General features: G+C 49.7%; 42 protein-coding genes, 1 tRNA gene and 1 pseudogene. 22 read left to right on the plus strand and 22 right to left on the minus strand.

The annotated features are described in order from the left end of the window. The first annotated feature begins 102 nt into the window (after positions 1-102). A tRNA-Ile gene (locus Q0Y65_RS00005) sits at positions 103-176 on the plus strand. 54 nt (positions 177-230) lie between these two features. On the opposite strand, the gene Q0Y65_RS00010 is transcribed toward Q0Y65_RS00005, so the two are convergent. Continuing rightward, positions 231-989 (minus strand): helix-hairpin-helix domain-containing protein, encoded by a 759-nt coding sequence (locus Q0Y65_RS00010; RefSeq protein ID WP_297955206.1) that lies wholly within the window; start codon positions 987-989, stop codon positions 231-233. Positions 990-1,115: 126 nt separating this feature from the next. Beyond that, on the minus strand, positions 1,116-1,763 hold the full coding sequence (locus tag Q0Y65_RS00015; RefSeq protein ID WP_297955209.1) for a TetR/AcrR family transcriptional regulator: 648 nt from the start codon (positions 1,761-1,763) through the stop codon (positions 1,116-1,118). A gap of 770 nt (positions 1,764-2,533) precedes the next feature. On the opposite strand from Q0Y65_RS00015, the gene Q0Y65_RS00020 reads away from it, so the two are divergent. The 3 genes from Q0Y65_RS00020 to Q0Y65_RS00030 all read left to right on the plus strand — a co-directional run bounded on the left by Q0Y65_RS00020 (position 2,534) and on the right by Q0Y65_RS00030 (position 9,091). Next, the gene (locus Q0Y65_RS00020; RefSeq protein WP_297955212.1) at positions 2,534-5,659 is read left to right on the plus strand and encodes a carbohydrate binding domain-containing protein; all 3,126 of its coding nucleotides are present in this window, start codon (positions 2,534-2,536) and stop codon (positions 5,657-5,659) included. A 180-nt stretch (positions 5,660-5,839) separates the two neighbouring features. Further along, positions 5,840-6,157, plus strand: a complete 318-nt coding sequence (locus Q0Y65_RS00025; protein ID WP_297955215.1) for a TfoX/Sxy family protein — start codon at positions 5,840-5,842, stop codon at positions 6,155-6,157. Positions 6,158-6,199: 42 nt separating this feature from the next. Next, a complete protein-coding gene (locus Q0Y65_RS00030; protein WP_297955217.1) occupies positions 6,200-9,091 on the plus strand; it encodes a family 43 glycosylhydrolase in 2,892 nt (963 codons plus the stop codon). Between the two features lie 44 nt (positions 9,092-9,135). Here the strand turns inward: Q0Y65_RS00030 and Q0Y65_RS00035 are convergent, their stop codons facing one another. The 3 genes from Q0Y65_RS00035 to Q0Y65_RS00045 form a co-directional block, all read right to left on the minus strand. Next, the gene (locus tag Q0Y65_RS00035) at positions 9,136-10,530 is read right to left on the minus strand and encodes a cellulase family glycosylhydrolase (RefSeq protein ID WP_297955220.1); all 1,395 of its coding nucleotides are present in this window, start codon (positions 10,528-10,530) and stop codon (positions 9,136-9,138) included. A gap of 197 nt (positions 10,531-10,727) precedes the next feature. Further along, positions 10,728-13,283: a DUF4832 domain-containing protein gene (locus Q0Y65_RS00040; RefSeq protein ID WP_297955223.1), complete on the minus strand. Its 2,556-nt coding sequence runs from the start codon at positions 13,281-13,283 to the stop codon at positions 10,728-10,730. 56 nt (positions 13,284-13,339) lie between these two features. Next, complete coding sequence (locus Q0Y65_RS00045; protein ID WP_297955226.1) at positions 13,340-15,295, minus strand: bifunctional diguanylate cyclase/phosphodiesterase; 1,956 nt, start codon at positions 15,293-15,295, stop codon at positions 13,340-13,342. A 240-nt stretch (positions 15,296-15,535) separates the two neighbouring features. Between Q0Y65_RS00045 and Q0Y65_RS00050 the strand changes: the two genes are divergently transcribed. Both Q0Y65_RS00050 and Q0Y65_RS00055 read left to right on the plus strand, forming a co-directional pair. After that, a complete protein-coding gene (locus Q0Y65_RS00050; RefSeq protein WP_297955229.1) occupies positions 15,536-17,611 on the plus strand; it encodes an Eco57I restriction-modification methylase domain-containing protein in 2,076 nt (691 codons plus the stop codon). 14 nt (positions 17,612-17,625) lie between these two features. Beyond that, positions 17,626-18,900: a glycoside hydrolase family 3 protein gene (locus tag Q0Y65_RS00055; protein ID WP_297955231.1), complete on the plus strand. Its 1,275-nt coding sequence runs from the start codon at positions 17,626-17,628 to the stop codon at positions 18,898-18,900. Between the two features lie 7 nt (positions 18,901-18,907). On the opposite strand, the gene Q0Y65_RS00060 is transcribed toward Q0Y65_RS00055, so the two are convergent. After that, on the minus strand, positions 18,908-19,816 hold the full coding sequence (locus tag Q0Y65_RS00060; RefSeq protein ID WP_297955233.1) for a hypothetical protein: 909 nt from the start codon (positions 19,814-19,816) through the stop codon (positions 18,908-18,910). A 90-nt stretch (positions 19,817-19,906) separates the two neighbouring features. Beyond that, the gene (locus Q0Y65_RS00065; RefSeq protein ID WP_297955235.1) at positions 19,907-21,445 is read right to left on the minus strand and encodes a transglutaminase domain-containing protein; all 1,539 of its coding nucleotides are present in this window, start codon (positions 21,443-21,445) and stop codon (positions 19,907-19,909) included. Positions 21,446-21,777: 332 nt separating this feature from the next. Here Q0Y65_RS00065 and Q0Y65_RS00070 point away from each other — a divergent pair, with 332 nt between their 5' ends. Next, on the plus strand, positions 21,778-23,049 hold the full coding sequence (locus Q0Y65_RS00070; RefSeq protein WP_297955238.1) for an aminotransferase class I/II-fold pyridoxal phosphate-dependent enzyme: 1,272 nt from the start codon (positions 21,778-21,780) through the stop codon (positions 23,047-23,049). Between the two features lie 95 nt (positions 23,050-23,144). On the opposite strand, the gene Q0Y65_RS00075 is transcribed toward Q0Y65_RS00070, so the two are convergent. From Q0Y65_RS00075 to Q0Y65_RS00140, 14 genes are all read right to left on the minus strand, one after another. Beyond that, positions 23,145-24,590, minus strand: coding sequence for an LCP family protein (locus tag Q0Y65_RS00075; RefSeq protein WP_297955241.1), 1,446 nt, complete (start codon positions 24,588-24,590; stop codon positions 23,145-23,147). 71 nt (positions 24,591-24,661) lie between these two features. Next, entirely contained in the window at positions 24,662-27,196 is a 2,535-nt protein-coding gene (locus Q0Y65_RS00080; protein WP_297955243.1) for a hypothetical protein, read from the minus strand. 10 nt (positions 27,197-27,206) lie between these two features. Then, positions 27,207-27,968 (minus strand): 23S rRNA (guanosine(2251)-2'-O)-methyltransferase RlmB, encoded by a 762-nt coding sequence (rlmB, locus tag Q0Y65_RS00085; RefSeq protein ID WP_297955246.1) that lies wholly within the window; start codon positions 27,966-27,968, stop codon positions 27,207-27,209. Between the two features lie 150 nt (positions 27,969-28,118). Further along, entirely contained in the window at positions 28,119-28,961 is an 843-nt protein-coding gene (locus Q0Y65_RS00090) for a metallophosphoesterase (RefSeq protein ID WP_297955248.1), read from the minus strand. Continuing rightward, entirely contained in the window at positions 28,961-29,203 is a 243-nt protein-coding gene (locus Q0Y65_RS00095) for an acyl carrier protein (protein WP_297955250.1), read from the minus strand. Before Q0Y65_RS00095 ends, Q0Y65_RS00090 begins: the two co-directional genes overlap by 1 nt. Continuing rightward, entirely contained in the window at positions 29,193-30,995 is a 1,803-nt protein-coding gene (locus tag Q0Y65_RS00100; RefSeq protein WP_297955253.1) for an HAD family hydrolase, read from the minus strand. Before Q0Y65_RS00100 ends, Q0Y65_RS00095 begins: the two co-directional genes overlap by 11 nt. A 9-nt stretch (positions 30,996-31,004) precedes the next feature. Continuing rightward, positions 31,005-32,498 (minus strand): DHHW family protein, encoded by a 1,494-nt coding sequence (locus tag Q0Y65_RS00105; RefSeq protein WP_297955256.1) that lies wholly within the window; start codon positions 32,496-32,498, stop codon positions 31,005-31,007. A 13-nt stretch (positions 32,499-32,511) separates the two neighbouring features. Then, positions 32,512-33,819, minus strand: a complete 1,308-nt coding sequence (locus Q0Y65_RS00110; protein WP_297955259.1) for an MBOAT family protein — start codon at positions 33,817-33,819, stop codon at positions 32,512-32,514. A 401-nt stretch (positions 33,820-34,220) separates the two neighbouring features. Further along, positions 34,221-35,198, minus strand: coding sequence for an SPFH domain-containing protein (locus Q0Y65_RS00115; RefSeq protein WP_297955261.1), 978 nt, complete (start codon positions 35,196-35,198; stop codon positions 34,221-34,223). A gap of 41 nt (positions 35,199-35,239) precedes the next feature. Then, entirely contained in the window at positions 35,240-35,671 is a 432-nt protein-coding gene (locus Q0Y65_RS00120; protein ID WP_297955263.1) for an NfeD family protein, read from the minus strand. Between the two features lie 127 nt (positions 35,672-35,798). Continuing rightward, positions 35,799-36,899, minus strand: a complete 1,101-nt coding sequence (locus Q0Y65_RS00125) for a glycoside hydrolase family 88 protein (RefSeq protein ID WP_297955266.1) — start codon at positions 36,897-36,899, stop codon at positions 35,799-35,801. Positions 36,900-37,017: 118 nt separating this feature from the next. After that, positions 37,018-37,791, minus strand: coding sequence for an RNA polymerase sporulation sigma factor SigG (sigG, locus tag Q0Y65_RS00130; RefSeq protein ID WP_297955269.1), 774 nt, complete (start codon positions 37,789-37,791; stop codon positions 37,018-37,020). A 146-nt stretch (positions 37,792-37,937) separates the two neighbouring features. Further along, entirely contained in the window at positions 37,938-38,333 is a 396-nt protein-coding gene (locus Q0Y65_RS00135) for a hypothetical protein (protein WP_297955270.1), read from the minus strand. Then, entirely contained in the window at positions 38,330-39,175 is an 846-nt protein-coding gene (locus Q0Y65_RS00140) for a pyridoxamine kinase (protein WP_297955272.1), read from the minus strand. Before Q0Y65_RS00140 ends, Q0Y65_RS00135 begins: the two co-directional genes overlap by 4 nt. A gap of 258 nt (positions 39,176-39,433) precedes the next feature. Between Q0Y65_RS00140 and Q0Y65_RS00145 the strand changes: the two genes are divergently transcribed. Both Q0Y65_RS00145 and Q0Y65_RS00150 read left to right on the plus strand, forming a co-directional pair. Continuing rightward, positions 39,434-40,237 carry an AraC family transcriptional regulator gene (locus Q0Y65_RS00145; RefSeq protein WP_297955276.1) on the plus strand — a complete coding sequence of 268 codons (804 nt, stop codon included), beginning with the start codon at positions 39,434-39,436 and terminating at the stop codon, positions 40,235-40,237. A 182-nt stretch (positions 40,238-40,419) separates the two neighbouring features. Beyond that, on the plus strand, positions 40,420-41,256 hold the full coding sequence (locus Q0Y65_RS00150; protein WP_297955278.1) for a DUF3737 family protein: 837 nt from the start codon (positions 40,420-40,422) through the stop codon (positions 41,254-41,256). 63 nt (positions 41,257-41,319) lie between these two features. Here Q0Y65_RS00150 and Q0Y65_RS00155 read toward each other — a convergent pair whose 3' ends face one another. Next, complete coding sequence (locus tag Q0Y65_RS00155) at positions 41,320-42,519, minus strand: acetate/propionate family kinase (RefSeq protein ID WP_297955281.1); 1,200 nt, start codon at positions 42,517-42,519, stop codon at positions 41,320-41,322. A 238-nt stretch (positions 42,520-42,757) separates the two neighbouring features. Between Q0Y65_RS00155 and Q0Y65_RS00160 the strand changes: the two genes are divergently transcribed. The 13 genes and pseudogenes from Q0Y65_RS00160 to Q0Y65_RS00220 all read left to right on the plus strand — a co-directional run bounded on the left by Q0Y65_RS00160 (position 42,758) and on the right by Q0Y65_RS00220 (position 57,423). Then, positions 42,758-43,951 carry a nucleotidyltransferase family protein gene (locus Q0Y65_RS00160; protein WP_297955283.1) on the plus strand — a complete coding sequence of 398 codons (1,194 nt, stop codon included), beginning with the start codon at positions 42,758-42,760 and terminating at the stop codon, positions 43,949-43,951. A gap of 5 nt (positions 43,952-43,956) precedes the next feature. Next, positions 43,957-45,084 (plus strand): C39 family peptidase, encoded by a 1,128-nt coding sequence (locus tag Q0Y65_RS00165; RefSeq protein ID WP_297955287.1) that lies wholly within the window; start codon positions 43,957-43,959, stop codon positions 45,082-45,084. After that, the gene (locus tag Q0Y65_RS00170; RefSeq protein WP_297955290.1) at positions 45,081-45,734 is read left to right on the plus strand and encodes an HAD family phosphatase; all 654 of its coding nucleotides are present in this window, start codon (positions 45,081-45,083) and stop codon (positions 45,732-45,734) included. Before Q0Y65_RS00165 ends, Q0Y65_RS00170 begins: the two co-directional genes overlap by 4 nt. A gap of 42 nt (positions 45,735-45,776) precedes the next feature. Beyond that, positions 45,777-46,853 carry a tRNA 2-thiouridine(34) synthase MnmA gene (gene mnmA, locus Q0Y65_RS00175; protein ID WP_297957025.1) on the plus strand — a complete coding sequence of 359 codons (1,077 nt, stop codon included), beginning with the start codon at positions 45,777-45,779 and terminating at the stop codon, positions 46,851-46,853. Beyond that, positions 46,853-47,377: pseudogene (locus Q0Y65_RS00180) on the plus strand (cysteine hydrolase family protein); the annotation flags it as partial. The gene mnmA and the pseudogene Q0Y65_RS00180, both read left to right, overlap by 1 nt. Positions 47,378-47,485: 108 nt before the next feature. Then, on the plus strand, positions 47,486-47,860 hold the full coding sequence (locus tag Q0Y65_RS00185; RefSeq protein ID WP_297957028.1) for an N-acetyltransferase: 375 nt from the start codon (positions 47,486-47,488) through the stop codon (positions 47,858-47,860). A 26-nt stretch (positions 47,861-47,886) separates the two neighbouring features. Then, positions 47,887-48,609, plus strand: a complete 723-nt coding sequence (locus tag Q0Y65_RS00190; protein WP_297955292.1) for a tRNA1(Val) (adenine(37)-N6)-methyltransferase — start codon at positions 47,887-47,889, stop codon at positions 48,607-48,609. Then, complete coding sequence (gene rsmI / locus Q0Y65_RS00195) at positions 48,606-49,430, plus strand: 16S rRNA (cytidine(1402)-2'-O)-methyltransferase (protein ID WP_297955295.1); 825 nt, start codon at positions 48,606-48,608, stop codon at positions 49,428-49,430. Before Q0Y65_RS00190 ends, rsmI begins: the two co-directional genes overlap by 4 nt. 203 nt (positions 49,431-49,633) lie before the next feature. Next, positions 49,634-50,470: a PHP domain-containing protein gene (locus tag Q0Y65_RS00200; RefSeq protein WP_297955298.1), complete on the plus strand. Its 837-nt coding sequence runs from the start codon at positions 49,634-49,636 to the stop codon at positions 50,468-50,470. A gap of 9 nt (positions 50,471-50,479) precedes the next feature. Continuing rightward, positions 50,480-51,241 carry a YdcF family protein gene (locus Q0Y65_RS00205; protein ID WP_297955301.1) on the plus strand — a complete coding sequence of 254 codons (762 nt, stop codon included), beginning with the start codon at positions 50,480-50,482 and terminating at the stop codon, positions 51,239-51,241. 11 nt (positions 51,242-51,252) lie between these two features. After that, a complete protein-coding gene (locus Q0Y65_RS00210) occupies positions 51,253-51,432 on the plus strand; it encodes a hypothetical protein (protein WP_297955304.1) in 180 nt (59 codons plus the stop codon). A gap of 58 nt (positions 51,433-51,490) precedes the next feature. Then, a complete protein-coding gene (locus Q0Y65_RS00215; RefSeq protein WP_297955307.1) occupies positions 51,491-54,019 on the plus strand; it encodes an AMP-binding protein in 2,529 nt (842 codons plus the stop codon). Between the two features lie 134 nt (positions 54,020-54,153). Continuing rightward, a complete protein-coding gene (locus Q0Y65_RS00220) occupies positions 54,154-57,423 on the plus strand; it encodes a lectin like domain-containing protein (RefSeq protein ID WP_297955309.1) in 3,270 nt (1,089 codons plus the stop codon). Positions 57,424-57,671: the final 248 nt, after the last annotated feature.

Consider the following 57,671-nt stretch of genomic DNA (forward strand, 5'->3'; position numbering starts at 1 on the left):
TACGTCGATGATACTTGGCTGGCGACGGCCCGGGAAATTAGATCAGTGCCGACACTATATACATTATCGGAAGCTCAGAAAGCTTCCGATTTAATGTTATAAGGGCCATTAGCTCAGTTGGTTAGAGCATCCGGCTCATAACCGGACGGTCTGGGGTTCGAGTCCCTAATGGCCCACTGAAAAAGCCTCACTGATAATTCAGTGAGGCTTTTGATATTGTGGCGGCTGATTTATTCGATAGTAACGTATTCAAGCAGTTCATCAGCTTCTTTACGGCTTATGCCGTCTATGAGAAGCAGCTCATAGGTATTGCTGAAGCCTCCGCTTTTCTCGCGGAATTCAATGATACGACGGGCTGTGTCCTCATCAACAGACGGCAGCAGCATGAGAGTATCAATATCTGCGGTATTGATATTTATTGGAGCAGCTTCCTCAAGCGTAAGAGTGTGCTCTGTTTCCTGCTCGGAATATTCAATTTCGTCAGGAGCGTTTTGATCTGTCTCGTCCACAGGTTCATCATAAATGGGATCAACCACATAGATATGATCGCGGATATCTGCGAAAACAGCCTCGCCGATACCCTTGACGTTCATTATCTCCTCAATGTTGTGGAATCCTCCGTTATCGCTGCGGTAGCTGATGATCTCGTCAGCCAGTACTTCGCCTATACCTTTCAGCTTCGCAAGCTCTTCTGCATTTGCCGAATTAATGTCGATATACAGATAGTCTGTGACGGCTTCGGTCTTACTTGCCTTTGTAGTCACGGTAGTTACGGTTTTAGTAGTTGAGCGTTTTGCCTTGGTTGTTGTCGTATTTTTTGATATTTCATGTACTGTGTCTGTGGAAGCTTCGATGCTGTCTTTTCCTATAATGACTGTTGTGGTATTATTTCGTGTATCGCTTGCGTGAAAATAGAACATTGCCGAACCGACTATAGCTGCCGAGCAAAGAGAAAAAACAAGATACTTTTTGAATGAGTTCTTATCCACGCTATCACCTCTGTACTAATAATAGCATATCGAACGACATAAATCAACAAAAAACGACAAAGAATAAGCCGGGAATGGGCTGATATCCGAGTGGATATCAGCCTTTTGCGTTTTATGCTGACTGCTTTATTCCTTCCTCAGAAAGAAAACAGCAGCGTCGATAATTGTGCTCAGTTCGTCTTCAGCGTGAGAAAAGTCGTCATTGGGGAGCAGCTCTCCCTGTATCAGCTTCTTGCCCAGCTCCAGGAGAGTATGTGCAAATGATAGATAAAACAGCTTTATATCGGGGATCTCGCGGACAGTACCGTCTGATATTCCTGTCATATAGGCCTTCTCGAATACCGAGTAGAAATTGATTATAGACCTTTCGTACTCCCTGAGATCCTTTTTCGGTATATTTTCTGATATGAGCAGGAGGTCGAATTCCGACAACAGCCGCATGAATCCCGGGTGTGCCTGATAGAGGACGATGAACATTCTCATCAGGTCGCTAAGCTGCTTGATACCAGGCTGCAATAAAAAGACATCCGACTCGAATATGCCGCTGAACATATTATTAAGTTCATTCCACATATAGGTCATTGCTGCGATGGTTACGCCGTTTTTTGTGCCGAACCAGCGATAGAGCGTTGCAACGCCGATACCGCATTCATCAGCGATATCAGTCATTTTAACGGGGGCTATGCCGTTTTTGAGGAAGAGCTGAGCGCTTACCTCTACAGCCTTGCCGATACGCTTGTTCTTTGAGTTCTCATGAGATGATCCATTATCCATATTACAAACCTCCTTTATGAATGTGGTATAATTGATAGTTTATCTATCAATTGTTGGAAATATTTTAACATATTTTCTGCGCTTTGTCAAGAGGTAGAGAAAGGGAGATCGGTTTATACTGTTGTAAAAAAACACATCGTAGTATAAAAATACTGCGGAGGGCTTTCGTGGAGCTTTTTTAGTGTAAACTATTGAGCAAATTTGTAAACATATTGTCTTTGTAAAGCAGTCCGAAAAATGATCTGAACTATAATGACGGAACTCTTTCTGCCGACTGATCTTAACTGATATTATCGTGCTTTCGGTTATTAGGTAGGAAATATACTATTCAATATGCGATAAGCACTGAAAACCGAATATAAAAATACAAAACAGCAATAAACGGTCAAAAAAGCGCAACAAACGCCTAACGGAACAGAAAAGCGAATATATAGCAAAAAACAGGGAAGTGCAATTACAGTGATAGCACAAAAGTGTTATAAACACAACATAAAATTATCTTGACTTTTTATTGGAGATAAGTTATAATTAATTAACGTTTATGATACTGATTTATGTGCATTTTGGTTAAATAATGCTGTTCTGATTATTTAATTGGCCTATTGTTATATTTATACAATTTCAGCGCTTGTTTGATGTGTAAAACGCTGATTTTTGTTTTGCATCTTCGGAAAGTCCACCCGATATGTAAAAAATAGGTTGTTTTATTATTCAGTACACATTATAATGAAAATGGAGAAATTTGTATCTTATTTATAAGGAGTGATCTTATGAAAAAAACCAACCTTTTCGGTAAAATGCTGTCAGCTGTTACCGCAGCAGCTCTGCTGCTGACAGGCTCGACGGTATTTTCCGGAACCGAACCCCTGAAGGCTTCGGCAGCAGGTGCAGCTGTTATCGACACCACAGAGGTGCATCAGACCATCAGAGGCTTCGGCGGAATCAATCTTCCCGAATGGATCTCTCAGGGTGATATGACCGACGCTCAGGTACAGAAGGCCTTTGGCAACGGAGAAGATGAGCTTGGCTTTACTATCCTGCGTATCTATGTCAGCGACGATTCCAGTGCATGGAGCAGAGCTGTTCCCACCGCCAAGAGAGCTCAGGCTCTGGGCGCTACAGTTTTCGCTACTCCCTGGAACCCGCCTGCTGCTATCAGAAACACCGTAAACGGCGGCCTTTCGGGCGGTAAGTATCAGCTCAAGAAGGACAAGTGGGCTGAGTACGCACAGCACCTCAACAGCTACTGTAAGTACATGGAGGGACAGGGAATAGATCTCTATTCCATTTCTGTTCAGAATGAACCTGACTACGCTGAGGAATGGACCTACTGGAGCGCAAGTGATCTTGCTTCATTCATTGCTCAGTACGGCAGCGCTGTCAAGCAGGGCACCAATGTAAAGCTCATGTCTCCCGAGAGCTTCCAGTACAGGAAGGATATCTACAATACCATACTCGGAAACAGTCAGGCATTTGCCAATACCGATCTTTTCGGTACTCATTTCTATGGAACTTCCCGTAATAACATGGATTTCCCGTCCCTGGAGAACTGCGGCAAGGATATCTGGATGACCGAGGTCTACGTTCCGGATTCCACTTCCGACGCCGATCTGTATCCTCAGGCTCTGGATGTTGCCGAGAATATCCATAACGGTTTGGTAGTAGGAAATCTCAACGCCTATGTATGGTGGTATATCAGAAGATCCTACGGTCCTATGAAGGAAAACGGCCAGATCAGCAAGCGCGGCTATTGCATGGCTCAGTACTCCAAGTGGGTACGTCCCGGCGCTGTTCGTATTGGCGCTACAGAGCAGCCTAACAGCAATATCCTTGTTTCTGCATACAAGAACACAGACGGCACTATCGCAGTTGTTGCTATCAACAAGAACAGCGGCGATGTTAATCAGGAATTCCAGATGGCAAGCGGTGAGGATTTAAAGTATGTTGACAGCTACACTACTTCCTCATCATCAAATATCGCCAAGAAGGAGCTCTCAGCAAGCGGAACAAGCTTCTCCGCTACACTTCCCGGAAAGAGCGTTACTACTTTCGTTCTTTCAAGCGAGGGCGGCGGACAGGATCCTTCTCAGGTTCTTGACGACGACGGATACTTCTATCACGATACATTCGACAGCGCTACAGGCAGCTGGACAGGCAGAGGCGCTGCTTCAACAGAGCTTGCTTCAGGCAAGGGCATGGATGGCACAGGCGCTCTCAGCGTATCCGGCAGAACAGCTACATGGAACGGCGCTGTAAAGTCACTGAGCTCAAGGACATTCGTTCCCGGTACAGCTTACAGCTTCGCAGCTAATGTTATGTACAACAGCGGTCCTGCAGAGCAGACCTTCCAGCTCACACTCCAGTACAATGACGGCACAGATGCAAAGTATTCTCAGATAGCTTCGGCTACAGTTCCAAAGGGCGAATGGGTACAGCTTGCAAATCAGAGCTATACTATCCCCGCAGGAGCAACTGATCTCCAGATCTATGTGGAGACAGATTCAAACGATACGGACTACATCAGCTTCTATGTTGACGAGGCGGTCGGCGCTCCCGAGGGAACGGTCATCAAGGGCGCTGATCCTCCCAAGCAGGTCATCCTGGGCGATGTAAACTTCGACGGCGTTATTGATTCATTCGATATGATCGCTGCAAGGAGAGGCATTATCAAGGGCGACTTCACAGGCTCCACACTCAAGGCAGCAGACATTGACCAGAACGGCAAGTTCGAGGTTGCTGACCTTGTAAATATCCAGAAATTCGTACTCAAAATGATAACAGAATGGCCTGAGCCAGAGGTACCTCCTACGCCTCCCGTTGATACTTCAAAGTGGGATAACTATCAGGAGACAGCTTCGGCTCAGTATATCGACTTCTACAAGAGCTCCATCAAGCACATGGGCAATACCTACAGACTTGCACAGAAGCTTACAGCAGCTGAAAACGGCGAGTCTCTCACAGTTGCTTATCTCGGCGGTTCCATAACCGAGGGCAAGAACTACACCACACCTTTCTCCAACTACCTTAAGAACACATTTGCTAAGGGCAGCTTCAAGGAAGTAAACGCAGGTATGTCAGGTACTTCTTCGGTTGTAGGACTTGTCCGCAGCGAAAAGGATATCGTATCTCAGAATCCCGATATCATCTTCCTTGAATTCTCCGTAAACGATCATGAGGATATCATGTATAAGAAGTGCTTTGAGAGCTGTATCAAGAAGTTCCTTGATATGCCCAACGAGCCTGCTGTAGGTATCATCATCACCCGTGCACAGGGCGGCTTCTCAAGCCAGAACCAGATGTACCCCATCGGCAAGAACTTTGATATCCCCGTTATCAGTATGGATGACGCGCTTACAAAGGCGTTCAACAGCGGCTTCCTCAAGGCAAGCGATTACTACACAGACGAGTATCATCCTCATCAGAAGGGCGGTCAGCTTGTAGCAGACTGCATGGCCTACTATGTACGTCAGGCATTAAAGTCTGAAAATCAGTCAACAGGCTATACACAGCCCACAAGCTATGTTTACGGCGCAGAGTATGCAAACTGCGTAAACGTAAATCCCAAGGATCTGAACAACTTCAATTCAGGTTCATGGTCAGCAGGAAACGGCTATAATTCACTTCCTTACTCGTATACGCTCAACGGCGGAAGTCCTATGACCTTCAAGACACAGGGCAAGGGTCTCATAATCGTGTTCAAGGCTAACAGCTCAGGTATGGGCAGCATAAATGTTACTGTAAACGGCAAGACCACTAAGGTCAACGGCAACAAGCAGTACACATGGGGCGGTCCTGACGCAGAGCTTGGCTACTATCAGGATACAACAGGAGATCTGGATGTTTCCATCAGCGGAAGCGGAAGCTTCACCATCTGGGGCATAGGTCTCATCAAGTAAAGCTTGGCAATAAAAGGCTTCAACCATGTGTTGAAGCCTTTTTTTATGTCAAACCATATGAAAAACACAAAAATCTATTGATTTTTCGGGAGAAATAAGATAGAATTGTTTTAGAGCTAAGAATTAAGAGCTAAGAATTAAGAACTAAGAGCTAAGAACTAAATATAAGGAGTGTCATAAATGGCTTCATCAAAAGACTATCTCGAATTCATACTTGAACAATTATCAGGACTAAGCGACATAACATACCGCGCCATGATGGGGGAGTACATCATCTACTGTCAGGGCAGGATCATAGGCGGCATCTATGATGACAGGTTCCTTGTGAAAAATACTCCCTCGGCAAGAAGGCTCATGCCCGATGTACCGCTGGAGCTGCCCTATGAGGGAGCAAAGGAGATGCTCCTTGTTGAGGACGTAGATAACAGGGAATTTCTCACGGAGCTCATTGAGTCTATGCTCGATGAACTGCCGCTGCCTAAGAAAAAGCGTAAATAGCAGGTTCTTATCATAAAAATCCAGATGAAAAGAGGTCAGGGAATGAACAGACTGAAAAAACTCCTTGCCGCCGCAGGTGCGGCTGCGCTGGCTTTTTCGGCTTGTCCTGTTACCGCGCAGGCGGCAGTAACTGCGGACTATGCCGATGAGTACGGCGAGGTCATCAGCGGTGCCGATTACACCATTATGGTGCGGCTCAGCGGCAAGTTCATAACAGCTGCAAGTGACGGGAATGTACACCAGTGGGAGAAGCTGGGGGACGATTCGCAGATATGGCATATCGAGAGCGCAGGGAACGGAAAATGCTGCATACTCTCGGCAAGGGACAGAAGCCTTGCTCTGACTGTGGAGAACGGGGATTCCACCAACGGCAACAACATATATCTCTCGGAGTACAAGGACACCGCCGCTCAGCATTTCATACTCCACCGTACAGATGACGCTTACTATATAACGGGTGAGTGCTCGGGAAACGCTGCTCTTGATGTGTACGATATCAGCCATGATAACGGAGCCAACATAGACCAGTGGGACTACTGGGCGGGCGAGGGACAGAAGTTCTACATCCGTCCCGCAGGAGGAGACTTCAGGTTTATCCGCGGAGACCTTAATTTTGACGGCTGCGTTGACAGCTATGACCGTATCATCATGCAGCGCGGAGTTGTGGCAGGCTTTGATGATACCATGACCGCTGTGGCCGATATGGACGGCAATAACACTGTGAATACCGCAGATCTGGTGCTTCTTACACAGTATCTTCTGGGAAATGATACCAATATAGACACATACAGCGTCATATCCAATGAAAAGCCCGATGTGGCATATCTCTTTGCCTATTTCCTTGGAAATGCTCCCGAGCAGGAGCGGCTCTCCTATGCAGTCAGCACCGACGGCTACAACTTCAAGGCCCTTAACGGCGGCAAAGCTGTATGGCAGTCAAGTGTGGGCACGGAATGTCTGCGTGATCCCTACATATTCAAGGGCGAGGACGGTCTGTACTATATGCTGGCCACGGATATGAAGTCCTCACTGGGCTGGAACAGCAACAGGAACCTTCTCAGCGCAAAGTCCACCGACCTTGTACACTGGTTCGACGAGACCAGCATAGAGATCGCCAATAAATATTCAAATATGCAGGGCGCAGACCGCGCATGGGCTCCACAGGCCATATATGACCCCGAGAAACAGTCCTATATGATATACTTTGCGGCGAGAGTTCCCGGGCGCGATGACAGGACTATCATGTATTACGCCTACAGCAAGGATATGAAGAAGCTGGACACCGAGCCGCAGCTACTCTTTGCGCCGAAGAACGGCAATGACGCCATTGATTCCGATATAATCAATGTGGGCGGCAAATACTATATGTACTACAAGAACGAGACCAACAAGAGGATCTATCTTGCTACCTCTGACCACGCAAGCGGTCCCTATGACGAGATAAAGCAGGTATCAGAGGGAAGCCTCGGCGTTGAGGGTCCCAATATCTACAAGCTCATAGGACAGGACAAGTGGCTGATGATGTCTGATGCCTACGGCGACGGCTATTACGTTATGCAGGAGACTTCAGACCTTGTGAACTTCACCTCCCTGAGCCGCAGCAGCTACAGCTTCAATTTCACGCCCCGTCACGGATATGTCATACCCATCAATGCGGATCAGTATACCGCTCTTATAAACGCCTATCCCTCCGCGGGGCTCACTGCACTTAACACGGGTTTCAAGTCCCTTGATGTCAGAGTTGGACTTGGTGAGAATATGTCTTCGGTTCCGAAGATGCTAACGGCGGAGTACTCGGACGGCGGTACCTGCGATATGAGCTTTGACTGGGCAGGGCTTTCCTACATGGTGGATACCTCACAGCCGGGAGTTTATCAGGCTCAGGCAAGGGTGAAGTCCAGCTCTGAGCTTTATGCCGACCCCTTCATAAAGGAGAGAGCCGATCCCTATATAGTTGACGGCGGCGACGGGTATTATTACTTTACCGCCTCATATCCTGCCTACGGCAGCGTTGACAAGGGCTACGACCGTATCATACTGAGGCGCAGCAATACCGTGGGCGGACTTGCCTCCGCTGAGGAAAAGACCATATGGAAGGCTCATTCAAGCGGCATAATGGCAAAGCACATCTGGGCTCCCGAGATGCATTACATAGGCGGCAAGTGGTATATGTTCTTCGCAGCAGGCGCAAGCAGCGATATATGGGCAGTACGTCCCTATGTACTCAGGTGCGACGGCGACCCTTACACGGGAAACTGGACTGAATGCGGACAGATGCAGGCATCGTCGGGAGATACGGACTCCTTTCGCAGCTTTTCACTCGATATGACCTATTTCGAGAACAACGGCAGACACTATGTGATCTGGGCTGAGATAAAAGGGGATTCCTCCCTTTTCATGGCGGAGATAGACCCTGCCGAGCCCTGGAAGCTCATATCAAAGCCCATACTTCTCACAAAGCCCGAGTATAACTGGGAGCTGGTCAACAACCGCGTAAATGAGGGCGCTGCTGTTCTGAAGACCGACAAGAAGGTGTATGTTTTCTTCTCGGCCTCGGGTACAGGCTCGGAATACTGCGTGGGAAGGCTTGAAGCGGATATAAATTCCGACCTCATGAACGCGAACAGCTGGAAAAAGCTAACCTCGCCCGTGCTTTCGTCGGCAGACGTAAGGGGCTGCGCAGGTCCCGGGCATAACAGCTTCGTAAAGGACGAAATGGGCAATCTGCTCATAGTATATCATGCACGCCCCGACTCTCATTCGTCTCAGGGCTGCGGCACATATAACAAGGATCCCCTCTACGACCCGTGCAGACACACCCGTATCAGGCGTGTTGCATTTGACGGAAACGGTGATCCCGTTATCAACCTCAGTGACGAGGCGGAGCTTGCTCCGCAGAATAAGAACATCACGGTAAATATCGTGGTGGGATAAAAGTAAAAAGACCTGCTTCGCCATCAGCGGAGCAGGTCCTGTTTTTATTTGTTTATCAGCATTCTTCTGAGAAGTATGAGATCGAATACGTCGATAACGCTGTCCTCGCAGAGGTCTGCGGCTTCACTGTCGGCAATATCGCCGTTTCCGAGGAGGAACTGCTGTACTGCCACAAGATCGGCTACATTTACACTGCCGTCGCTGTTGACGTCGCCCATGAGCTTCTGCGGTACGGGAGCTGTGGTCGTTCCGGTCGGTCTCTGAGCAGGATCAAAGCCGGATATTTCGTTGAAGAGCTTTTTAAGCTCCTGATCGGACATTTTGCAGTTATCGCGGTCATAGTGACCGCCGGGTGTAGACCAGAGTACGGGGCAGAGCTGACGTTCATAGGCGGCCTTGCATACAGAGCTGAGGAAAAGCCTTACGGAATCGGGCTCCTTGCCCTTGGTGGGGCAGCCGTATTCTCCGATGATAACGGGTATGCCCTTGTCGATGAAGCCGTTCTTCATCATATCCATATTAGCATACAGCTCATTGAAGTCCTGTTCCGTCCCCCATGAAGAACGAGCCTTTGCCCAGTCTGCGTCCTCATCTTCAAGGATAGCAAATCCGGGAGGAGTATAGTAGTGTACGGACACAGCCATACGTCCAGTGGGATCCTGAGGCATTTTGAACAGGGGATCGCAGGTGCGGTCGAAGCCTGTATTGTAGCCTGATATCAGCAGGTGACGCTTGGGATTGTTTCCTCCCGAGCTGCGCACAACGTCCACAAACTTCTGGTTTATCTCGTTTACGAGAGCATATGACTCCGCCTTTCCCTCGGTGCCGCCCCATGGGTTCCAGAGCTTTTCCCAGCCAAGTTCCTCGTTCTGGGACTCAAACATGAGATGATCGCCGTAGTCCTTGAAGCTGTCGGCTATCTGAGTCCACATAGTCTCATAGCGGCGCATACACTCGTTCTTATTCTCGGGGAAGGTGTTTACCCAGCCGTTATCCCAGTGTATATTGATTATACAGTACATATCGGCGTCGATGACCCAGTCGACTATCTGATGTACGCGCTGATCGAGAGCGGGACTGATGCTGTAGTTCTCGCCCATAAGGTTTGACCAGGCGACAGGTACGCGGACAACGCCGAAGCCCTCGTCGGCCATGCCACGGATCATCTGCTGAGTAATGACGGGACTTCCCCATGCAGTCTCGTAGTCCTGAGGGGTGAGAACTCCGTCTCCCCATTTCATGTCATTCTCGGCTATCCAGTCGCCGCAGGCTTCCATGGTGTTGCCCAGATTGATGCCGATACCCATGTCCCTGACTATCTCCATGGTAGTCATATCGCGCATAGTGTCGGCGTGATCTGTTTCTGCTGCCGCATTGCTTCCGAGTAAGGAAACAGAGATCAGAGCGGCAAGAGATGTGCATAAGATCCTTTTGAACATAAATATTCCTCCGTTTTTTAATATCCCTGAAAAAAACGGACTTGTTACCCAATACCATTATAGCATCTCTGACACAAAAATGCAACATTATTTTGATATTTTTCGGGATAAAAGGTATATAAATTGTCAGTAAGCCGCGGAAAGTTTTTTGTATAGCCGAAAAATAAAGGTGCAGCTGCAACTGCACCTTTATGTCATTATTCAAAATCCGTGATAAGCCCGAGGAGCTTTTTCTGTATCTCCAGAGCGTCGTTTGCGGTAAGTCCCTGAGTGCCCTTTTCCACATCTCCGTTGATCCTGCCCTGAGCGGTCAGGTGGCGTGGGTCAGAGCCGTTTATGCCGTATTTATTGGGATTTGCCAGCGCCTGCATAATGAGTATCGCGTCGGCCAGCTCTACCACTCCGTCGCAGTTGGTGTCGCCGCGGAGCTCCTGATCCTGTGTGGTGGTCACTGAGGAGGCGTCTGCCACCTCCAGTATATTCACAATGTTTACCGTTGAGCTGATACCCTCGGGAGTTGTGAGCTTTACGGAGTAGCTGCCCTCGTCGGAGCTGTCAGCCTTGGTTATGGTATACTTCTGAGCTGAAGCGCCCTCGATGGGCTCGCCATTGTGATACCAGCGGAAGCTGAGATCGCTGCGGTCTGTCTTCACGCCCATATGGAATTTCTCGCCTGCTTTTATCCGCACATCGTGTTCTGTGGAATAGACTGTTATCTTTGACGGTATATCAACGTTCTTTGCGGTCATATCGCCTAAAAGCTTCCAGTCGTTTCCGCTGTCCTGAAGAAAGAGGCGTACCGAGTCCACAGGTGTGCCGGGGTCAAGTCCCATGACTTCAAAGGGCACCTTGAATTCCACCATGCCGTCCTTCCACTTGCACTGGCAGCCTGCATAGGAATCGTGATTGAAGTAAATGAAGCCGTTTGAGGCGTAATACAGCCAGTAGCGCTCGCCGCCGCTGTAAACTTCGAGGTTGTATACGGGAGCAGCGGCAGCGTCTGACATCTTACCCATGACGTACAGGGCGCTCTCGTCGGCCTTTACTGAGAGAGACTGCTCCTCCTTGGTGAGGAGGATATCATTTTCCTGCCACTCGCGGGGACTGGACACTGCTCCGTCAACTACAGTCAGTCCGTCAAGGGTAATTGGCGGAACGTAGCCCTGAAGCCCTGATATAACATTTGCCTGATACATTTGGTTGTCGGTGCCGTGCTTGTCGGAGCTTTCGATCTTTACGCTGCCCATGCGGTTAGCGCCCAGCTGAGGATCCCATATGCCTTCATTGGCAAATCTTATACCGTACTTGGGCAGCAGGGGAGCTGTACGGTAATAGTCCGTACCTGTGGTCACATCCGGCGTTATCCTGAGATAGATATTCCAGTCGCCTTCGCCGATATTGTCGGGAAGCTTTATGGATATCTCGTTGTCGGTCTTTCTTTCAGTGTCCCAGTCGCCTCCGTTATTGAATCTTACGCCGGCGCTGTATATCACACCGTCCTTTTCAAGGAGTACCGACTGCGTAGTGGGGAATACTATCTCCGCAAAGCCTGTGTTTTCAAGCGAGAAGTTCATTTTCAGCTCGCCGCCCTGAACGGTGACGGCAGTATTCTCCGCCTTTCTCACCACGAAGCGGTAGCCGAGATGATCCCTTATGAAGCGGAAAACGGTCTGTCCGTAGTACGCGGAGTTATCAACTCCCTCAACGTCATATTCCTCTCCGAAGGTGTAGTCCTTGTAGAGCTGGAAGATGTTGCCGTTTATGTAGCTCAGACGGGTCTTGTACATTTCGGGTATGGCGTTTTCGGGGAGGTATGTGTCGAAGCCCTTTGCATATTCGATATTTCCCGAGAATTCGCCGCCGTAATAGGTATGATGCGTCACGCGGCTGAGCCAGCCTGTTTCGGTGTTGCGGTTTGCAAAGGTGCCGAGGTCGCTGTTGCTTCCCATATAGCCGTCATTGTAGAGTCCCACACGGTCAAAGTCGGGGATATGGGGGAGTGGTTCAACGACCACATCGGGATCATCATAGTTGTAGACGGTGTAGTACTGCTCATCGTCAAGGTCTGATCGTTCCAGTCCCAAGAACTTCGCAAAAGTGTCGGGAGTCCGTACTGTAACGGGGACAGGTTCGGGCACAGCGCTGAGCATTGCGCTGAGGAGCTGCGCCTTGTAGTCCGTGGAGGTGTATTTTCCACCGTGCTGCTCGCCCCACTTGCCCACGAAGCCGCTTTCCACAAAGGCAAGGATATCCGCATTGTCGGAGAGTATCCTGCTTTCCTTGATCTGCTTGATATGCCTGAGCACCTGAGCGAAGGTGGCGGGCTCGGGGTTATCCTTGCCGTTGGCGTCATAGCGGAAGCGTACAGCTATCATACAGCCGTTTTTGCGACAGTTATCGAAGGTCTGACGCCATGCGCTGAAAAACGTCTCGTCAAGGTCATAGTCCACGCCCTCTGTGTAATTGCCCTCATCGTCTGTGGTACCGTTGGCGCCTGACGAGAAGGCTCCGATATCAATGAAGAAAAGGACTATACTTCCTGTGGGGCTGTAGACCTTAGTATCTCCGGGCTTGCATACTGCCCAGACCGTATTCGTATATCCTGCGCCCGGATTCTGTATGGTCTCAACCGCCTCGGTGTAATTGATGCCGCTGTCTTTGAGGCCTTCATCGGCGCTTGCAGCAGGTATGCATGGGACTGACGGAATCAGCACCGCAGCAGACAGAAATGAAGCTATCAGTTTTTTTATCATAGTGTTTCCTTTCCGTTAAAAAACAGGCGCTTCCGAAGAACGAAAGCGCCGTTATGTCATGCACTCATATATTCCTTTGATATTTTCAGTTCGCCAGAAGCGATCTTTTCTCTGAGAACGTCCAGAGGTACGGGTTTGCTGAAGAGGTAGCCCTGTGCGCGGTCGCAGCCGATAGCTTCGAGGAAGCTGAACTGTTCGGCGGTCTCTACGCCCTCGGTCAGGGAGATCATATCCAGCTCCTTGGTAAGTCTGACGATATTCTCAAGTATAGGACGGGTCTTTTCATTGCTGGTAAAGCCCGACAGGAACTTCATATCTATCTTGAGTACGTCGAAGTGGTAATCCTTCAGCACGTTGAGCGACGAATATCCGCTTCCGAAGTCGTCGAGCCATACCTTGTAGCCGAAGCTGCGCAGGTTCCTTATGGCGTCAGGCAGGAAGTCCTGCTGATCCGTAAGAGCGCTCTCCGTTATCTCGATGTCGATATAATTCTTCGGGACGGAATATTTCTTCACTGTTTCGCAGAGATAGCCGACTATGTCGCAAAGCTCAAAATCAAGCCTTGAGAAGTTCAGGGATACCGGAGCAAAAGGCCTGTGCTCATCTGCGGAGTTGCGGTAATCCCTGCATACGGCTTCTATGATGTATTCGTCCAGCTTGTATATTTGTCTGTATTCCTCCAGTATCTCGATGAACGAGCTCGGTGAGAGGAGACCGTAATTCGGATCCTCCCATCTTGCAAGGGCTTCAAGGCCGCAGATACAGCCGTCTTCCGTTGATACCACGGGCTGATAGTAGACCTTGATATATCCCTTTTCTATAGCATTGTCGATATTGTTCACGATATAGTGCTTCAGCTGGAACTTGTCCTCCAGTGATTTGTCGTACAGTCTGAGAGTACGGTCGTAATGCTTCTTTATGCTGTTGCAGGCAAATCTTGCGCGGTCGCAGGCGAGGCTTATGTCGGCTTCGTCGCCCACAGGCTTGTAGGCGCCGCATTTCAGTTCAAGGTGGACCTCCTTCTGAAGTCGCTTTATCTCTCCCGAGAGCTGGCCTATAATATTCTTTGCGCCGTCAACGTGGGTGAGGACTACGAAATGATCGTCGGAAAAACGTGAAACCAGCGAGCCCTTGAACAGATCGTCGATCATATGGGCGAATTTTATGAGAAGCTCGTTTCCTTCATGGAAGCCGTATTTTTCATTGTAGGATTTGAAGTTTTCGATATCGAAGAACAGGAATATAATGTTTTCCTTGTCGGTGGTGACGTAGCCGAGGAGCTTTTCGGCTTCATTTCTGAAGTGGACCATATTATGTATGCCTGTCAGCTCGTCCTCGACGGATATCTTTGAAAGGTATGCGTTTATCTTTTCAAGGTCCTCATCCTTCAGAGCCTGTTCTCTTGTCGTGTTGTATTTTGCTATACATACCATCATGGTGGATATCCACATTATGAAGAAGTTGATCTGTGTAGCCACAGTCGTGCCGTGTTCACCTGTGTTCACGGCTATCATTCCGTCAATGCGGTAGTAGAAGTAAAGATATGACAATGAAGCTATGATGAAAGCTATATAGGGACGCCATGTAAGAAGGCAAAGGGCAAAAAGCTCCATTGTAAGGAAGGTGAGTATCTGCTCGCCCTTGGAATAGTCGTTCAGGGATATCTTTATGCCGAAGTAAATACATACAAGTGTAAACAGCCATTGGATTATCATACCCGTGCTCTTTCTCGCTGTCTTTCCGGATATGTATCTCGTGGCGTAAACCAGCATGATCGTTCCCATAAAAAGCAGTATCAGGTAGTTCAGATAATATGTCTTGAAAAGCTGTCTGAACTGAGACTGAAGATTATCGGTGAATATTTTCACGGTCAGCCGTATTATCATCCAGATCTCCAGAACTATTATAACGATGGACATATATATCCCCGCACGCATATTGGTGGAGAAGAAATAATCACGGACATATTTGCTCTGTTTTTCAAAACCAAGTCCGTTCAATATAGCTTTCATATTATCGCCCCACTAATGAAAATAGAAAACATTTGTCAGTTTATTATAACATAATAGCTGTAATTTGTCAATAGAAACGGCTAAAATATGTTGCATTTCAACATAAAGGCATATGCTGCACATAAAATACTAAATGTGATATGAAGATAACTGATATAAAAGTAAAAATCTTGATTTATACGCGGTTTTATGGTATAATAAATGAAAACGTTTGTTATGAGCATAAAAAGGAGGGTATGGATGAAAAGATCGGCGCTGAAAAGAATTGCCGTTTCCGTGCGCAGGGTTCTTGACTCCGTTTTCGGAAGCAGTGCTCCGCAGCTGTGCTTTGAAGCCTTTTTCCGCAGTACGGCACGGCTGTATCTTACAGAGAACGGCTTCATATCCTCCGATGAACCGCGGGGACTGAGCGAGCTGATGCCACAGATATTTCCCGAAACCGACTTCGGGGAGCGCGTCTGCTTCGGAGAAGCAAGGGCGGCTGAGCTTTTGAGTGAGATACCCCCGGATATCTGGAGAAGCGGCGTACAGATCATTGGTCAGCTATATCAGTACTTCATAAGCGAGGACAAGGAAGCCGCACTGGGGGGCATGAAGAAGAATTCCAAGGTGGCTGCGGACAGTCTTCCTGCCGCAACACAGATATTCACACCCGACTGGATAGTACGCTATATGACCGAAAATACCCTCGGAAAAGCTCTTGCGGGCTGCTGCGGAGCGGATACCTCGGGTATGGAATATCTGGTGCAGGGAGAGGTACCTGTATCTGAACGCGATCCCGAGGATATAACCTTTCTCGATCCGTGCGCAGGCAGCGGCAATATACTTATCTATGCCTTTGATATGTTCATGGACCTCTATATCGCAAGGGGGCGTGACAGGGAGCAGGCTGCGGTAACAGTGCTGGAGCGCAATCTTTTCGGCCTCGATATTGACAGCAGAGTGTGCAGGATAGCGCGGTTCGCACTTACCGTCAAGGCTGCGGAGCAGTCACGGAGACTGCTTTTCGGCGGCGTTTCACCGCAGATATACGATATGGAGGGGCTTTCCGAAGCAGGCGCGTCGGAAAGTTTCGCTCACAGTGAGATATTCGGAAGCCTCATAAGACCGTATGCTCCGCCGCAGGAAAAGGATCCCCGGGCGGCAAGGGTGTATGAGCTGCTTACAAAGCGATACAGCGCCGTTGCCACCAATCCGCCGTATCTTTCGGGGGCGAGAATGAATCCCGAGCTCCTCAGCTTTCTGAAAAGGGAGTACAGCGGTCACAGCGCCGATCTTTTCTCCGCATTTATAGTCAGGTGCTGTGAGCTTACGGAGGAGGGCGGCTATGCAGGCTTTCTCACACCTTATGTCTGGATGTTCATAAGCAGCTACAGGAAGCTTCGCCAGCTGCTTTTCGGTGAAAAAACTCCGCTGTCCCTTGTGCAGTTTGAGTATTCCTCCTTTGAGGAGGCCACGGTGCCTGTATGTGCCTTTGCGCTGCGCAACTGCCGCTCCGATGAAAAGGGCGTGTATTTCCGCCTTACAGACTTCAGGGGCGGCCTTGAGGTACAGAGGCAGCGATTCCTTGATGCCCTTGCCCACAGGAACTGCGGATATGTTTACGAGGCGGCTGCCTCGGATTTCGGGAAGCTCCCCGAATCTCCCGCGGCATACTGGGTAAGCGACAGGGTCAGGGATCTGTACAGTGAGAACCCGTCTCTGGGTAGCATATCTGCTCCCAGGAAGGGCAACTCCACCTCGGATAACGAAAGGTTCCTGCGATACTGGCATGAAGTGGAATATGACAGAATAAACATCGGCTGCAAGCGAATAGACAGGGAGGAGACCCGCAGAAAGCGCTGGTTCCCTTACAATAAGGGCGGCGGCTTCCGCAAGTGGTACGGCTTCAATGAGTATATCACCGACTGGTACGATGACGCGGCGGAGATAAGGGCTATCCCCACTGCCGTCATTGCAAACTATCGGTACTTCATGAAGGAGGGTCTCACATGGTCAACGCTGACAAGCGGAAAATTCAGCATAAGACAGTTCGGCGAGGGCTATATCTTCGATAACGGCGGCTGCTGCATATTCGAGCTGGGAGAGCACAGGAACTTCATATGCGGACTGCTGAATTCAAAGGTCTTTGCCTATATATTCGGCCAGCTTAATCCAACTCTGAATTTCCAGTCGGGTGAGGTGGCGAAGTTCCCTGTGATACTAAAAAAATCGGAGGAGGCGGACAGGCTGGTGGAGGAATGTGTTGCCATATCACGGGCCGAATATGATTCCTTCGAGACCAGCCGCGATTTCAGGCGCCATCCGCTGATATGAAAGGAGGAGACGTTTTGTCGGAAAACAGAAGATCAATTATAAAAAAGGCAGTATCGGTGCTGCTTGTTTCGGCAGCTGTAATATGTGCGGCAGTGCTTGTCGTGAGAATGAAAAGAGGCAGTGATACCGTGGGCAGACTAAGCAATGCTTCGGAGGCTGATGAGACTGCCGCTGTGTCCGCGGAGGTCACCACTGAGGTCACGGAAACGACCACAGAGGCGCCAACAACTACGGAGCCTCCCGATGATATCACAGTCAGGATAGACAGTATGTCTCTCCACGAGAAGGTGTGCCAGCTCTTTGTGGTGACTCCCGAAAGCCTTACAGACGGAGAGAATTATTCCGTGGCAGGGGAGATGACGAGGGAGGCGCTGAAGCATTATCCCGTTGGCGGCATAATATACTTCGCAAAGAATATAGACTCTGCCGCCGCTATATCACAAATGATATCAAATACATCGGCCTATGCGTCGGAGCAGAGGTCGGTGCCGCTTTTCTATGCAGTTGACGAGGAGGGCGGCACAGTGGCAAGGTGCGCACTGAAGGCGGGCACAACATGGTTCGATCCCATGTATTACTACAGGTATCAGGGAACGGAGACCGCCTTTTCCAACGCTGAGACCATAGCCTCGGATATATCTGCTCTTGGCTTCAATCTTGATTTTGCTCCCGTGGCGGATACATGGTCAAATCCCTATAACACCGTTATAGGCACCAGAGCCTACAGCGATGATTTTCAGCAGACTGCCGACCTTGTGGCTTCGGCGGTGGAGGGCTTCCACAGCGGCGGCACATTCTGCTCGCTGAAGCATTTCCCGGGACACGGCGATACCGCAGGGGACTCCCACTACGGATCGGTCTATACCGACAAATCGGTGACTCAGCTGATACAGGGTGAGTATCTCGCCTTCAGGAGCGGTATAGCTTCGGGAGCTGATATGGTCATGGTGGGACATATCACTATGAACGGTGTGGACGGCAAGCCTGCCACACTGTCCCGTGTGATGATAACCGACGAGCTCCGCGGAAGACTTGGCTTTGACGGTGTGGTGATAACCGATTCTCTTTCCATGAGAGCAATGGCGGACATCTACTCAAGCGGTGAACTGTCAGTCAGAGTCCTTGAAGCAGGCGGCGATATGCTGCTCATGCCGATGGATCTGAAGGAAGCTGTCAGGGGCGTGGAGGCTGCTGTGGCAGACGGCAGGCTCACAGAGGAGAGGATAAACAGGAGCGTGAGAAGGATACTGTATCTGAAATCGCAGAAAATGGACATAAAAAAGAGCTGAACATCGTTCAGCTCTTTTCGCTTTCATTTATATCCGTGTGGGAGTCTCTTTCAAGCTCCACGGTTTTTCTGCGCCAGTTATTGGCTGCAAGCTTGTATGCTGTATCAAAGAATTCTGCCGCCTTATCGGTATTGCCCATGAGCTTAGAGCAGCGTGCCTTATCAAGAGTGATACCGAAGGATATGGGCTTTACGTTATCGTACTTTTCAAGGAGCTTCATGGCATTCTCGTATTGTCCGTGTACCAGAAGGGACTCGAAATAGGCAGTATCTATGAAGTAGTTTACCCAGTCGTTCTTTCCGCGCATACGCGAGAAGTATTTCTCGCCGCTGCTCAACCATTTTTCGGTCTGGCCGACGTCCTTTCTTGCGGAGCACAGCTGTATCAGCAGCACATGGAGCATTATCATATTCTGCTGCGCGTTGAGGTCGGCTTTGTTTTCGGCAGCTCTTTCCATGTACTCCATATCGGCCATATTCAGCTTTTCCTCTGCCTCGTCATAGCGGTGCAGTGAGATATAGGCCTCGCCAAGGAACATGGCATACTGTGATATGTACAGCCGGTTGTGCTCCTTATCCGCGAGACAGCTGGTGAGTTCCTTCTCCATTTCGTCAATGAGGGTTTCGGAATAGCCGTCCTCGGCGATACGCATGACAAGGCCGCGGAAGATCCTGTACTTCTTGTTCATGCGCGGAGCTATGAACAGGGATATGACGATATTGACTATAACGGAGGCAACAGCTGCAAAGACAAGTCTGAACAGCACAGAGCCGCCTGTGGAGCCGCTGCCTAAAAGAGCGGAAGCGGCGTCAACTCCCGTAATGAGAGTAAATATGAGCAGGAATACCAGTGACCACCGCTTCAGAAGATAGATGATGACAGCGGAGGCACGGTTTTTATTTGTGTGATCGTTCATAGAGTATCATGCTTCAAAAATGAAGCCCTTTCTGAGTATGATTCCGGCGGTCTGTTGAAAAGGCTCCGAGTTTATCGGAGCCTGTTGTTTTCAGGTCGAAGGTGCCAGCAGCTCTGTCAGTATCCTTCTGAGAGCTATAAGGTCGAAAACGTCCTCTGTGCCGTCGTGGTTGATGTCGCAGTACTTGTTTGCCTTTTCCAATCCCTGCAGATAGCGGTGGTAGAAAACAAGATCGGCCACATTGACGCTTCCGTCGCTGTTTACGTCGCCTTCAAGAGGCTTTGGCGGAGCTGTAGTAGTTGTAGTGGTCGTTGTTGTTGTGGAAGTAGTGGTCGATGTGGTAGTTGTAGTCGTTGTTGTAGAAGATGTGGTGGAAGTAGTGGTAGTGGAGGTTTTTGACGTTGTTGTGGTCGTAGAAGTTGATGTAGTGGTGGAAGATGTTGTAGTGGTGGTCGTAGTTGATGTTGTTGTGGTCGTAGATGTGGTAGTAGTAGTAGTAGTAGTTGTTGTTGTTGTTGTTGTTGTTTCCGGGCCCGGAGAAGTGGTGTGGACGTAATTGGTTTCGGATATGTCAGGGTAGACGAACTGGGTTATATGGAAATCAGTTTCGGGAGTATGATTGGTAAAGAAGCTCTTTGAGCCCTTCAGGAAGTAATCGTACTTTACTTCGCGGCCGTTCTCTCCGTCAACGTCGTCCCATGTCACGTCCATTGCGTACCAGTTTCCGTCCTCCATCCTGACATAATTCCACATATGACCTGTGTTTATATCATAATTCATATTGCCGAAGACGCATATACAGGGAATATCGAGTTTGTCGCACATGAGCTTGAAGGCCTTAGAATAGCCCTCGCATACAACTCCCGGCTCCACGAGAGCACCCAGAGGGGAGCTGCTGAACCGTGCAGAGGTGTCATAGTATGTGAAATTGGCGATATAGTCGTGTATGCTCTTCAGCTGTTCGTACTTGTCATTGCCCGTAACAGGAAAGCTGTCTATTGCCTCGGTGAGCTTGTCGCCGTATTCGATCGCCTCGTCCATGGACGAGAATGCACTGAGATATGCGGGAGTTATCACAAGAGTCCTTACCCTGAGAGTATACTGTCCCGTCCAGATGTTGGAGCTGCTGGTTGTATCGCCTCCGAGGCCGATGTTTATGCCGCCCGGTTCAAGCCAGTACAGCTCGGGCATATCAAATATAGCAGCGTCTATGCCGGGCTTGCAGTTGCCGAATATGGCCGCTTCGTATGTAGCGCTGTCCTCCTCGGTAAAATTCGGTGAACCGGGCAGGGCAGAGACTTTGAAGGTGACAGTCTGTGGGAGCCTTATACTTATGGGAGTGACCGAAGGCCCGTTCAGCTTTGCAAAGGCATTGTATACCGCAAGATTGTTCGTGTCAAGGATATCCTTGTAGTTATAGGAGCCCTCAGAGTAATTGGATTCCAGTGAAGGATATTCGGGCAGCGACATGACTGACGTATCAAAATCACTCAGCAAAAGCTCGTTTTCCGTCAGAGACGGTTCAGCGGATTCTGCCAGACTTTCGGCTGCCGAAACACCGAAACCTGCACACATGAGAAGTGCGGCTGATGTAATGAATGAGATTGTCGATGAGATTAATTTTTTCATACAGATACCTCCTAATTGAAGCAATTAATTCCCATCCCCTGATAATCTTTCTTTATACTTTTATTATATACAAAATGTCCATAAAAGTCAATGGCTGTTTCTGATTTTTCATTGAGAATTCACATTGCCTTTTTAGTGCAGAATGCTATTCCAAACAGGAATACCGCTATATATAGCCGAATAGTGCGGAATGACACAAAAAACAGAGTTTTCCTGCATTATTATTTGTTATATTGTCTCTTGAAAATAGGTGAATGCTGTGATATACTGTTATGTGGAGATTTTGTGCATTTTACTGCGCTTAATAATATTTGAAAGGTGAGATACCGAGAATGATTTTATCACAGATGACAAAGGAACAGCTTCTCTCGTTCAAAAGCGAGAATGAAAAGCTCTACAACGACTTCAAGGGTCAGGGGCTTTGTCTTAACATGGCAAGAGGAAACCCCTGTAAGGAGCAGCTTGAGCTGAGCGTTGATATGCTCAGGGCCTTTGATGACGGCGACTTTATGAGCAAGTGCGGATCAGACGTCCGCAATTACGGTGTTCCCGACGGTATCCCCGAGGCTAAGAAGTTCTTCTCCGCCATGATTGGCGTTGAAGAGGACGAGATAATTATTTTCGGCAATTCCAGCCTCAATGCCATGTTCTTCTCTGTACAGTGCGCTTTCAACAAGGGTATCCTTGGCAGCAAGCCCTGGTCGCAGTGCGGAAAGATCAGGTTCCTCTGTCCCGTGCCCGGATATGACAGACACTTCAAGGTAACTGAGTTCTTCGGCATTGAGATGATTAATATTCCCATGACTCCCACAGGTCCCGATATGGACATGGTAGAGGAGCTGGTAAAGGACGAGTCCGTAAAGGGCATATGGTGCGTTCCTCAGTACTCAAACCCCGACGGTATATGCTACAGTGACGAGACAGTAAAGCGTTTCGCAGCACTGAAGCCTGCCGCAAAGGATTTCCGTATCTTCTGGGACAATGCCTACTGTATACATCACCTTAACGATAATCCCAGGTACATACTGAATATCCTTGACGAGGCCAAGAAGGTGGGCAACGAGAATATCGTATATGTATTCGGCTCCACTTCAAAGATCACATTCCCCGGCGCAGGCGTAGCAGTTATGGGCGCCAGCAAGGAGAATATCAACGAGCTGAAGAAATATCTCGGCATCAGCATAATCAGCTACGATAAGATGAATCAGCTCCGCCATGTGAAGTTCTTCGGCACATTTGAAAATATGCTGGAGCACATGAAGAAGCATATGGCTATCATAGCTCCCAAGTTCAGACTTGTGTGCGATGTACTGGATAAGGAGATCGCTCCTTTCGGCATCGGCAGCTGGACAGATCCCAAGGGCGGCTACTTTATTTCCTTCAACGCTCCCGAGGGCTGCGCAAAGAGGATAGTTCAGCTCTGTTCTGAGGCAGGAGTTACTCTTACAGGTGCCGGAGCTACCTTCCCCTACGGAAAGGATCCCGAGGACAAGAATATCAGGATCGCTCCCACATATCCTCCCATAGAGGATCTTGCAAAGGCTATGGAGCTCTTTGTTATCTGCGTAAAGATAGCAGCAGCCGAGAAGCTTCTTGCGGAATAATGTATTTGAGCCATGGTACGTAAGTATCATGGCTTTTTTATTGTTTTGCATAGTAAAAAGCCCCGAAACATATGCTTCGGGGCTGGTTTATACCGTTATTTGGACTGTGCGAATACTTCGCTGTCTATAACTTTTTTGTTCTCCTCAAAGTCCACCTGAAGAACGTTTCCTACGTCCACATCAGCGCCGTAGTAGGTACCCTCGGCAGGTATCTGCACCTGCTTGGTGTCATAGCCCATACACAGCGGCAGACGCAGGGAGAGAAGGTACATTTTCAGACCTGTCATATTGGTTGAGACATCGGGTATGACGTCTGACGCAAGGTTCTTGAACATGGATGGACGGCAGGTCTTGAGCTTTGCAAGTATCAGCGACATAACTCGGCGCTGGCGCTCCGTCCTCTCGAAGTCGCTGTTGCCAACCTTTCTTATACGGGAGTAGGAAAGAGCCTGTTTGCCGTTGAGGTGGAGCTTTCCGCCTCCGCTGAGAAGATCGGCATTTCTGTCGTCGCCCATTATCTCGTTTACCTCTGATATGAGTATAACGTTTATCTCCTCGGCCTCTGCGTCTGAGACCTCTATATCTATACCGCCTACAGCGTCAACGACCGAGGCGAAGGATACGAAGTCCACCGAAACATAGTCATCGATACGGACGTCGAAATTGTACTCTATGGTATCCATCAGCAGTTCTGGACCGCCGAAGGCGTATGCAGCATTGAGCTTGTTCCAGCCGTTATCCGGGATCTCCACATAGCAGTCACGCATGAAGGAGGTCATTACGATCTCATTGGTCTTTCTGTTGAGAGAGACAAGTATCATGGAGTCGGAACGTCCGCGATCCTCTGATGTTCTGCCGTCTGTACCTATGACCAGTACGTTGCGGACATAGCCTCTGCCAACGGAATCGGCATAGTGATTACGTCTGCCTGTAGGCTGCTGATTAACCTTCCGTATGAGACATACCGAGGTACAGGAGTATATACCGAAAAGCAGCAGGAAGAGTATGAGCACGATATGGAGCAGTCTGCGGATTATCCTGCCTGCAAGTGACTTGTGTCTGCGCTTTTTCTTCTTCTTTTTCGGAGGCTCGTCGGCTCCCGTGGAAGAAGGCCTTTTTCTGCCTGATGGCTGGGGCTGGGGAGCAGCGGGAGCCACAGGGGGCGGGGGAGGAGCATATCCTCCTGCGGGCTGACTGCCGTGCTGCTGAGGCGACTCGCGGTTGTAGTCATAGTAGCGGCGGTCGCTGTAGTCGAACTGCTGCTGAGTCGGCGGCGCAGATGACTGTGGGAACTGAGGAGGCTGCTGAGTTTTGGGGAACTGCGGCGGCTGCTCCGTATGAGGGAACTGAGGAGCTGGAGCCTGTGCCGTTGAAGGCTTGTTAGCAGTTGGTGTATTGCTTCTTCTGTTGACTTTTTTAAGCGGTGGCAGACTGCTTCTGGGTTCGCTGTAATTCTCTATCCCGCCGGGAAGCAGCATTGTATCCTCGTCGTCTGTATTTCTTATGTTGTCCGGCTCTCTGCCGTTATATCTGTTTGGCATGATGATCCCTTTCTTTTAATGCTGTAAGAACCTGTATCAGGCACTTGCGCCGATACAGGTTCTTTGTTTGTTTATGGTTTTTTCAGACTTACCGCGATGTAGGTAAGTGCCGCCCAGGCCACATTGTATACTGTCAGGGCAGTTGCCGACATATACACGAAGTTGGACTGGAAAGCCTTAGAGAGTATCAGCAGCATACACAGCACAAATCCCAGCAGTATGGAAGCCGACTGGAGTATAAGTCCGAATATGGCTGAGGTGTGTACAACCTTAGTACCTATGAGAAGCTCGGCAAGTGAGGCGAATTTGCCTGTTGTAGCCATTGAAGCGCTGAGACGTACAGCCTTCTTTGTCTCCTCATAGAAGTCCTCATGGTGCTTCTTGGGCAGTATCCTTGCCATCTCCTCGGGGATACCGAAGAGGGTATTGAGCTTTTTGAGGGTTATGCAAGGATCTATGCTCTTTATGAACATACATATCTTGTTCTTGCAGAGCTTCTTAGCCCATCTCTTGACGTAGCGGTCCGCAACTATATCCACCACGAACATTGCTGCAAGATTGCCCGATATAGAAAGATACAGGGCGTCCTTGCGGCTGTCAACGAATTCCGCCTCCTGTGTTTTTGTGGGGAGGCCCTCGATATTATGGCTTGTCATGAGCTCGCGATTTCCGAAAAGGACTCTCTTGTTGTTTATCCAGCCGCACATACCCATGCCCTCCTCGTAGGAGTAATTTTCAATGGGATAAATGTCTCCGTTTCTGCCTGCGATAACGTCGGTAAAGAGCTGGGACATTATGCTGCCTGCGGTAGCCGTAAGGCTGGCTGCTTCGAGTAGAGCCTCGTCAAGCTTGGTATTGGAGAATACCTTGATACCGTCAAGTCTGACAGTACCCTCGGGGAAGAGAGAGCTTGCGTCTATGAGTATGGAATTGGTGTCATAGAAGTCGTCAACGCTCTGATATCCCAGCATTATGCCCTTATTCCCGATAGCGCTTTTTGAAACGTTCTCAAGGGGGATATTGACCACGAAGGGCATTGCGATACACGATGTAGCGCATATGAGCATACTGAATATAGAAAAGCCGAAGGCTGCGGATTCCAGTGTTGTAAATGTGCCCTTGCAGAAGAATGTAAGGAAGAGAGATACCACTATTGAGGCTATGAGACATATTGGTGAAGCCTTGCGGCAGAAATCGTCGGTCATATCCGATGAGTAGGTATATCTCAGAAAGTCCGTAAGGAAGTCTGTCTTTCTCATGGAAGCCATGATAGGGAAGTCTCCGAGAGTTCCTCTGGTGATTCGTTCCGCTCTGTCCTCGTCGGTGACGTAGGTGACTCCGTGTCTGTCGAAGTTCTTGGATACGAACCTGAAGTTTCTGGCGGCTCGTCTGATGATAAGCAGCTTTCCAACGGCGTTTATCAGCAGTGCAAGTATGCCTACGGGCATATATATGTGTATGTTTTCCGATCTTACGAGATCGGGACGCATAAAGGCAGGGATAATGGCTATGAGGCAGGATAACGCGGTGACTGCCGTCATGGAGTCGCTGTCCGCCTTGAAGCTCAGCAGCTTCCTCATTCCCTTTGTGATGACCGCCATAGACGAAAGCACGGAAATAACGCCCAGTATCAGGTGTATGGTCAGATAAGGCTTGATATGGGACATACTGAAGAGATCCAGTATGGGCAGCTGGAACTGGTTCGACACCGTCATGAAGAGACTCAGGAATGCCGTCATGGCAAGTATGAGCACCCTTACGGATATGGTGCTTTTCAGCTCGTATATATCCCTTCCCACGTCCTCAACGTCTCCGTAGTAGTTGAAGTCCACAATACGCTTGGTGCGCTTGGCTTTGGAGTGCATGGACATATACTCGTCTGCTCCCTGCGTGATGTGTACATCAAGCTGACCTGCGTTGATATCGGCCTTTTCGCTGAGATTGATACTTGTGAGCTCTGCTCTCGGAGCGGGCTCCACAGGCTTCGCAGCTTCAACTGCGGCAGGTGAGGGGACTATATCTGTTATCTGCTTTTTGCCCTCGGGGCTTTCGGCAGCCTTTATTATCTGTATCCTTGTACGCTTTTTCTTCTTGAACTCGGGCGGAGTATACATATACTCACCCTCGGGAGTCTCCCTTGCGTATGTATAATCGTTGTTCTTGCCCCGTCTTTTCTTGCTGCTGCGCTTTTTGGCGCTCTGCACTTCCTTGGCTCTGGTGGAATCGCTCATTCTCCTTATCTTAGGAGCTTCATCGGGAGTCATCTGCACGGGAGTGATAGTTCCCGAGGGAATGACCTTGCGCTGAGGATTTGTGCGTATCTCACTCATGGCGTCCGCGCTTACAACGGCTATCTTGTGCCTTGAAAGATCGGCAGGCTTTACGTCGTCCGCGGGAGTATCGCTTCGCAGAGCGTTATCAAAAAGGGCTGATTTTTCATGAGAGACGGGAGGCCTCGACTTGGCCTTCTCAACGATGTCGGGAGATTCAACAGTAGAGTTCAGTATCTTCTGGGCATCGACCCTGCCCACTCTTTTTCTCGGGGCTTTGCTGTCGGGAGAGTATTCGTCAAGAATAGCCTCCAGCGATGGTTTCTGTTCCGACATAATTATCTCCTTATTTGCTTCCCCTGCGCTGACGCAGCACCTCATACATGAAGATGCCTGCCGCAACGGAAGCGTTGAGTGAATTGATCCTTCCCAGCATGGGAAGCTTTATCATGAAGTCGCATTTCTTTGCGATGAGCTTGCTTATGCCAAAGCCCTCAGAGCCTATTACAAGACCTGTTCCTCCTGTGAGGTCGGTCTCGTAGCAGTCGGAGCCCGACGCGTCTGTGCCGTATATCCACACTCCGTTTTCCTTGAGGGTGTCGATACAGGCGGCAAGGTTCGATACTCTTGCCACAGGCACATAGCTTGCAGCTCCTGCCGAGGTCTTGAATACCGTAGCATTGAGAGAAGCGCTCCTGCGCTTGGGTATAATTACTCCGTCAGCGCCCGAGGTCTCGGCAGTACGGATAATAGCCCCCAGATTATGAGGGTCCTCGATTTCATCGCATATGATGATGAAGGGCTTTGTGCCCTTGTTTCGTGAGACTGCAAGGATATCCTCCACAGTCACATACTCTCCGCAGGCGCCCTCGGCAACTACTCCCTGATGGGAAGCGCCGCCCGAGAGGCGTGAGAGTTTTTTATCGTCGGCGTCCTTTACAACGACGCCCTGTTCCTTTGCCATTCTGCGGATAAGTCCGAGACTTCCGCCGTTCCCGTCTATGTAAATGGTATCGAGGTTAGCACCTGATTTAAGGGCCTCGATGACGGGATTTCGTCCGCAAATTATATTTTCGGACATCTCTGTTGATCTTTTCTCTTTTTCCATATCTTACAGCGGGCGCGAAATGCCCATGCTCCTTTTGTTCTGTGTAGTAGGATCTCCGTAAAAGGAAATCATTCTTTATTATACCATTATTGTACTGAAATTACAAGTCTTTTTTAAAAACTGCATGATACCGCCGGAAAAGCCTCCGTTTTATCTGTTTATATCTATTACGGAGAGCTCGGGGCGGTTGAATATCCTGGGTATGAATATCATTCTCATTGGCCTTGCCAGTCCGCGGCTTATGATATGAGTTGTGTCTCCGTACTCATACATACCCGTGGTGTAGTCGGGGAAAATGCCCTGATCGGGGGCGTAGAGTCCCTGATCCAGCAGCTTCGGAAGTCTCCACTGTCCGCCGTGAGCGTGTCCCGAGAGGATAAGGTCGAAGTTTTCGCTGTTATTGAGGCCTTCTCCTAAGTATGCGTCGATCTGTTCGGGCTGGTGAGCAAGAAGGATATTGTAGTAATTGCCGTCAAGGGTATCAAAGCACTCCTCCAGCTGAGTTTTGTGAGCGCCGCGCTCTACAGAGTCGAGAACGCCGTATATCCTTACAGTCTCGCCGTTGACCACAGTTTCGGCGAAGTCTCCCATCAGCACGGGGCAGATACCCTGTACCTCCTTGTAGAACTCCTCCGTGTCGTCACGCAGCTCCTCGTGATTGCCGGGAGTGTAGAAGCAGGGATATTCGTGACTTAGCACAGTCATGAGCTTCAGAGCGTGCTTTGTGCCGCCCCAGGCGTCAATGACGTCGCCGCCGAATATGACGATATCGGGATCTGCTTCGTGTATCTCGTCCAGGAGCCCCGACTGATCGGTGCCGCCGTAAAAGCAGTTATGCAGATCTGATATGAATACTATCCTGACTCCCGTTTTCAGCCTGGGAGTACTGATACTGTAGTTTACGGGCTTCATGGAGAATCCCCATGCGGAAAGCAGCGACAGTACCAGAAGAATAATTCCGAATATCAGCAGCTTCTTTTTCTTTTTTGACATTATTTTCCTCTTTCTGCGATTATGTCCATCATCTCGCCTACGTTCTTCATGCCCGATACCTCGCGCATCTTGAAGCGCAGACCGAATTCGTTCTCAACGGCAGCCACCAGGTTGATATGCTCGATGCTGTCCCAGTCCTCGATATCTGCCGAGGTGGTGGAGGGGGTGACTGAAATGGAAGGGTCTCCGAAAACATCGCGGAATACCTCGTTGAGTCGTGTAACTATTTCGTTATTGTTCATCATTGTTCTCCTTATATCTTATTTTTATTACTTTGTTCCTGTTTTCGTAGTTTTCGATATCCATATGCCAGAGCGAATCACCGTTATCGGCGACGCAGTCCCTTGTGAAGCCGAAGGTGCCGTAGAGCTCCGAAACGAGATTGTTCTTGTGAGTTTTGTAGTAATACCCGTTGAGCCTTTTTATGCCCTTTTCCCTTGCATGGCGGACCAGCTCGTCAAGCATGGCGAGCTCCATATCGCGCTTCAGCACGCGGCAGCTCATGAGCCAGAGCTCGATATCCAGCTGATCTCCGCGAATCCTGCCTATGACCACGGAGACTATGCCGTTGTCGCCGAATTTATCAAGGAGCCTTCCGCATAAGCAGATATGATTGCCGCTCTCGCTGACCTCTTTTATCTCGTTTTCGTTGTAGCGCTTTGTGGTGAGGTTGAACTGGTTGCTCTTGTTGGTGAGCTGGGTGATACGCTGTATATATACCGGCTCGAAGCCGCAGATCACAGCGTTCATCTCAAGGCTGAGAAGATAGTCCTCATAGCTCTCGAACTGCTTTCTCTGGGCGGCTCTTTTTGCATTTGCCGCATACATCTCGGAACGGTGCATATCGTCCTCGGATACGGATGTGACCTCGAAGTAGCCGCCTCTTGTGAGCTTGTACATGGCGTCATGGACGTTGCTGAGGTTCACTGTCTGCACCATGGGGAGCTGTCCCTCGACGATAGCGCACTCCGCGGGATTGTCGTCCACGAAGATGAAGCTGTCCAGACCGAGGCTGAGCTCTTCGGCCGACTCGGCGATATTGCGGTCCTTGGGCTCCCAGTTGGCTTTCAGGGACACAAAGTCGGAGGGCTTCAGCACACTGCAAGGGTGCTCCAGACCGAGTATGGCGTTTTCCTTTTCGTTCTTCGAGCATACCGCAAGAAGCACGCCGTAGTCCTTGTAGCCCTTTATGAAGCTCTGGAACTCGCTGTAAGCCTGTCCCACAGCTGTTTCGGGACCTATCTCTATGCCCTCCTGACCGTCGTCGCCTATGACTCCGCCCCAGAGGGTGTTGTCCAGATCAAGGTCTATGACCTTGTGATTCTTGCCGTATATGGACTTGATTATGCAGGCGAGGCTGTAGGCCAGATCGGGTATCACAGCGGTGCTCATGGCGTACTTGTAGAGATACCATGCCTCGGCGTCATGCCATTTTGCCAGTCCGCACACAGCGGAGAGGTAGTTGATATCGTGGATATACAGTCCCTGAGCAGTGCGGGCGTGATCGGAGAGCATGACGTTCATGCGCTGAATGAAGGCGGCCTGTCCCGTTACGCTCCAGCCGTCGAAGCTTCCCGTCCTGCGGAACAGGGGAAGCTCGAAGTTGTTCTGTATTATGGGGCATGAATAGCGCTGTGTAAGGCTGTCCCAGACCTGTCTGAACACCGAGAACTGCTCGTCAAGGCGCTGCTGAACGCTTTCGGGCTTTTCGGCAGGGCTCTCGGGGAGCATGGTAAGGTTACGCGAGGTAGTATGGATATAGATTATGTCGGGATCGAAGCTGTCAAGCTCGGGATTGCCGAAAACTGCGTCCTCATAGAACTTGTTGTATTCCGACTGGTAGAATTCGGGCTCTATGCCGAAATTCAGCAGGAACAGCTCCAGTGCGGAAACAACGTGGTTTGTCGTTGAGCCCCCCAGCACAGCGACCTTTTTCTTGACGCGGACAGTGCCGTCTGAGAGCAGCGCCTTTTTCAGCGCAAGTCTCCTGCGTATTATGTCCTTGCCGTCGAACGGAAAGTTGAGTTCTTTCATTTTATCTCCTTATTTTGTCAGGTTATTGCGTATGCAGCTGCGGTTGCCTCCCACAGCTGAGAATGAGCACATGGCAAAAAGTACGTCCGTAGCTTCCACGCTGTCGATGAAGTCGATGGCGTTGAGGTCGAAATAACGTATATCGCAGAGATATATGTTCTCGAAGGAGCTTGTCAGCATGGGCAGCAGGGCGTTGCCGTAGCTGTCCTTGAAGATAACGAGATTTCTGCCGTTCTTGCACTCTGTATTAACGTGGACTATCCTCTCGTCCGAGCCGAATACCATGTAATATCCCGAATTGGGCATGGAGGACGGGTCAAGGAGAAGATTGGCTGCCACAGGGTTTTCAAAACGAGTATTGTACTGTGTAACGGTAACGGGAGTTTTGGGCTTGTAGTAAACGAAATCCTCGGGATTATTGAGAAGGGTAGCGCTCTGGGTGTACATATAGAGAGTTCCCACATATCCCGGCAGGGTAACTTTTTCGTATTCGGAAATATCCGCAAAGGGGACGCCTGCCATGAGGGCGAATTCCTCGGCTGCGTAGTAAGCGCCGAGAGGCTGCCAGTGGTGGTCTGTCCGCGAGTAGATGGGCTCGTCCTTGTGGGCGTTGAGTATATTGTAAGCGTCCACGGGGATAACGCCGCTGAGTGACTCCTCTATGCTGTCGAAGTCAGCCTTTTCGCTGTAGGCGAGATTTGCGTAATTCTCGGGCAGGTAGAATGAGCTGGATGTGGGCAGCACCATTGAGTAGACGTTCTTGCTGCCGAGAGCCTCCTTGTACTGGTTCACGAAGGAAGCGTACTCCTTTTCCGTGCCCCATGCGCCGCCGTAGAGGGTTATGCCTCTCTTGTTGACGATGAGGATATTGTTTGTGAGCTCGCCCTGTTCGGGGACCTCCTCGGGAGGAGCGGTGGTCTCGGGAACGGCTGCTGTTTCCGTTGTGGTAACGGCGCTGTCAGCTGTCTTTGTGGTTTTTGCGGCAGTTGTGACTGCTGCTGTGGACTTGGGGACGAAACCGTTGCCGTACAGCTCCGCTCCGTCTTCGCCGTCGCCGTATTTCCGTCCCTTCAGGGGAGAGATGTTATCGGCGATGAACTGTTTTATATGAGCGCGGTCGTGTACTGTATCGTCGAAGTAGTCGGCAATGCCTCCCGTGAATTCTCCGCTGATATAGTTTTTCGGCGTGAACTTCGGGAAGGTTGCCAGCATACGGTTTTCGTCGTCGGCGCGGGTCTCATGGGGGAGAAGGGTAACATACACGAAGCCTCCTGCAAAAACTGCTCCCATGAGGAGTATATTTGCCAGCGCTATTGAGTTCAGAGCCGTCTTGCGGCGCTGCCTTCTGAGCTTTTTTGCCTTTATAGGGATATCTATTGCTGTTTTGTCACGGTCTGAGGCCTCTATTGAGATGGCAGGCCCGGGACGCGCAGCGTTTTTATTCTCGTCTGCCGGTCTGTTTTTATCTTTGACGGTCAGAACGTTTTTATTGTCCTTATTCATTTTGTTTGCCTCATCAGAATCTGTAGTAAAGGAACGGACGGGTGGTGGAGTCCACAAGCATTATGCTGGTGACTACCAGTATCATTACAGCTGCAACAGCCGCCGCAGAGGAAATGACTGCCTTTGACATGAAGCGCTTGTCCGATACCTTTTTGATCGTGCTTATAAGAGGGAAAGTGCAGATAACGGCGAGTATCAGCAGGTACATATTGTTTATCAGGGATATCTTGTCCTGCACGGCGATGAAGCCGTTGCTGCCGAAGCCGAAGGCGGTTCTGAAGAATGTGCCCAGCTTGCCTATGTCCTCAAAGTAGAATATGCCGAAGCCTATGAATATAACAAGCTTGCTGTAGATATGTCTGATAACAACGGGGATCTTTTTCATGTTCTTCTTGCCGATCTTCATTTCGATGAACACGAAAATGCCGTAATACAGTCCCCAGAGTATGAAATTCCAGCTTGCGCCGTGCCATATTCCCGTGCAGAGCCATACCAGGAAGAGTCCGCCGTATTTCCTGCGCTTGCCGAATATGGGAATATACAGCACATAGTCGCGGAAGAAGGTACTGAGAGATATGTGCCAGCGCTGCCAGAATTCGGTGATATCCTTGCATATAAAGGGATGATCGAAGTTCTCGTCGAAGTGGAAGCCGAAAACCCGGCCCAGTCCTATGGCGATATCCGAATAGCCCGAGAAATCAAAGTATACCTGCATACTGTAGGCAATCACTCCGTACCAGGCTCCCAGCATGGTTGAACCGCCGATATTGCCGAGAAAGCTGTCGGCAATGGTGCTGAGAGAGTCTGCGATAAGCACCTTTTTGGCAAGTCCCAGGGCGATGCGGTTGAGTCCGCAGGAAATATCCCGGAGCTCCACACTGCGCTCATTGATCTCCTTCTCTATAGTGCTGTAGCGGACGATAGGTCCTGCCACAAGCTGCGGAAAGAGGGTCAGAAACAGCATATAATTCTTGAAGCTCTTCTGGGGCTTCACCTTTTCCCAGTGACAGTCTATAATATAGGATATGGTCTGGAAGGTATAGAAGCTTATACCGATAGGGAGCTTCAGATGCGGCACGGGTATGGAGCATGAAAAAAGGGCGTTGATATTTTCCGTGATAAAGCCGCTGTACTTGAATACTCCAAGCATGAGAAGGTCGTATACGACAGCAGTGACTGTCGCAGCAGTATCACCCTTTTTGCCCTGATATTTTCCGATTATCAGTCCGGCAGTATAGTTAACCGCCGCCGTAACAAGCATAAGGAAAATATATACGGGCTCACCCCACGCATAGAATAACAGCGAGAAAATGATCAACACCGTGTTTTTTTGTTTTATCCCTCTTGCCGCTGCATAGCATAAAAGGCATAAAGGGAGGAAGATATATATAAAGAATAGTCTCGAAAAAACCATTGTTCTACCGCCTTGCTGCTTTTGTTCTGTATCTTTTTTCTGTACCGCATAAAGCCCGGCGGGTAAACTAAAATCAAATAAAAATCTCTGTATTTCTGCTTTTTTCGGGATAATTGTCCCGTACATTTTATTATACAACAAAAGCGGCAGGAATGCAAGAGAAAAAGACGGCGATTTTCAAAAAAAGGAGGCTTTTTTCAAAAATCGTATCAAGCCACAAAAAAGCCTGTTTTCAGAGGCGGATTTTTGTACGGAGCTGTAGTGAAACAAAAAAGCTCCCGCAGAAACGGGAGCTTTCGGTAATATGCTTACTGTGCGTCGGGTGTATCCTTCTCAACAAGAGCTTTCAGACCTGTTGCAAGACCTGCAAGGCCCTGTATCTCGCTGGGGATAATGATCTTTGTAGCCTTGCCGTCAGCAGCCTTGGCGAAGGATTCGAGGGACTTGAGCTGTATAACTCTCTCGTTAGGATTAGCGTTATTCAGCTTAACGATACTCTCGGCCAGAGCCTCCTGTACCATTTCGATAGCTCTCGCTTCACCGGTAGCCTCAAGGATCTTCTGCTCTCTTACGGCGTCAGCTCTGAGGACCATAGCCTGCTTTTCAGCCTCTGCCTCGAGGATCTGGGATTCCTTCTTAGCCTGTGCGCGGAGGATCTGAGATTCCTTTTCACCTTCTGCAACCAGGATCTGTGACTTCTTGTCACCCTCTGCCTGGAGGATCTTCTCACGGCGCTCACGCTCAGCCTTCATCTGCTTTTCCATAGCGTCCTGGATCTCACGAGGAGGCAGGATGTTCTTCAGCTCAACGCGGTTTACCTTGATACCCCAGCGGTCTGTAGCCATATCCAGTATAGCTGTGATCTTGGAGTTGATAACGTCTCTTGATGTGAGGGTGGCGTCCAGTTCCATCTCACCTATGATGTTACGGAGAGTTGTGGCGGACAGGTTCTCGATAGCTGCCAGAGGTCTTTCAACGCCGTAGATATACTGCTTGGCGTCGGTTACCTGATAGAATACGACCGTATCGATCTGCATTGTAACGTTATCCTTTGTGATAACGGGCTGAGGCTTGAAGTCTACGACCTTTTCCTTCAGTGATACCTTGCCTGCGATCCTGTCGATGAAGGGGACGAGAACGTGGAGTCCTGTTTCCCATTCAGCGTGGAACGAACCGAGACGCTCGATAACGAACACATGAGCCTGCGGAACGATCCTGAAGGATCTGATTATAACGAATAAGAGAAATACGATTACAAGTAAAACAATAATTCCTAATGGTTCCATTTTAAATACCTCCGATTGATCTTATGGATAGTTAATGTTTGTTATTCCGGCCTTACGCGCAGTTTGGCGCCCATGACCTTTGTGACTATGACTATAGCCCCTTCGGGAATAATCATGTTCTCGTCCTCAGGAACGGCACTCCAGTTTACCCCATTGAGAGTGACACGACCTGTACCTTTGTCTGCGTTGATCTCCTCGATGACCGTGGCGTGTCTGCCGACGTCAAGCTCGGCATTGGTCGCAACAGATGTCTGCTTCCTGCGTTTTCTTATGAGCGGAACGCTCAGCAGCAGGAAGACTGAAGAGGATATAATGAATATACCCAGCTGTTCAAGCGCGGTAAGCTCATAGAAATAGCTCAGCAGAAGCGTTACCATAGCGCCTGCTGCGAACCAGATCGACACGAGCTGTACCGTGACGACCTCCGCGATCACAAAAGCGACAACTGCAATAGCCCAAAACAGTACACTCAAGGCGAGTTCCCCCTTTCGCAATTATTTGTAGTAATCCCTACATAATTCATTATATCATCAAAGTATGAACTTTTCAAGTATGAAGAGCAGTATTGCGACAAATATTTTTAGACAGAGGGTATAATAATTACTTTTTATACAATTCTGTATATGCCATAATATAGGGAGCTAAGCCTTTTACATCATTCTTTTCCGCCTTTTGGGTGACACAGCAGTCCGCAGGACCCGAGGGAGCGCAGTCAATGGCGATATTTCCCAGCAGAGGGATATCTCCGCTGTTGTCTGCGTATTTATCCGTGACGGCTTCAAAGGCTCTCACGCCTGTCTGACGGATATGGTCTCCGCATATGTCCAGCCTTGCGGCTTTCATAGCGGCATAAGCGAACAGCAGGGTGCCTCCTGTCTCGGGGAAGTTGTCCTTGTTTTCCGGGCGCACGGGCTGATGCAGCAGCATACCCTCGGCCGTGACGTACCGCGACATATCCGCAAGCAGCTCTGCAAGCTGTCTCCTCAGCACATCGTTGGACGGATTTATCTCGCAGGTGTCCGCAAGTGCGGCGCACAGACTGCCGTTCGGGTACAGCGCCAGATCCGAAGAAAGCCCGGTTATCCTGTCGGCCCACCGCATTGAGTTTGTATCGTCGTAGCCGCTGTAATACAGCCCCGTTGCAGGATCGCGCATGATGCTCCTCAGATTGGTGAACTGCCGCTGAACGTCCTCGGCCACTCCGCGCATACTGTGGAGCTTTGCGTATTCCGCCATAAACGGCAGCACCATATATGCTCCCTCAAGCCATATCTGATCGGGATATCTTGCCTTATGCCAGAAGTTGCCGCAGGTCAGGCGTGGGTGGCGGACAATCTGTTCATACCAGAGCTTTTCAAAGCCGAGGCGGAAGCGCTGGTTCCCCGTGAGCTTCCACAGTCTGAAAAGATTCCTGCCGCCGGTAATATTTCCGAGATCGTAGTCGGCGTAGTTCATGGATGGGATAGAACCGTCCTCTCTGACATATGCCTCCGTGAATCTGATACAATAGTCAAGGAGCCTTTTGTCTCCGTTCAGGTCATAGAGCATGAGCAATGCAGTTATCATGCAGCTGTCGGTATGTCCCCGGAGCGGAGCACTGTCAGACAGGGAGCTGTCATTGTTCCAAAGCGGCCGCGACGGCTCAGAACGGAGGACGAGACCGTCTGTATATTTTGTAATGATATCATCATATTTAGCCATAATTCTCACCTCCCGCGGCGATACCGCTGAATAAATCACCATTCTGATATAATTATACATCATAACTTCATCAAAATCAATATAAAACAGCAAAAGCTCTCCGCGGAGAGCTTCTGGCTTATATACTGTTCTTTATCCTGTTTATGGCGCTTTTTTCAAGTCTTGACACCTGCGCCTGTGATATACCGATCTCGCCTGCAACTTCCATCTGCGTCCTGCCGCGGAAGAAGCGCAGGTAGAGTATATTCCGTTCGCGCTCACCGAGACCGCGTATGGCGTCTCTTATAGTCAGCTCGTCCATGCGGCTCTCCACATCGTTCATATCGCTTATCTGATCCATGATATAGAGGTTGTCCTCGGAATCGGAGTATACGGGCTCGTACAGCGATACGGGATCGCTTATGCTTTCGAGGGCGATAACGACGTCTGCACGCTTTTCGTTTATCTCGGCAGCTATCTCGTCCATGTTCGGTTCCCGCTGAAGGCTTACGGTGAGCCTTTCCTTGGCCTGAAGGGCTTTGTATGCAAGGTCGCGGAGCGAGCGGCTCACCTTGATATGGCTGCTGTCGCGCAGGTAGCGTCGGAGCTCTCCGCTTATCATTGGTACGCAGTAGGTGGAGAAGCGCACCTCTTTAGTAAGGTCAAAATTGTCAATTGCCTTCATAAGACCTATGACGCCTATCTGAAAAAGATCGTCTATATCCTCTCCGCGTCCCGTAAACCGCTGTATCACGCTGAGAACGAGACGAAGGTTGCCCTTTATGAGCTTATCTCTTGCCGCCTTGCTGCCTGTGGAGCGTATCTCTCTCAGGAGAGCCATTTTCTCCTCTTCCTTCAGCACGGTGAGCTCGGAAGTATTTATCCCTGCGATCACGACTTTGTTATATGCCATTTTCTTTCCTCCGTAAGGTTTTACGAGGATATTATTGACTGTAACCGCGTAAGTGATACAGGGAAATTTATGGCATGAAAAAACCGGGCCTGTAATTTAAGACCCGGTCATTGTTAATTCATCATGGGTGTTAACAGCTTTCTGCCTTACACTATCTCAGGGAGATGGCACAGGTGTTTACTGTTGAATGGCTGAATATAGTTTGTGTTGAAGCTCTGCAATTCCTTTTTGTCATGAAAACCGTCTTTTTCGGGCATTGAGCGGAGAACATCGGCGATATCACAGGCGAGGCCGCGGGACTTTTCATCAAGTGCTATTCGCAGCTCCCTTACAGATACAAGCACAAAGGCTGTAGCGTTGTTGGGAACAGGTGCGATAATACCGCAGCTGCGGCCTGTAATAGCGTATATTGATGAAAGAGCGTCGTTTATGTATGTCCTGCAATTCATCATATCGTCGAGAGCTGCCGCTAAATCAAGGCTATCGGCGGCGTCTGTGTTCGCTTTTATAAAACCGGCAGCCGATCTTATGAGATCTGTCATTTCTGCTCCTTTACATAGCCGATAAGCTTGCCGAGACACAGCTCAAAGCAGCTTCCGTACCAGGTTTCTTCTATATTGGGGATAGTTGCCTCGATACAGTCGAGAGTGAATCTTACTGCCATATCGAGACACTGCTGTATGTCTCTGCCAAGTGCGCAGGCTCCCGTGAAAACGCTGGAGAAAATATCGCCTGTGCCGTGGAAGCGAGAATTGATGTTCCTGTCGAAAGAGAAGTAAAACTTGTCGTTCACACTGTCGTATGCGGCGGCTCCCTGGAGCTTGTCATCGTAGTGTACTCCTGTGATAACGGGAGTCCTGCACCCAAACTCCGCAAGTCTGCGGAGGGCGTCCCTGACGTATGCCTCGTCGTAATCCTCCGTATAGGGGATACCGAGAAGAAAGGCAGTTTCCGTCATATTCGGTATTATGAAATCCGCCTTTGCGCAGAGCTCCTTCATCTTCTCCACGAACTGATCCGTAAAGCCTGCATAGAGTTTTCCCGCATCTCCGAGGACGGGATCGACTATGATATAATTGCTGTCCGTGCGGAAGTCGTCGAAGAACTCCGACACGATACCCACCTGTTCCATTGAGCCCAGATAGCCTGTATACAGCGCGTCGAAGCGCAGATCCATGCTTTTCCAGTGGCTGGCTATGGCAGGTATGTCGCCTGTGAGGTCATGGAAGGTATAGCCGCTGAAGCCCTCGCCCGTATGCGTGGAGAGCACTGCGGTAGGGATAACGGCAGTCTCTATCCCCATGGCCGATATGATAGGGAGGGCGACCGTCAGTGAGCATTTTCCGAAGCAGGATATATCCTGTATTGAAACTACCTTTTTCATAATCATCATTCTTTCAAAATAGCGTTATCAACTAATGATTATACAACAAACCCTTATCTTTGTCAATATATCAGCCCGCGTGGGTGAAATTATTATGCTGTATATGTCAGGCACGATAACGCTGATGCGAAGAAATATGTCATTAAATTGTCTGAAATGACATGATAGTACCATTGCAGGTTTGACACTCCTTCCCCTCATATGATAGAATTTAAGTACGATTTCTCTGCATATAAGCAGCAATGAAGGTGAAAAAGCATGAAGATAAACAGTATAAGTCTCGATCATGAAAGAGCACGGAATTTTGTAATGGAACGTACTACAGGCGCAGGCGTCTGGATTTTCATAGCCATGAAGGCAAAGGCCGTATTCAATATAGACGGCAGGGAGATACCGTCTCCCGAAAACTCATTTATCCTTATAACTCCCGACCAGCCCTTCAGCTATCGCTGTGATGACGACGATTACAGTGAGGACAATATCTTTTTTACTCCGGACGATGAGGAGATAAAGAGGATAACAGAAATGAATATCCCTCTTAACAAGGTAGTTCCTGCCGCAGATATCTCAAACGTAACATCATTGCTGCGCAGCATATGTCTTGAGTATTATTCTGCCAACGCAAACAGGCTGGATTCCGTGGACCTTTACTTCCGTCTGCTTCTGGGCAAGATAAATGAGAACGTATTGAATATGCGCAAGATAAGCGCAGTCCACGAGGGACTGTATATAGAAAAGCTGATGTGGCTCCGCGACAGCATATACCGCTGGCCGTCAAGAACGTGGACGGTGGACGAAATGGCTGCGGACGTATCTCTCAGCCGTTCAAGGCTCCAGCACCTGTATACCGAGACCTTCGGCATAAGCATATCAAAGGATATAATCACCAGCCGTCTTGACAAGGCGGCGGAGCTCTTGAAAAAGTCGGAGTACTCCATAAACAAGGTGGCGGCAATGGTGGGATATCCCAATGCCTCCTACTTCAACCGCCAGTTCAAGCACGGACTTGGCATGACCCCTACCGAATTCCGCAGGGAATGGCAGGAAAAGGAAGCTATATAAAACAGAAGCTCCGCAGAAAGCGGAGCTTTTTATGTATTATTCCGTATAACATACGGACGGGGAATGTAAAGTGTTGCAAGATCTCATGTTTTTAATGTTAACGGAATGTTTACTCCTGGCTGCTTGCTTTGTGGTGATCTCTGTGGTATAATAGTAAATATCTTACTATAAGGAGCGATATGATGAAAGAAATACTCAACGAGCACTTTTCGGGGGAAAGGGCTCTGTTTCAAGGCAACGAATTCAGGATATGCGGTTCTTCGTTCACAGACGGGGAGTCGCCGCTCAAGCACAGCAGGTTCATAGAACTGTCAGATTGTACCATTGTGTGCAAATATCCCATATGGTACAGCGAGAACATAAAGCTGAAAAACTGCACCATCGCTGAGGAGAGCCGTGCGGGAATGTGGTATGTCTCGGACATAAAGGCCGAGGATACGGTCATAGAGGCGCCCAAGTGCTTCCGCCGCTCAAACGGTATAAGTCTTTGCAATGTGACCTTCACCAATGGGGAGGAGACCCTGTGGAAATGCAACAATATCCGTATAGACGGCGCAAAGGTCAGCGGTGACTATTTCGCTATGGACAGCGACGGTATGGAGGTCTCGGGACTTGAGCTCACAGGCGGCTATTCCTTTGACGGAGTGCGCAATGTCACCGTGAAAAACTCTGTGATAACAGGCAGGGACGCCTTCTGGAACAGCGAGAATGTCATGATATACGATTCTGTTATCAGGGGAAAGTATTTCTGCTGGAATTCCCGCAATGTGACCCTTGTGAACTGCACGGTGGAGAGCCTTCAGGCCATGTGCTACACGGATAATCTTATACTCAGGAACTGCAAGCTGCCAAATACCGCTCTTGCATTTGAGTATTCAACGGTAAACGCCGATATCATAGGCGGCATCGACAGTATCATCAATCCCTCGGGCGGCGTGATAAAGGCGGAGTCTGTAGGCGAGGCCGTAATGGACGGTAAAATGGTGGACGTTTCAAGAACGAAGCTCATCATCGGATAAAAAGAAAACCTGCACTGTAAAGTGCAGGTTTTTATTGCTATTTGCTGTTTTTTATGCTATAATTTACTTTGAGATGAGCTCAAGGGTATCTCTTGCGATAAGGAGCTCCTCGTTTGTGGGAACGATCCATACCTCAACCTTTGAATCGGGAGTGGAGATCTTTGTGAGCTTGCCTCTGATAGTGCGGTTGAGAGCCTCATCGATCTTGATGCCGAAGAAGTCCATGTTCTGGCATACCTGCTCTCTTACTTCCCATGAGTTCTCGCCGATACCGCCTGTGAAGAGAACAGCGTCAAGGCCGTTCATAGCAGCAGCGTATGCGCCGATGTACTTCTGGATCTCGTAAGCCAGCATATCAGAAACCAGCTGAGCCTTGTCGTTGCCGTTATTGGCAGCCTCCTGGATATCACGGTTATCGGAACCAACGCCCGATACGCCCAGGAAGCCTGACTTCTTGTTCATGTACTCGCTCATCTGTGAGGGAGTGAAGTGGTGCTTGTCAGCAACGAATGTTACAGCGGAAGGATCAACAGAACCTGTTCTTGTACCCATAACTACACCGTCAAGAGGTGTGAAGCCCATTGATGTATCTACGGACTTTCCGCCGTCAACAGCTGTGATAGAGGAACCGTTTCCAAGGTGACATGAAACGATCTTCAGATCCTTTACGTCCTTGCCCATTGCCTCGGCAAGAGCCTTTGACACGAATCTGTGGGATGTGCCGTGGAAGCCGTACTTTCTTACATGGAGCTTCTCGTAGTCCTCATAGGGAAGACCGAACATGAAAGCCTTGGGAGGCATTGTCTGGTGGAATGCTGTATCGAATACAACTACCTGGGGTACGTTTGCGGGGATAACGCTCTTGCAGGCTCTGAGTGCCAGTGCGTGAGCGTGATTGTGAACGGGAGCAAGCTCGCGGAGCTCGTCGATCTTGTCGATTACTTCATCTGTAACGAGAACAGACTTGTCGAATACGTCTGCACCCTGTACTATTCTGTGGCCTACAGCTGAGATAGCGTCCATGCTGTCGATGACCTTTGCGTCACCTGAAGTAAGGCACTCTACCAGCTTCATGAAAGCCTCTGTATGTGTGGGAAATGAGCAGTCCTGATCGAGGACTCTGCCGTCGGCGGTCTTGTGGTTGATATGGCCGTCGATACCGATACGGTCGCAGTTGCCCTTGGCGATAACGCTCTCATCGCTCATGTCGATGAGCTGATACTTCAGTGAGGAGCTTCCTGCGTTTACAACTAAGATTATCATATATGTAATTTCCTTTCAAAAAATATTTTGCATATATTATTATATACTATTTTTCAGAAATTGCAAGTCCTTTTTTGAAATTTAAGTCTCCCTGAGGGAGCTTTTGACGGTAACGGGCGGAAAAGCATGGTTTTTTCTGTTGCAAAACGTCTAAAACCGCGTTCAGATAAAGGAATAATATGTCAAGTAGATAAAAATTTACAGAAAATCATTGAAATCGGAGAAAAGAGGTAGTAAAATGAAAGTCAGCGGTATAATATGCGAGTATAATCCCTTTCATAACGGTCATCTTTACCATATCCGCAGGACCCGTGAGAACGGCGCTACACATATCGTTGCTGTGATGAGCGGAAACTTCGTGCAGCGCGGCGATACGGCCGTCATGGACAAGCTTGAAAGAGCGCGGCTTGCCGTCCGCTCGGGAGCAGATCTCGTAATAGAGCTCCCCGTGCAGTACAGCCTTGCTTCCGCCGAGAACTTCGCTTCGGGAGCCGTTCATCTTCTTGACGCTCTGGGCGCTGTGGACGAGCTTTCATTCGGAAGCGAGTGCGGAGATACGGAAAAGCTCCGCCGCGCAATGGAGACCGTTGATCTTGCGGCCGTCACCCGCGCCGATGAGATACGGAGCATCATGGAAAAGGGCTATACCTACCCGAGAGTCCTCAATTCCGTTGTGAACGGCTACGATCCCGAGGCGGCTGCCATAATAGCAGAGCCCAACAACACCCTTGCGGTGGAGTACCTGAGAGCGCTGAAAAAGAGCGGCTCCTCAATGGAGCCCTTTACGGTGATGCGCGAAAAGACAGGCCATGATTCAAGGACTGCCGAGGGCGGATTTGCCAGTGCGTCCATGCTGAGGGAGCTTATAGACGGGGGCGAGGATATAGCGGGCTATACCACAAAGGAATGGGCTGCGGCTGTAGCTTCAGCCGTGGAGAAGGGCGAGACTGCTTCTCTCAGCCGTCTGGAAAGGGTGATACTCTACAAGCTCCGCACCTGTACCGTGGAGGAGATCGCCGATATCTGCGATGTGGGACAGGGACTTGAGCACAGGATATACGGCGCGAGAATGGCAGGCTCCCTTGACGAGCTGCTTTTCACCGTTAAGACAAAGAGATATACAATGGCAAGGATAAGGCGGATAATGCTGGCTCTGCTCATCGGAATAACCAAAGGGGATATGGAGCAGCTGCCGCCGTACGGAAGGATACTTGCCTTCAACGAGCGCGGAAGGGAGATACTTGCAAGGGCAAAGGAGTCCGCAAAGATACCCTTCGGCTCCTCCATCGCAAAGCTGTCGCAGCTTGGCGATGCAGCGGAGCGTTTCGCCGAGCTGGAGATAAGGGCTTCCGATATATACGGGCTGGCTCTTGAGACCGTAACTTCTGCCCAGAAGGACTACAGGGCGAAAATAATGATAGATATGGAGTAATGTCAATGATATCCGAGCTTCTTCGTAAGGCAGCCGCAGCGGCTGCTGCGTTGATAACACTGACATCATGCGGACATATGGTCGTCCTTATGGAGCCTGAGACAGGTACGCATGGGACGGCGGTATCGGTCGATGACGATCCGCAGGGGGAGACGTCAACATCTGCCGCCGAGCCGACCACAGAGCAGTTCACGGTGGACGTTAAAATGCCCGATGGCTATGATATCCCCCGAAAATACAGCATATCCGACTTCAAGGCGGTGCTTCAGAAGCCCGAGCTGCCTACGGGCTGCGAGGTTACGGCTCTCTGCGAGGTGCTGAACTATCTCGGCTTCGCTATAGACAAGGTGACTCTTTCCGACGAGTTCATGCCCATGGACAATAACGGCATAACCACCATGAAGACTGCCTATATCGGCGATCCCAAGTCTGACGAGGGCTTCGGCTGCAATGCTCCCGTTATCGTGCAGACGGCCGACGATTATTTTGAGTCTGTGGATTCACCCTGCTATGCAGTGGATATGACGGGAAGCTCTATGAAGGAGCTGTACTATCAGGTGTCACAGGGCAGACCCGTAGTTATCTGGAACACCATAAATATGATCGTTTCCGCCCCCAATCTTCGCTGGGTCACCAACGAGAACGAGGAGATGTGGTTCAACGACTTCCAGCACTGTGTGGCGCTTTACGGCTACGATCTGGACAGGAACGTGGTGTGCGTGGCAGACCCTCTTGCGGGCAATGTTGAATACGATCTGAAACGCTTTGAGAGCATATTCTACGATCTTATGGGCAGGCAGGCCGTGGTGATCTGCGGGGACGCAAAGACCGAGGGCAAGTATAAGGCTCCTGCCGACAAGCCTCAGTCGCCTATACTCAGCAGGAACAAAGCCGAGAGGAAAAAAGCCGAGGAAGAAGAGGCAAGGCGCAAGGCCGAAGAGGAAGAACGTAAAAAAGCCGAAGAAGAACGCAAAAAAGCCGAGGAAGAACGTAAAAAGGCCGAGGAAGAGGAACGCAGGCGCATAGAGGAAGAGGAAAAGCGCAGAGCCGAGGAGGAAGCTGCGGCAGCTCCGGAGGAACCTGAGCCTCCCCGTGAGGAAGAACCCGAGGAAGCGGCAGAGGAGCAGGGATGAGCTTGATTAAGGGAATAATATTCGATCTTGACGGTACTCTGCTGGACTCCATGACCGTGTGGAGCAGCATAGACAGGGAATTCCTCATTGAAAACGGCATAGCCGATCCGCCTCCCGAGGTCTCGGACGTTGTAAAGAAAATGACGGTCGACGAGTCGTCGCAGTATTTCATAGACCGCTTCGGGCTGAGCTGCACGAAGGAATACGTCATATGGCGTATAGAGGACATGGTACGGCACCGCTATGAGGAGCAGATACCTCTGAAGCCCCATGCTGTGGAGCTCATGGATCATCTGGACAAACGGGGGATACCCTACGGCATAGCCACCGCCACCTACAAAGGGCTTGCGGAGGCCGCACTGAAGCGCTGCGGAGTATACGACAGGTTCCGCTTCCTGCTTACGGATATTGAATATCCCGCAGGAAAGAACTACCCAGATATTTTTTTCGGAGGCGCCGAAAGGCTGGGCACAGAGCCTGTGGAGACCCTTGTGGTCGAGGACTCACTCCACTGCATCGAGACCGCGAAATCAGCGGGCTTTCCGGTGTGCGGAGTCTACGATCCCGTTGCGGAGCCCGACAGGAAGCGCATCGAGGAGCTTTCGGATCACTACGTCAGATCACTTGACGATATAATACAAATACTGTAGGGCGAACGATGTTCGCCCGTGCTGTTTTAGAAGGAGCATATGATGAAGAAGGTTATGGTGGGAATGAGCGGAGGCGTTGACAGCTCCGTGGCGGCCATGCTGCTTAGAAGCAGCGGCTATGAGGTCATGGGCGTCACCCTGAAGCTCTTTTCCGACGAGGATATATCCGAGGCACAGAAGGAGGGCAAGACCTGCTGTGCGCTTTCCGACGTTGAGGACGCAAGGAGCGTTGCCTACAGACTGGGCTTCGAGCACCTTGTATTCAACTTCAGGGACGTTTTCCGCGAGTACGTTATGAAGCAGTTCGCGGACAGCTATCTCAGCGGCCGCACTCCCAATCCCTGTATAGAGTGCAACCGCCATGTGAAGTTCGATAAGATGCTGAGGAGAGCTCGGGAGCTGGGCTACGACTTTATAGCCACGGGGCATTACGCCGTGAATGAGTATGACGAGGAGCGCGGCCGATGGCTGCTGAAGCGTCCGAAAGACCGCAGCAAGGATCAGACCTATGTGCTCTACGCCCTCACTCAGGAGCAGCTCTCTCATACTCTCTTTCCACTTGGCGGACTTGAGAAATCACAGGTAAGGGAGCTTGCCGAGTCCGCAGGACTGGTAAACTCCAACAAGCCCGACAGTCAGGATATATGCTTTGTCCCCGACGGCGACTACGCAGGCTTCATACGCAGATTCACGGGCTGCGACACTCCCTGCGGAAGCTTTGTTGACATTGAGGGCAATATCCTCGGAGAGCACAAGGGTATCATAAATTATACCATCGGTCAGCGCAAGGGGCTGGGCATTGCTCTGGGTCACCCTGCCTATGTGGTGAAAAAGGACATTGCCGCCAATACAGTTACCCTGGGACTGGAGTCCGACCTGTATACAAAGAGCCTTATCGCCGATGATTTCAACCTTATATCTGTTGAAAGGCTTGAAGCGCCCATGCGCGTGACCGCTAAAACGCGCTACAGCCAGAAGGAGCAGCCTGCGGTGGTGTCATATCTCGGTGGCGGTGAGTATCTGGTGGAGTTCGACCAGCCTCAGAGGGCCGTCACAAGCGGTCAGGCAGTAGTTCTCTACGACGGAGATATCGTAGTAGGCGGAGGTACAATAAAATGATGAAAACGGCGCTTCTTGTCATAGACGCTCAGGAGCTTATAACCGATGAAAGGCTCTATGCTTATGATAAATACATGGAAAACGTCCGCAAACTCATATCCGAAGCGCGAAAAAACGGCACGGAGGTCGTCTATGTCCGCCATGACGACGGCGAGGGACAGCCCCTGTCCAAGGAAAATGAGGGCTTTGATGTGTGCAGGGAGTTCGCTCCCGAGGAAGGCGAGAGAGTATTCGATAAGTCCGTGAACAGTCCCTTCCGTGACAGCGGACTGCTGGAATATCTGAGAGGAAAAGCAGTGAAAAGGCTCATAATCACGGGCTTGCAGACGGATTTCTGCATAGACGCCGCTGTGAAATGCGGATTTGAGCACGGCTTTGAGATGATAGTTCCCGAATACTGCAATTCCACCTTTGATAACGATCATATGACGGCGGAGCAGACCTACCGCTATTACAACGAGTTCATGTGGAAGAACAGATATGCCGAATGCGTTTCTATTGATGAAGCCATTGAAATGATACAGAATAACAAATCCGAACTGCCAAAAAAGACTAAAGATACACATAACATCAGAAAAGCGACAGAAGATGATATTTCGAGAATTGCGGAGATACTTGTTTTTGCCAAAAGAATGAAATATCGCTCAATATTCAAGGACGACGGGTACTCGTTCGGTGAACTTCAGGTGCTTACTGTGGCTGAAAAGTACATCGAAAAGGGCTTCCTTAACAATATGTTCCTGTATGATGACGGAATTATAAAGGGACTTATCCGCATTGATAAAGCAGAGATCCTTGAATTGTATGTTGATCATTTCTTCCAGGGACAGGGAGTAGGCTCGGAATTAATAGAATATGCCAAAGAAAACTACCCCGTAAGCTTTCTTTGGACAATTGAAAAGAATACTGATGCTATACGCTTCTATGAAGCGCATGGTTTTCATCTTACAGACAACAGGAAGCTGGAAGAAGGAACTACGGAATATCTTGTAATGATGAGAAACTGATTGTTTATTTATGAAAAAGGAACACTATGGAATACAAATACGAAAAACTTACGGATAAGATATACGTCTGTGCCAGCAGCGATCACCGCTTCGGTACGGACGCCTTTCTGCTGGCGGACTTCTCGCAGTACCGCGCAAAGGACAAGGCCTGTGACCTGGGTACGGGCTGCGGCATAATACCGCTCATCATGCAGAAAAAAATGCCGCCCAAGGTCACATATGCGGTGGATATACAGGAGGGTGCCATAGAGCAGCTCCGTCTCGGACTTGAAAAGAGCGAGACCACGGGCATAGTGCCTGTATGCGCCGACCTGAAGGAGCTCTGGGAGGGCGCACCGCTTGGGCAGCTCGACCTTGTTACCTGCAATCCGCCCTACAAGGTGAACAACGCTGGCTTCCAGAGCGTGATAACTGCTCAGAAGATAGCCCGTCACGAGATACTCTGCACCATAGACGACGTGTGTGCGGCAGCTCAGAAGCTGCTGAAATTCGGCGGCAGGCTGTGCGTCTGCAACCGTCCCGAGCGTCTCAGCGACGTTATATACGCCATGAAAAGCCATGATATCGAGCCGAAACGGCTGCGCATGGTATCGAAGAACGCAGATGAGGCTCCATGGCTTTTTCTCATTGAAGGCAAGAAGGGCTCCAGACCCTTTATGAAGATAGAGCCCCAGCTCTACATACGCAGCGAGAACGGATTTTCCGAGGAGCTTCAGAAGATATACGACACAGGAAAGGAGCAGCTATGAGCGGCACATTTTACGTTATAGGAACGCCTATAGGCAACCTTGAGGACATAACTCTCCGTCAGCTTGATACACTTGCAGCCGTGGACTTCATATGTGCGGAGGATACCCGTGTTACCCTGAAGCTGCTGAACCGCTTCGACATAAAGAAGCCTCTTGTAAGCTTCCATGAGCACAGCTCAAAGGCGGACGCGCAGAAGATAATCGACAGGCTTATGGCAGGGGAGAACTGCGGCATAGTCACCGACGCAGGTATGCCCTGTATATCCGATCCCGGCGAGGTGCTTGTAAAAATGTGTGCCGAAAGCGGCATCGACATAAAGGTCGTACCTGGGCCCAGTGCGGTAGTATCGGCAATTGCCGTGTCGGGACTCAGCACAAGGAGGTTCACATTTGAGGGCTTTCTGCCCGTACCGAAAAAAGAACGCATCCAGCGCCTTGAGAATCTCCGCGGCGAGACGGCGGTCATGGTATTCTATGAGGCTCCCCACAAGCTGAAGACCACACTGGCCGATCTGGCTGAGTTTTTCGGCGGCGACAGAAGGATATCCCTCTGCCGTGAGCTTACCAAGATACATGAGGAGGTGCTTCGCCTTACCCTTGCCGAGGCAGTTGAATACTACAGTATCAATGAGCCCAGAGGCGAGTTCGTGCTTGTCCTTGAGGGGGCAGCCGAGTGCGGCGGCGAGTCCGTCACCATAGATGACGCACTGGAGCAGGTCAGGAAGCTGATAGACATGGGAGAAAAGCCCACAGAGGCCTGCAAGGCCGTTGCGAAGGAGACTGGTTTCCGAAAGGGCGAGCTGTATTCAAGGCTTCAGTAAGCATACTATTTTATATTAAAAATGACAGAGAAGTGAAAATTAGCGAAAAAAGCTTGAAATCATAAAGAATTTGTGATATAATTATTAGCGTTATTATTGCTGATACACTAAATCTATGTATCCATGTTCAAAAAAGCGCCATATCAATACAATTATAAATATTCTGCCGCAGATGCGACACCTGCGGCGAAAGAAGGTTCTTTATGATTTGCGATCTGCACTGTCACACCACGCTTTCCGACGGTTCACTGGGCATCGAGGATGTTATTGCTCAGGCGAAACGCATGAATATCGACTGGCTTTCGATAACCGATCACGATACCATGGCCTCCTTTTCAAGGGCTGATGTATTGGGCGAGCGCGCAGGAGTGAAGATACTCCACGGCGTAGAGCTTTCGGCATGGGATAAGGAAAGAAACAGCAAAGTGCATATACTTTGCTACGCACCGTCAAAGCCCAACAGACTTGAGGGGCTTTGCCTTAAATCCTGCGAGATAAGGAAGGAATGCTCCAAGGAGATGATCGAAAAGGTCATGGAAAAATTCCCCATCACACAGGAGAGCATACTAAAACGCACAACTGCCTCCAAGAGCATTTTCAAGCAGCATATAATGCGTGCTCTCATAGATTACGGCTATGCGCTGGAATTCTACGGAGACCTTGACCGTGAGCTGTTTAATCCCAAGAACGGCTCCTGCTATGTTGAGCGTGAGTACCCCGACGTAAACTTTGTAATTGACCTGATACATACGGCAAAGGGCGTGGCCGTCATGGCTCACCCCGCACAGTACAACAATATCGAGCTCCTTGAGGAGCTGGCAGCCAAGGGAAAGATCGACGGCGTTGAGATAGGACATTTCTCAGCGGACGCCGAATGCCGCAAAAAGCTTGCAAAGATCGCCAAGAAATACGATCTTATCGAGACTGGCGGCTCCGACTTCCACGGACTTTACAACAAGGTCCCCACACACCTCGGAAGCGAGACTACCACAAAGGAAAATCTCGACAGGATCCTGAAGCTTGCCGCAAGCATGAAATAAGAGGCGGAAATGAGCATTAAGGTTATACCCTTTATATTGTTTCTGGGACTTTTCGTTCTCTTCGCCTCACCTATAGGCACAGGCATCATAAACCTGGGAAACGGTACGGGCATGGTCGTTTCGGCTCTGCTTATGCTTATCACCCTGTTCTGGGAAAGGTTTACGGGCTTTGTGGGAAGATGCTGGGAAAAGCTGCCGGGAAAGGTGGCCATCTGCGCCGCGGTGCTTATTGCCGCAGTGAGCATAGTCCTTGCAGTGATGATAAGCGTATCCATGGCAAAAGAGGCCAATGACCCGCCAAAGGACGAGAATACCACTGTAGTGGTGCTTGGCTGCAAGGTCAAGGAAGGTCGTCCGAGCCTTATGCTCAGAAGAAGACTTGACGCTGCATACGGCTATCTCTCGGAGCATGAGAGCGTATGCGCCGTGGTCTCCGGCGGAAAGGGCAGCGATGAGAGCATCAGCGAGGCTCAGTGCATGAGGGATTATCTTGTGGGAAGGGGCATAGCTCCCGAGAGGATATTCATGGAGGATAAGTCCGTGAACACCGAGGAGAACCTCAGATTTTCCAAGAAGATCATCGAAAGCAACGGCCTCCCGCAGACCGTTACTCTCGTTACGGACAATTTCCACCAGTACCGCGCAGAGCTCATAGCTGAATCAAACGGCATAAAGGCATATAATATCTCGGGAAAGACCTCGTGGTATCTTCTCCCAACATACTGTGTAAGAGAGTGGTTCGGCGTCGTCTATTACAAGCTTTTCGGATAGGAGCTGCTGTAATGAAATGGGTCATCATGAACGTCCGAGACGGTATGTATGTGGTATCCCGCCGATTCTGTGTATATAACGTCCGTTTTGCAAGGCATTTCAGGACTGCCAAACTCGCTCAGGCATATATTGCGTCATCAGGGCTTGACAGAAGGACATACATCGCTGTGGAGCTTGATAATGAGACATGACAGACTGTTATTTTCATAATATATAATAGTATAAGATATTTGTAAAGGAATGGTTATTTTGAAGATAGGTTTTTCAACACTCGCTTGTCCCGAATGGTCGTGGACGGATATTTATTCCATGGCCAAGGACTTCAGGTTTGACGGAATTGAGATAAGGGGACTGGGAAATGAGATATTCTCCGTCAAGGCTCAGCCCTTTACCGAGGCTCAGCTTCCCAACACTATTGCCAAGCTCCGTTCACTTGGTCTGGAGATACCCTGTCTTTCATCAGGTGCCTGCCTTAAATTCAAGGACAAGTATCAGGAGGCAGAGGACGAGATAAAGGCATATGCACAGCTTGCAGGCAAGCTGGGTGCTTCCTATATAAGAATACTGGGCGACCTTGAGCCTGCCCCGGGCGGCGATGTTGACGATGATTATATCGTAGAAGCGCTCAAGAAGCTGGTTCCCATAGCCGAGGAGTATAATGTAACTCTCCTTGTTGAGACAAACGGCGTATATTCCGATACTGCAAGGCTTGCAAAGCTCCTTGACAGCGTTAACAGCCGCAAGGTGGCTGCCCTTTGGGATATGCACCACCCCTACCGTTATAATAATGAAGCTCCCGAGACAACAGTTGCAAATCTCGGCGAGTACATCAAGTACATACAGGTCAAGGACAGCGTAATGCGCGAGGACGGCACCGTTGAGTACCGTATCATGGGCACCGGCGATGTCCCCGTAAAGCAGATGATAGAGGCTCTTGACACTATCAACTACAACGGCTATATCTCCCTTGAATGGGTAAAGCGCTGGGCGCGTGACCTCAGCGACGCAGGTATCGTTATACCTCAGTTCGCAGAGTACATGGCTCCCTACAAGAAGTCCCACAAGCACCCTCTCCAGACCAATATGAGAGGTGACGGTCAGTATCCCTGGCCAAAGGAGCGTATACTCAACTATACATTCCCCGACATACTCGACCGTATCTGTGAGCAGTTCCCCAATCAGTACGCATTCCGCTACACTGAGCTTGACTATACAAGAACATACCCCGAGTTCCGCGACGACGTTGATACCTTTGCACGTTCGCTCCTTGCAATGGGCGTTAAGAAGGGCGATCACGTTGCTATCTGGGCTACAAACGTTCCTCAGTGGTATATCACATTCTGGGCTACCACAAAGATCGGCGCAGTTCTGGTCACCATGAACACAGAATACCGTATCCACGAGGCTGAGTATCTGCTGAGACAGTCCGATACCATGACTCTCGTAATGATAGACGGTATCAAGAACATCAACTATGTAGATATCATCAAGGAGCTCTGCCCCGAGCTGGAGACCTGCGAGGCAGGAAAGCTCAATTCCGCAAGACTTCCTTACCTGAAGAACGTCATCACCGTTGACTCAAAGAACAACGGCTGTTTTACCTGGGAAGAGGCAGTTGCCCTTTCAAAGAACGTTCCCTACAGCGAGGTTGAGCGCGTAAGAAAGACCATTGATATCCACGATGTTGCAAATATGCAGTACACCTCGGGAACCACAGGCTTCCCCAAGGGCGTAATGCTTACACATTATAATGTAGTAAACAACGGAAAGGCTATCGGAGACTGCATGGACCTCTCCACAGCTGACCGCATGATGATACAGGTGCCTATGTTCCACTGCTTCGGCATGGTTCTGGCAATGACGGCTTCCATGACTCACGGTACGACAATGTCTCCAATAACACGTTTCTCACCGAGGAAGGGACTGGCTTGTATCAACAAGGAGAAGATAACCTGCTTCCACGGAGTTCCTACCATGTTCATTGCTATGCTGGGACACGAAGACTTCCCCAAGACCGACTTCTCACACATGAGAACAGGTATCATGGCGGGCTCTCCCTGTCCTATAAAGACAATGGAGGAAGTTGTCGAGAAGATGCACATGAGCGAGATCTGTATAACCTACGGTCAGACCGAGGCTTCTCCCGCAACGACCATGAGCAAGACCACAGATACTCTCGAACAGCGTGTAAATACAGTCGGCGGCCCGATATTCGGTGTAGAGTGCCGTATCGTAGACCCCGAGACCAATCAGGAAGTGCCCGACGACGTAGACGGCGAGTTCGTGGCAAGAGGCTACAACATCATGAAGGGTTACTACAAGATGCCCGAGGCAACAGCTGCCGCTATAGACAGCGAGGGCTGGCTCCATACGGGAGACCTTGCAAGACGCCGCTCCGAGGACGGATACTTCAAGATCACAGGCCGTATCAAGGATATGATAATCCGCGGCGGTGAGAATATCTACCCCAAGGAGATAGAGGACTTCCTCTATACCTATCCCAAGGTAAAGGACGTTCAGGTAATAGGCGTTCCCGATGAGGACTACGGCGAGGAGATAATGGCCTGCATAGTTCTCCAGGACGGCGAGACAGCTACCGAGCAGGAGATAAAGGACTTCTGCCTTGCAAGAATGGCAAAGCACAAGTGCCCGAGATACGTTGATTTTGTAGACGGATTCCCCATGAATGCCGCAGGAAAGATACTCAAATACAAGATGAGGGAGCAGGCAGTTGAAAAGCTGAAGCTCCACAAGGCTGACAGTATCGTTACCGCATAAAAACAGGCCCGTACAGATGTACGGGCTTTTCTTTTTCGGGAAAGATAACAATAAGGTTAAGATTTCTCCTGTGCTGTTGCTTTTCAACATAACATATGTTATAATAGTCATATGTTACAGAAAGGAGATACATAATGTATAAGCTTTCAAGCAGATTGTTGGCTGCTGTATCCGCAGCGGTCATTTCGGCTTCGGCCGTACCTTCGGCAGTTTTTGCCGAAGCAGATATACATGATATTTTCAGCAGCAGCAAGGGAGCGGCCGTTTCTTCGCAGACAGGCTGCGTTTCAATGCCCGTCCTGAAAAGAGCGGGAAACGGCGATGACATGGCAATGACGCCGTCTGTTGCATATAATCCCATAAGCAGCGGCGTAAGGGAAGGAGAGGGATCGTCTCTGCCCTCTGCCTTTGATATGCGCGGCGTCTACGGCAGCTCGACCGTAAAGGATCAGGATGTTTACGGCACCTGCTGGGCTCACGCTGCCATCGAGAGCGCTCAGTCCAGCCTGATAGAGTCCGAGCCGGATATCGACCTTTCTGAGCTCCATACAGCATATTACACCTATTACGGCGAAGATCAGATAAAGCTTTTCAGCAAATGGACTCCCGAGGAGATAATAGATGAGGGCGGCTCTTCAAATATGGTGTCAAACCTCTGGTCACAGTGGATAGGACCCGTGACCGAGAGCGTGCTGCCCTATAACGCACTGGACGTTCTGAAGGACAGCGCCGGCTTGACCAATATACGCAACCGTGCGGATTATCACATGAGAAACGCCTACAGCTTTTCGTTTGACAAGGAGAGGAGCAACTTCGACCAGATCAATGATGTTATCAAGGCTTTCTTATACAATGGTGAGTCTGTTGACGTTTCCTATATGTCAAACAGGTCTCTCAACTGGTCGTCTCAGTATAAAAGCTCCTATTCAAAAAGAAAACCGCGATTCGCCAATCATGCGGTGACCATAGTGGGCTGGGACGACAGCTTCCCTGCGGCGCATTTCAAGGAGACTCCCGAGGGGGACGGCGCATGGCTCTGCAAGAACAGCTGGGGCACAAATGAAGCAGACAACGGCTACTTCTGGATATCCTACTATGACAGGACCCTGTCAGATTTTGCGGTATTCGAGCTGGAAAACGCCGATGAGCACGAGAAGATATACCAGTACGATTCAATGATACCCATACAGACTCTTTCGGCGTATGACAGCGCGGAAGAGAACGGTCCATCATATATGGCCGAGGTATTCACGGCTGAAGAGCCTTCTCAGATAAGCGCCATAGGAACATATATCTACACTCCCATGACGGAGTACGAGATAACCGTATACACAGGTCTTACCGATCCGAATGATCCGTCATCGGGAACTCCTTCCTCTGTCACAAAGGGCGTATGCAACATGACGGGATTCTTCACCCTTGATCTTGACTCGCCCGTGGTCATCAGCGACGCCTGCGATTTCAGCGTTGTCGTAAAGCTCTACTGCTCGTATTACCCGTTTGTTCTGCCCGTTGAGAGCAGTCTCTACGTCGAGGACAGTACAGGCAGAAAGACCAATCTCAGCTCCATGTGTTCAGAGGAGCAGATAAGGCTCAATACGGAATACGGTCAGAGCTTCTACAGCATTGACGGCGAGACATGGAACGATACGCTTGAACATCCTATAGTATATACCGACGAGGAGGAGCAGAGCCTTCTTGATTCCTTTATATATCAGCTCTACGACGGCCTTGAGCCCGAAGATACCGAGCTCCTTCAGGACGCGGAGGAGAGCGAGGGCTACTACACAAGGCTGTTTGCCAAGGGCGATATAAAGAGCACCTTCGGCAACTTCACCCTGAAGGTCTACAGCGATCCCATCGGAAAGGTAAGCTTCTCACATCCTGCGGGCATGGTCCGCGCAGATGAGAAGGTGAGCCTGTCTGCGGGATTTGACGGTGCGGATATATACTACCGTACACAGGACAGCGAGGAGTACAGGCTCTATGACGGTCCATTCGCGGTCACTGAGGATATGAAGGTATCGGCCTATGCCGACCTCGGTGAAAGCCTTGCAGGCAGTGTGGACGGGGAGAGACTCAATGCAGTATCAACAAGAAGCTTTAAAGCCCACAGACCTGTCATGAACTGGATAGGCTACAAGGGCGATGAGGATACTACCAGAGATAAAATGAAATATGCCGAGAGGATATCCGATACGGAATTCTCAGTGGAGCTGCCGTCCCATACTGAAAAGCTGTCGCTGTGCTGCGGCTCCGAATACGGCATAAATCTGGACGACGTCTATTACGGCGGCGGAGAGTGGATAAGGAACATACCCCTTGAATACGGAATGAACGATATCACCCTGACTCTTACGGGAGCAGGTCTCCCCGATACTGTGGTGACTCTCCATGCCAACAGAGTGATGATAGGCTTTGATCTTGAAAAGGAGATCATAGAATTCAGCTATGTGGACAGGATAACTGCTCCCGACGGAACAGAGCTCCACGCGCTGGACAGTATAGGAAAGTATGCAGGACAGGATCTGACCATATACAAGGACGGCAAGGAGAAGAAGATACACCTGAACGAAAGGCCTGTTATACCTCCGCTGGAGCTTGATTACAAAAACGAGCTCCTGGGTCCTGTGACCAAGGAGCTGGCAGAGCGTCTGATGATACGAAACGATCTCAACGGAGACGGTGAATTCAGACTGTCATCGCCCAGGATAATGTCAGGCGACTTCTTCTACGGGCTTGATATGCTACAATATTACATATGTGTACTGCCGGGAGAGAGCATAACCCTTGCCACAAAGGCGGACGGCGAGTACATGATGAGCGAGCCCGTGACCTACACCATGCCCGAGGCTCCCGTTGATATCCCCGATATAACACAGTTCCGTACTACTAAAGAAGACGTTGTTACCATTGAGGATACATGGAAGTACGAGGTGGCAGAGAAAAGATATTTCCCCTCGGGCATTTTTGAGGAGGAAGGCAAGGAATACGGCTACGATGACAACGATAAGTTCACAGAGCTCCTGCGTAAGCGCTACGGAGCAGACGACGTCGACATCGAAAGCCTTTATTCAGCTAACTTCAAACCCTTCGACACCCTTGAGCCCGGAAAGAACTATCTCCTGAGATATGCCGCAGGCTCAGATCATTTCGCTTCGAGAACGATACTGTTCACGCCTTACCGTGACGGCGACGTCAACGGAGACGGCGTTGTGAACGCGGTGGACGCCTCACAGGTGCTGGCACATTATGCGGCGGTATCCTCCGGCAGGGAGCCTTTGCTGGGCGCATATGCCGAGTCGGTGGGCGATATGAACAAGAGCGGCCAGACCGACGCAGTGGACGCTTCACAGATACTGCTGTACTATGCAATGAGCTCTGTAACACCATCGGCTGACTGAGCATAAAGAATCGTACAAAAAGTTGCACAGAAGTTGGCTGATATTTTGTATCTCTTAGGCAATAGGCATAAAAGAGACTATGGGAACATATGTAAGAAACGTCAAAATGCTTTTACCGTTTTGTAACTTTTGAGCGATAAAGGATTGATTTATGTTATTATTGCTAAAAAAATAGTGTTGAAAGTGTACGTTGCGCCTAAAAATGATTAAAGAACGATACAAAATATTGACTTTGACCGCAAAATACG

The sequence above is a fragment of the uncultured Ruminococcus sp. genome, from assembly GCF_947301925.1.
Classification (GTDB): Bacteria; Bacillota; Clostridia; order Oscillospirales; family Ruminococcaceae; genus Ruminococcus.

What these genes read in the sequence shown, in the direction of transcription:
- Q0Y65_RS00060 (WP_297955233.1), bottom strand. Translation starts at nt 19,816, where the DNA reads ATGAACGATCACACAAATAAAAACCGTGCCTCCGCTGTCATCATCTAT.
- Q0Y65_RS00100 (WP_297955253.1), bottom strand. Translation starts at nt 30,995, where the DNA reads ATGAAAGAACTCAACTTTCCGTTCGACGGCAAGGACATAATACGCAGG.
- Q0Y65_RS00165 (WP_297955287.1), top strand. Translation starts at nt 43,957, where the DNA reads ATGATATCCGAGCTTCTTCGTAAGGCAGCCGCAGCGGCTGCTGCGTTG.
- Q0Y65_RS00095 (WP_297955250.1), bottom strand. Translation starts at nt 29,203, where the DNA reads ATGAACAATAACGAAATAGTTACACGACTCAACGAGGTATTCCGCGAT.
- Q0Y65_RS00125 (WP_297955266.1), bottom strand. Translation starts at nt 36,899, where the DNA reads ATGGCTAAATATGATGATATCATTACAAAATATACAGACGGTCTCGTC.
- Q0Y65_RS00135 (WP_297955270.1), bottom strand. Translation starts at nt 38,333, where the DNA reads ATGACAGATCTCATAAGATCGGCTGCCGGTTTTATAAAAGCGAACACA.
- rsmI (WP_297955295.1), top strand. Translation starts at nt 48,606, where the DNA reads ATGAGCGGCACATTTTACGTTATAGGAACGCCTATAGGCAACCTTGAG.
- Q0Y65_RS00200 (WP_297955298.1), top strand. Translation starts at nt 49,634, where the DNA reads ATGATTTGCGATCTGCACTGTCACACCACGCTTTCCGACGGTTCACTG.
- Q0Y65_RS00140 (WP_297955272.1), bottom strand. Translation starts at nt 39,175, where the DNA reads ATGAAAAAGGTAGTTTCAATACAGGATATATCCTGCTTCGGAAAATGC.
- Q0Y65_RS00075 (WP_297955241.1), bottom strand. Translation starts at nt 24,590, where the DNA reads ATGCCAAACAGATATAACGGCAGAGAGCCGGACAACATAAGAAATACA.
- Q0Y65_RS00205 (WP_297955301.1), top strand. Translation starts at nt 50,480, where the DNA reads ATGAGCATTAAGGTTATACCCTTTATATTGTTTCTGGGACTTTTCGTT.
- sigG (WP_297955269.1), bottom strand. Translation starts at nt 37,791, where the DNA reads ATGGCATATAACAAAGTCGTGATCGCAGGGATAAATACTTCCGAGCTC.
- Q0Y65_RS00070 (WP_297955238.1), top strand. Translation starts at nt 21,778, where the DNA reads ATGATTTTATCACAGATGACAAAGGAACAGCTTCTCTCGTTCAAAAGC.
- Q0Y65_RS00035 (WP_297955220.1), bottom strand. Translation starts at nt 10,530, where the DNA reads ATGTTCAAAAGGATCTTATGCACATCTCTTGCCGCTCTGATCTCTGTT.
- Q0Y65_RS00065 (WP_297955235.1), bottom strand. Translation starts at nt 21,445, where the DNA reads ATGAAAAAATTAATCTCATCGACAATCTCATTCATTACATCAGCCGCA.
- Q0Y65_RS00220 (WP_297955309.1), top strand. Translation starts at nt 54,154, where the DNA reads ATGTATAAGCTTTCAAGCAGATTGTTGGCTGCTGTATCCGCAGCGGTC.
- Q0Y65_RS00190 (WP_297955292.1), top strand. Translation starts at nt 47,887, where the DNA reads ATGGAATACAAATACGAAAAACTTACGGATAAGATATACGTCTGTGCC.
- Q0Y65_RS00015 (WP_297955209.1), bottom strand. Translation starts at nt 1,763, where the DNA reads ATGGATAATGGATCATCTCATGAGAACTCAAAGAACAAGCGTATCGGC.
- Q0Y65_RS00045 (WP_297955226.1), bottom strand. Translation starts at nt 15,295, where the DNA reads ATGAAAGCTATATTGAACGGACTTGGTTTTGAAAAACAGAGCAAATAT.
- Q0Y65_RS00050 (WP_297955229.1), top strand. Translation starts at nt 15,536, where the DNA reads ATGAAAAGATCGGCGCTGAAAAGAATTGCCGTTTCCGTGCGCAGGGTT.
- Q0Y65_RS00145 (WP_297955276.1), top strand. Translation starts at nt 39,434, where the DNA reads ATGAAGATAAACAGTATAAGTCTCGATCATGAAAGAGCACGGAATTTT.
- Q0Y65_RS00080 (WP_297955243.1), bottom strand. Translation starts at nt 27,196, where the DNA reads ATGTCGGAACAGAAACCATCGCTGGAGGCTATTCTTGACGAATACTCT.
- Q0Y65_RS00090 (WP_297955248.1), bottom strand. Translation starts at nt 28,961, where the DNA reads ATGTCAAAAAAGAAAAAGAAGCTGCTGATATTCGGAATTATTCTTCTG.
- Q0Y65_RS00105 (WP_297955256.1), bottom strand. Translation starts at nt 32,498, where the DNA reads ATGAATAAGGACAATAAAAACGTTCTGACCGTCAAAGATAAAAACAGA.
- mnmA (WP_297957025.1), top strand. Translation starts at nt 45,777, where the DNA reads ATGAAGAAGGTTATGGTGGGAATGAGCGGAGGCGTTGACAGCTCCGTG.
- Q0Y65_RS00040 (WP_297955223.1), bottom strand. Translation starts at nt 13,283, where the DNA reads ATGATAAAAAAACTGATAGCTTCATTTCTGTCTGCTGCGGTGCTGATT.
- rlmB (WP_297955246.1), bottom strand. Translation starts at nt 27,968, where the DNA reads ATGGAAAAAGAGAAAAGATCAACAGAGATGTCCGAAAATATAATTTGC.
- Q0Y65_RS00150 (WP_297955278.1), top strand. Translation starts at nt 40,420, where the DNA reads ATGAAAGAAATACTCAACGAGCACTTTTCGGGGGAAAGGGCTCTGTTT.
- Q0Y65_RS00115 (WP_297955261.1), bottom strand. Translation starts at nt 35,198, where the DNA reads ATGGAACCATTAGGAATTATTGTTTTACTTGTAATCGTATTTCTCTTA.
- Q0Y65_RS00210 (WP_297955304.1), top strand. Translation starts at nt 51,253, where the DNA reads ATGAAATGGGTCATCATGAACGTCCGAGACGGTATGTATGTGGTATCC.
- Q0Y65_RS00030 (WP_297955217.1), top strand. Translation starts at nt 6,200, where the DNA reads ATGAACAGACTGAAAAAACTCCTTGCCGCCGCAGGTGCGGCTGCGCTG.
- Q0Y65_RS00025 (WP_297955215.1), top strand. Translation starts at nt 5,840, where the DNA reads ATGGCTTCATCAAAAGACTATCTCGAATTCATACTTGAACAATTATCA.
- Q0Y65_RS00020 (WP_297955212.1), top strand. Translation starts at nt 2,534, where the DNA reads ATGAAAAAAACCAACCTTTTCGGTAAAATGCTGTCAGCTGTTACCGCA.
- Q0Y65_RS00160 (WP_297955283.1), top strand. Translation starts at nt 42,758, where the DNA reads ATGAAAGTCAGCGGTATAATATGCGAGTATAATCCCTTTCATAACGGT.
- Q0Y65_RS00185 (WP_297957028.1), top strand. Translation starts at nt 47,486, where the DNA reads ATGAAATATCGCTCAATATTCAAGGACGACGGGTACTCGTTCGGTGAA.
- Q0Y65_RS00170 (WP_297955290.1), top strand. Translation starts at nt 45,081, where the DNA reads ATGAGCTTGATTAAGGGAATAATATTCGATCTTGACGGTACTCTGCTG.
- Q0Y65_RS00155 (WP_297955281.1), bottom strand. Translation starts at nt 42,519, where the DNA reads ATGATAATCTTAGTTGTAAACGCAGGAAGCTCCTCACTGAAGTATCAG.